Annotated in this window: 54 protein-coding genes and 1 riboswitch (2 of these 55 running past the window's edge); of the genes, 18 read left to right on the top strand and 36 right to left on the bottom strand. The window is 45.6% G+C overall.

Features of this window, described 5'->3' with window-relative positions:
- On the top strand, positions 1 to 93 hold the 3' portion of the coding sequence (locus LRP49_RS03745) for a hypothetical protein (RefSeq protein WP_274140337.1). Its footprint begins 786 nt before the window's first position; only the last 93 of its 879 coding nucleotides appear in the window; the start codon falls outside the window, past its left edge; its stop codon occupies positions 91 to 93.
- A 484-nt stretch (positions 94 to 577) separates the two neighbouring features.
- A complete protein-coding gene (locus tag LRP49_RS03740) occupies positions 578 to 1012 on the top strand; it encodes a hypothetical protein (protein ID WP_274140336.1) in 435 nt (144 codons plus the stop codon).
- A gap of 73 nt (positions 1013 to 1085) precedes the next feature.
- Here LRP49_RS03740 and LRP49_RS03735 read toward each other — a convergent pair whose 3' ends face one another.
- Entirely contained in the window at positions 1086 to 1343 is a 258-nt protein-coding gene (locus tag LRP49_RS03735) for a hypothetical protein (RefSeq protein ID WP_274140335.1), read from the bottom strand.
- Between the two features lie 173 nt (positions 1344 to 1516).
- Here LRP49_RS03735 and LRP49_RS03730 point away from each other — a divergent pair, with 173 nt between their 5' ends.
- Positions 1517 to 1792, top strand: a complete 276-nt coding sequence (locus LRP49_RS03730) for a zinc-binding dehydrogenase (protein ID WP_274140334.1) — start codon at positions 1517 to 1519, stop codon at positions 1790 to 1792.
- Between the two features lie 152 nt (positions 1793 to 1944).
- On the opposite strand, the gene LRP49_RS03725 is transcribed toward LRP49_RS03730, so the two are convergent.
- The 8 genes from LRP49_RS03725 to LRP49_RS03690 all read right to left on the bottom strand — a co-directional run bounded on the left by LRP49_RS03725 (position 1945) and on the right by LRP49_RS03690 (position 9406).
- Positions 1945 to 3150 (bottom strand): porin, encoded by a 1206-nt coding sequence (locus LRP49_RS03725; RefSeq protein ID WP_274140332.1) that lies wholly within the window; start codon positions 3148 to 3150, stop codon positions 1945 to 1947.
- 395 nt (positions 3151 to 3545) lie between these two features.
- Positions 3546 to 5126: a GMC family oxidoreductase gene (locus LRP49_RS03720; protein ID WP_274140331.1), complete on the bottom strand. Its 1581-nt coding sequence runs from the start codon at positions 5124 to 5126 to the stop codon at positions 3546 to 3548.
- Between the two features lie 23 nt (positions 5127 to 5149).
- A complete protein-coding gene (locus LRP49_RS03715) occupies positions 5150 to 5725 on the bottom strand; it encodes a gluconate 2-dehydrogenase subunit 3 family protein (RefSeq protein WP_274140330.1) in 576 nt (191 codons plus the stop codon).
- Positions 5673 to 6455, bottom strand: a complete 783-nt coding sequence (locus LRP49_RS03710) for a lipoate--protein ligase family protein (protein WP_274140329.1) — start codon at positions 6453 to 6455, stop codon at positions 5673 to 5675. Before LRP49_RS03710 ends, LRP49_RS03715 begins: the two co-directional genes overlap by 53 nt.
- A 2-nt stretch (positions 6456 to 6457) precedes the next feature.
- Entirely contained in the window at positions 6458 to 7126 is a 669-nt protein-coding gene (locus tag LRP49_RS03705) for a 2-oxo acid dehydrogenase subunit E2 (protein WP_274140328.1), read from the bottom strand.
- Positions 7127 to 7128: 2 nt separating this feature from the next.
- The gene (locus LRP49_RS03700; protein WP_274140327.1) at positions 7129 to 7368 is read right to left on the bottom strand and encodes a biotin/lipoyl-containing protein; all 240 of its coding nucleotides are present in this window, start codon (positions 7366 to 7368) and stop codon (positions 7129 to 7131) included.
- A 2-nt stretch (positions 7369 to 7370) separates the two neighbouring features.
- The gene (locus LRP49_RS03695) at positions 7371 to 8393 is read right to left on the bottom strand and encodes an alpha-ketoacid dehydrogenase subunit beta (protein WP_274140326.1); all 1023 of its coding nucleotides are present in this window, start codon (positions 8391 to 8393) and stop codon (positions 7371 to 7373) included.
- Between the two features lie 26 nt (positions 8394 to 8419).
- Positions 8420 to 9406 (bottom strand): thiamine pyrophosphate-dependent dehydrogenase E1 component subunit alpha, encoded by a 987-nt coding sequence (locus LRP49_RS03690; protein WP_274140325.1) that lies wholly within the window; start codon positions 9404 to 9406, stop codon positions 8420 to 8422.
- A 332-nt stretch (positions 9407 to 9738) separates the two neighbouring features.
- On the opposite strand from LRP49_RS03690, the gene LRP49_RS03685 reads away from it, so the two are divergent.
- From LRP49_RS03685 to LRP49_RS03675, 3 genes are all read left to right on the top strand, one after another.
- A complete protein-coding gene (locus tag LRP49_RS03685; RefSeq protein ID WP_274140324.1) occupies positions 9739 to 11691 on the top strand; it encodes a sigma-54-dependent Fis family transcriptional regulator in 1953 nt (650 codons plus the stop codon).
- 340 nt (positions 11692 to 12031) lie between these two features.
- Positions 12032 to 12634: a VOC family protein gene (locus LRP49_RS03680; RefSeq protein ID WP_274140323.1), complete on the top strand. Its 603-nt coding sequence runs from the start codon at positions 12032 to 12034 to the stop codon at positions 12632 to 12634.
- 60 nt (positions 12635 to 12694) lie between these two features.
- A complete protein-coding gene (locus LRP49_RS03675; protein WP_274140321.1) occupies positions 12695 to 13978 on the top strand; it encodes a HupE/UreJ family protein in 1284 nt (427 codons plus the stop codon).
- 363 nt (positions 13979 to 14341) lie between these two features.
- Here LRP49_RS03675 and LRP49_RS03670 read toward each other — a convergent pair whose 3' ends face one another.
- Complete coding sequence (locus tag LRP49_RS03670; RefSeq protein ID WP_274140319.1) at positions 14342 to 15670, bottom strand: anaerobic C4-dicarboxylate transporter; 1329 nt, start codon at positions 15668 to 15670, stop codon at positions 14342 to 14344.
- Positions 15671 to 16206: 536 nt separating this feature from the next.
- On the opposite strand from LRP49_RS03670, the gene LRP49_RS03665 reads away from it, so the two are divergent.
- Positions 16207 to 17238, top strand: a complete 1032-nt coding sequence (locus LRP49_RS03665) for an extracellular solute-binding protein (RefSeq protein WP_274140317.1) — start codon at positions 16207 to 16209, stop codon at positions 17236 to 17238.
- 102 nt (positions 17239 to 17340) lie between these two features.
- Here LRP49_RS03665 and LRP49_RS03660 read toward each other — a convergent pair whose 3' ends face one another.
- Positions 17341 to 18708, bottom strand: a complete 1368-nt coding sequence (locus LRP49_RS03660) for an MATE family efflux transporter (protein ID WP_274140316.1) — start codon at positions 18706 to 18708, stop codon at positions 17341 to 17343.
- Between the two features lie 202 nt (positions 18709 to 18910).
- On the opposite strand from LRP49_RS03660, the gene LRP49_RS03655 reads away from it, so the two are divergent.
- Positions 18911 to 19447: a MerR family transcriptional regulator gene (locus tag LRP49_RS03655; protein WP_274140314.1), complete on the top strand. Its 537-nt coding sequence runs from the start codon at positions 18911 to 18913 to the stop codon at positions 19445 to 19447.
- 69 nt (positions 19448 to 19516) lie between these two features.
- On the opposite strand, the gene LRP49_RS03650 is transcribed toward LRP49_RS03655, so the two are convergent.
- The 9 genes from LRP49_RS03650 to LRP49_RS03610 form a co-directional block, all read right to left on the bottom strand.
- Positions 19517 to 19900, bottom strand: a complete 384-nt coding sequence (locus LRP49_RS03650) for a DUF2541 family protein (RefSeq protein WP_274140312.1) — start codon at positions 19898 to 19900, stop codon at positions 19517 to 19519.
- A 158-nt stretch (positions 19901 to 20058) separates the two neighbouring features.
- On the bottom strand, positions 20059 to 21081 hold the full coding sequence (locus tag LRP49_RS03645) for a DUF2314 domain-containing protein (RefSeq protein ID WP_274140310.1): 1023 nt from the start codon (positions 21079 to 21081) through the stop codon (positions 20059 to 20061).
- 338 nt (positions 21082 to 21419) lie between these two features.
- Positions 21420 to 22295, bottom strand: coding sequence for a helix-turn-helix domain-containing protein (locus tag LRP49_RS03640; RefSeq protein WP_274140309.1), 876 nt, complete (start codon positions 22293 to 22295; stop codon positions 21420 to 21422).
- An 81-nt stretch (positions 22296 to 22376) separates the two neighbouring features.
- Complete coding sequence (locus tag LRP49_RS03635; protein WP_274140307.1) at positions 22377 to 22595, bottom strand: hypothetical protein; 219 nt, start codon at positions 22593 to 22595, stop codon at positions 22377 to 22379.
- Positions 22592 to 23812, bottom strand: a complete 1221-nt coding sequence (locus tag LRP49_RS03630; protein WP_274140305.1) for an FMN-binding protein — start codon at positions 23810 to 23812, stop codon at positions 22592 to 22594. Before LRP49_RS03630 ends, LRP49_RS03635 begins: the two co-directional genes overlap by 4 nt.
- Before the next feature lie 82 nt (positions 23813 to 23894).
- Complete coding sequence (locus LRP49_RS03625; protein ID WP_274140303.1) at positions 23895 to 24206, bottom strand: hypothetical protein; 312 nt, start codon at positions 24204 to 24206, stop codon at positions 23895 to 23897.
- The gene (locus tag LRP49_RS03620; protein WP_274140301.1) at positions 24206 to 25720 is read right to left on the bottom strand and encodes a 4Fe-4S dicluster domain-containing protein; all 1515 of its coding nucleotides are present in this window, start codon (positions 25718 to 25720) and stop codon (positions 24206 to 24208) included. Before LRP49_RS03620 ends, LRP49_RS03625 begins: the two co-directional genes overlap by 1 nt.
- 15 nt (positions 25721 to 25735) lie before the next feature.
- A complete protein-coding gene (locus LRP49_RS03615; protein WP_274140299.1) occupies positions 25736 to 26845 on the bottom strand; it encodes a tetratricopeptide repeat protein in 1110 nt (369 codons plus the stop codon).
- 385 nt (positions 26846 to 27230) lie between these two features.
- Positions 27231 to 28382 carry a porin gene (locus LRP49_RS03610; RefSeq protein ID WP_274140297.1) on the bottom strand — a complete coding sequence of 384 codons (1152 nt, stop codon included), beginning with the start codon at positions 28380 to 28382 and terminating at the stop codon, positions 27231 to 27233.
- Between the two features lie 363 nt (positions 28383 to 28745).
- Here LRP49_RS03610 and LRP49_RS03605 point away from each other — a divergent pair, with 363 nt between their 5' ends.
- Positions 28746 to 29360 (top strand): hypothetical protein, encoded by a 615-nt coding sequence (locus LRP49_RS03605; RefSeq protein WP_274140295.1) that lies wholly within the window; start codon positions 28746 to 28748, stop codon positions 29358 to 29360.
- Positions 29361 to 29413: 53 nt separating this feature from the next.
- On the opposite strand, the gene LRP49_RS03600 is transcribed toward LRP49_RS03605, so the two are convergent.
- From LRP49_RS03600 to LRP49_RS03580, 5 genes are all read right to left on the bottom strand, one after another.
- Positions 29414 to 30403, bottom strand: a complete 990-nt coding sequence (locus tag LRP49_RS03600) for a 3',5'-cyclic-nucleotide phosphodiesterase (protein WP_274140294.1) — start codon at positions 30401 to 30403, stop codon at positions 29414 to 29416.
- A 148-nt stretch (positions 30404 to 30551) separates the two neighbouring features.
- Positions 30552 to 31007, bottom strand: coding sequence for a hypothetical protein (locus LRP49_RS03595; RefSeq protein ID WP_274140292.1), 456 nt, complete (start codon positions 31005 to 31007; stop codon positions 30552 to 30554).
- 121 nt (positions 31008 to 31128) lie between these two features.
- A complete protein-coding gene (gene pcp / locus LRP49_RS03590; protein WP_274140290.1) occupies positions 31129 to 31767 on the bottom strand; it encodes a pyroglutamyl-peptidase I in 639 nt (212 codons plus the stop codon).
- Between the two features lie 8 nt (positions 31768 to 31775).
- Complete coding sequence (locus tag LRP49_RS03585) at positions 31776 to 32681, bottom strand: DUF979 domain-containing protein (RefSeq protein ID WP_274140288.1); 906 nt, start codon at positions 32679 to 32681, stop codon at positions 31776 to 31778.
- A gap of 5 nt (positions 32682 to 32686) precedes the next feature.
- Positions 32687 to 33397, bottom strand: a complete 711-nt coding sequence (locus LRP49_RS03580; protein WP_274140287.1) for a DUF969 domain-containing protein — start codon at positions 33395 to 33397, stop codon at positions 32687 to 32689.
- Between the two features lie 436 nt (positions 33398 to 33833).
- On the opposite strand from LRP49_RS03580, the gene LRP49_RS03575 reads away from it, so the two are divergent.
- Both LRP49_RS03575 and LRP49_RS03570 read left to right on the top strand, forming a co-directional pair.
- Complete coding sequence (locus tag LRP49_RS03575; RefSeq protein WP_274140285.1) at positions 33834 to 34403, top strand: hypothetical protein; 570 nt, start codon at positions 33834 to 33836, stop codon at positions 34401 to 34403.
- A 76-nt stretch (positions 34404 to 34479) separates the two neighbouring features.
- Positions 34480 to 34995, top strand: coding sequence for a L,D-transpeptidase family protein (locus LRP49_RS03570; RefSeq protein ID WP_274140283.1), 516 nt, complete (start codon positions 34480 to 34482; stop codon positions 34993 to 34995).
- A 96-nt stretch (positions 34996 to 35091) separates the two neighbouring features.
- Here the strand turns inward: LRP49_RS03570 and gbpA are convergent, their stop codons facing one another.
- From gbpA to LRP49_RS03545, 5 genes are all read right to left on the bottom strand, one after another.
- Positions 35092 to 36657: an N-acetylglucosamine-binding protein GbpA gene (gene gbpA / locus LRP49_RS03565; RefSeq protein WP_274140281.1), complete on the bottom strand. Its 1566-nt coding sequence runs from the start codon at positions 36655 to 36657 to the stop codon at positions 35092 to 35094.
- Between the two features lie 84 nt (positions 36658 to 36741).
- A riboswitch (cyclic di-GMP riboswitch) is annotated at positions 36742 to 36837 on the bottom strand.
- 209 nt (positions 36838 to 37046) lie between these two features.
- Positions 37047 to 37529 (bottom strand): GNAT family N-acetyltransferase, encoded by a 483-nt coding sequence (locus tag LRP49_RS03560; RefSeq protein WP_274140279.1) that lies wholly within the window; start codon positions 37527 to 37529, stop codon positions 37047 to 37049.
- Positions 37529 to 39490, bottom strand: coding sequence for a monovalent cation:proton antiporter-2 (CPA2) family protein (locus LRP49_RS03555; RefSeq protein WP_274140277.1), 1962 nt, complete (start codon positions 39488 to 39490; stop codon positions 37529 to 37531). Before LRP49_RS03555 ends, LRP49_RS03560 begins: the two co-directional genes overlap by 1 nt.
- A complete protein-coding gene (locus LRP49_RS03550) occupies positions 39487 to 40116 on the bottom strand; it encodes an NAD(P)H-dependent oxidoreductase (RefSeq protein ID WP_274140275.1) in 630 nt (209 codons plus the stop codon). The genes LRP49_RS03555 and LRP49_RS03550 overlap by 4 nt, the downstream gene beginning before the upstream one ends.
- 36 nt (positions 40117 to 40152) lie before the next feature.
- Positions 40153 to 40512 carry a winged helix-turn-helix transcriptional regulator gene (locus LRP49_RS03545; protein WP_274140273.1) on the bottom strand — a complete coding sequence of 120 codons (360 nt, stop codon included), beginning with the start codon at positions 40510 to 40512 and terminating at the stop codon, positions 40153 to 40155.
- Between the two features lie 189 nt (positions 40513 to 40701).
- Between LRP49_RS03545 and LRP49_RS03540 the strand changes: the two genes are divergently transcribed.
- On the top strand, positions 40702 to 41241 hold the full coding sequence (locus LRP49_RS03540) for a redoxin family protein (RefSeq protein ID WP_274140271.1): 540 nt from the start codon (positions 40702 to 40704) through the stop codon (positions 41239 to 41241).
- Positions 41242 to 41314: 73 nt separating this feature from the next.
- On the opposite strand, the gene LRP49_RS03535 is transcribed toward LRP49_RS03540, so the two are convergent.
- The gene (locus LRP49_RS03535) at positions 41315 to 41947 is read right to left on the bottom strand and encodes a LysE family translocator (protein ID WP_274140269.1); all 633 of its coding nucleotides are present in this window, start codon (positions 41945 to 41947) and stop codon (positions 41315 to 41317) included.
- Between the two features lie 103 nt (positions 41948 to 42050).
- On the opposite strand from LRP49_RS03535, the gene LRP49_RS03530 reads away from it, so the two are divergent.
- The 3 genes from LRP49_RS03530 to LRP49_RS03520 all read left to right on the top strand — a co-directional run bounded on the left by LRP49_RS03530 (position 42051) and on the right by LRP49_RS03520 (position 44782).
- A complete protein-coding gene (locus LRP49_RS03530; protein ID WP_274140268.1) occupies positions 42051 to 42455 on the top strand; it encodes a thiol-disulfide oxidoreductase DCC family protein in 405 nt (134 codons plus the stop codon).
- Positions 42456 to 42691: 236 nt separating this feature from the next.
- Positions 42692 to 43420, top strand: coding sequence for a PilZ domain-containing protein (locus LRP49_RS03525; RefSeq protein WP_274140266.1), 729 nt, complete (start codon positions 42692 to 42694; stop codon positions 43418 to 43420).
- 60 nt (positions 43421 to 43480) lie between these two features.
- Entirely contained in the window at positions 43481 to 44782 is a 1302-nt protein-coding gene (locus LRP49_RS03520) for an alpha/beta fold hydrolase (protein WP_274140264.1), read from the top strand.
- A gap of 79 nt (positions 44783 to 44861) precedes the next feature.
- On the opposite strand, the gene LRP49_RS03515 is transcribed toward LRP49_RS03520, so the two are convergent.
- Positions 44862 to 45302 carry a hypothetical protein gene (locus LRP49_RS03515; protein ID WP_274140263.1) on the bottom strand — a complete coding sequence of 147 codons (441 nt, stop codon included), beginning with the start codon at positions 45300 to 45302 and terminating at the stop codon, positions 44862 to 44864.
- Between the two features lie 468 nt (positions 45303 to 45770).
- Between LRP49_RS03515 and rarD the strand changes: the two genes are divergently transcribed.
- Positions 45771 to 46670, top strand: coding sequence for an EamA family transporter RarD (rarD, locus tag LRP49_RS03510; protein WP_274140262.1), 900 nt, complete (start codon positions 45771 to 45773; stop codon positions 46668 to 46670).
- An 84-nt stretch (positions 46671 to 46754) separates the two neighbouring features.
- Here the strand turns inward: rarD and LRP49_RS03505 are convergent, their stop codons facing one another.
- The 3 genes from LRP49_RS03505 to LRP49_RS03495 all read right to left on the bottom strand — a co-directional run bounded on the left by LRP49_RS03505 (position 46755) and on the right by LRP49_RS03495 (position 52108).
- Complete coding sequence (locus LRP49_RS03505; protein WP_274140261.1) at positions 46755 to 47690, bottom strand: CorA family divalent cation transporter; 936 nt, start codon at positions 47688 to 47690, stop codon at positions 46755 to 46757.
- A gap of 141 nt (positions 47691 to 47831) precedes the next feature.
- The gene (locus LRP49_RS03500; protein ID WP_274140259.1) at positions 47832 to 50981 is read right to left on the bottom strand and encodes an efflux RND transporter permease subunit; all 3150 of its coding nucleotides are present in this window, start codon (positions 50979 to 50981) and stop codon (positions 47832 to 47834) included.
- Positions 50982 to 50986: 5 nt separating this feature from the next.
- Positions 50987 to 52108 (bottom strand): efflux RND transporter periplasmic adaptor subunit, encoded by a 1122-nt coding sequence (locus tag LRP49_RS03495; protein ID WP_274140257.1) that lies wholly within the window; start codon positions 52106 to 52108, stop codon positions 50987 to 50989.
- A 525-nt stretch (positions 52109 to 52633) separates the two neighbouring features.
- On the opposite strand from LRP49_RS03495, the gene LRP49_RS03490 reads away from it, so the two are divergent.
- Entirely contained in the window at positions 52634 to 54196 is a 1563-nt protein-coding gene (locus LRP49_RS03490; protein ID WP_274140255.1) for an ABC transporter substrate-binding protein, read from the top strand.
- A gap of 85 nt (positions 54197 to 54281) precedes the next feature.
- On the top strand, positions 54282 to 57185 hold the full coding sequence (locus tag LRP49_RS03485) for a methyl-accepting chemotaxis protein (protein WP_274140253.1): 2904 nt from the start codon (positions 54282 to 54284) through the stop codon (positions 57183 to 57185).
- A gap of 41 nt (positions 57186 to 57226) precedes the next feature.
- Here LRP49_RS03485 and LRP49_RS03480 read toward each other — a convergent pair whose 3' ends face one another.
- Positions 57227 to 57671, bottom strand: the final stretch of a protein-coding gene (locus LRP49_RS03480) for an MATE family efflux transporter (RefSeq protein WP_274140252.1). The gene runs 920 nt beyond the window's last position; 445 of the gene's 1365 nt are visible here — the last part of the coding sequence; the start codon falls outside the window, past its right edge — the gene reads right to left on this strand; it ends in the stop codon at positions 57227 to 57229.

Raw genomic sequence — 57671 nt, 5'->3', positions numbered from 1 at the left:
GTTTCTAAGTATCCCATAAAAGTCTACGACCACGGATTGTACTATAACAACCCTAAGTACAAGTTAGGCCATGTTTGGACCTATGATTCATAACGCTTAACCAGAGAATGGCGGGCGATGGGATTTTGGTTTTATTTAACTCAGAACCCGCCATTCTGCTTTACGTGTAAATAGTCATTTTGTACGAACTTAGGCAAAGACAGCAGACTCTCGCTTACGACAATACATATTGAAAGCGAAAGTATCATTTGCATGACGAGCCATAAAGCAGTGTTACGGAATCTCATCCTGAAAATGTCATTTATTCACTCATAAATAATTAGTCCTCTATCACCTCTGTTTCAGAGTCACTATCAGATAACCCTCTAAGTCTTCCATTTTTCCAAATAGTAATTTCAAACGCAAAAATTCTTCACAACCTGAATTGACTACCGTTTTATATTAAGTGCGAGTTAAGCCCGCATGATTAAAAATCAATTCACGAATAAATAATTTTTTCAACAAGTTGCAATCCCACTATGTTTTTAACATAGACAGATTGGAACAATATCAATCACAGTCTAGATAGAGGAATACAATGCCAAAATTACAAATGGTAAACCCGCAGCAAAAAGTAGCTAAAGCCCCCACAGATATGAGTACAGAAAAGTATCTCTCCGCAAAAGAAGCAATCAACAGTTTGACTATGAGTAATATGGCAGACAATAACACTATTGTTTCTACAGGAGATGGAGGGATGCGGGTTGATAATCAAGGTATATTTGGAGACATAACTAACATCCAAGTTCAGTCCAATAAAGTACCCAACAAGCCTGGATCCGACAAAGATGGATTACAGTATGGTAATGTCCCATCAAATCAAAGAGGAACGACGGTAGCGGCTGTAAAGATAAAAACAAACATTTTGAGAGATGGAACTCAGTCTACATGTGACCTTTTGAAACAAGGACTTTTAGATAGCTTAGGTAAAAAACAAAGCACTAGGTATTGGTATGAAGTTGTAAATGAATAACATCACACAAGGTCAAGCCCACTTAAATGGGCTTGACTATAACGCTTATCTGTTATGTATTTTCACACTCGTATCAGCATTGATCTAACACGTTATTCGCATCTTCGATTTCAATGCCAAGATACTCAGATAGCTCCCTTTGTATACGATGATATTCATTGACGGGTACTTCGATACAATCCTGAAAATGTTCCGAATCCACTTCTCTAACGACGGTTAGCGTGTGCCCGTTTGATAGATAAATGTTGAAGCTATTATCAAAAGTGACGACTTGAGAGATATGAAGTTTTGATACCGAAACATTAGCATCCAATTTTAAGCCAACTTTCATCTTTTCTTCCTGTGTTACCGTTCAAATTTCACTGGCACGTTTTGAGTGTCCAATAACTTGCAAGAAAAAGGTAACACACTGTTTATATGAGAGAACCTCGTATTGATGAAATCTATAATTGACGAAAAGATCTGCGAATTTACGCGATAATGATCCGCGTCTAACCTCTTTGGTTGTCGCAAGGAGCGGCAATAAAGCGCGGCGGCAAACTCGTGTCGATCACCGGTGTGACTGCAGAAACTGAAGCGAAAGCTAAAGCGTTAGGCGTGTCGGCGGAGTTTGTATTTGTTCAAGCGAACGGTGAACAATTGCGTCATGTTGCCGAGATGGTGGACGCAGGTCAATTGGCCGTAACGGTTGCACAAACCTTCAGCCTTGATGACGTTACCACAGCTTTTGATATCAGTGCTCAAGGCCGTGTACGTGGCAAATTGGTCATGAAAATCTAACTATACGCCAAATGCAAAAGCCAACACATTCGTGCTGGCTTTATACACCCAAGCTAAGTGCTATCTCCCTTTTAATTGTCGATTTACTGAATGGAAGGCGACAAAAAAGCCCGCTTCATTCGCGGGCAAAAAAGGCAGTTACATTTTTTTCTTTACCACATTAATCGAGTACCGACGGTGATATAATCAGTCTCGGTTGCTTGTCCAAACACTGGATTTAAATCAAATTCTGAGCGACCAACTTCGGTATACAGAGCAATATGGTCGTTATAGTTGTGATAGATACCAAAAACAGTGCCCTGGGCTTTGTGACCAGCAGTCGCATCGGTCTGATCAATCTTTGTTTCACCGTAACTCAAACGTAGTAGCGTATCTGTCGTTACATTGACGGTAGTTTGCAGCCAATAGCCACTACTTTCGCGCTCGCGGCCTGAATCATCGAGTGAGTCAAAATCGAGTTGTAAAGCCGATCCCAATCCCTCACCTTTAAAGCCAGAAGCAAATAGGCTGAAGATACCGTAGTTCAAGCTTGCGCCCGCTGAATAACCGGTTGCTTCGACTTTGCTCCCAGAAGCGCATGTCACACCATTGACCGTACAGTTTTCTGCAGATTGGTAAATCGTATCCGCATAGAGGAGAAAGTTGCCACCATCAAAATCCTGACCATATGACACGTCCGCTTCAAATCGCGGAGAGGTCGTTTTTGAAGCGACAGGCGCGCTTTTAACACTAGGCAGTATGGATTGAATGGTACTTGGGTCATACAGGCCAACAGAGAATTTGACTGAAGAGTCTGTGGGCGAGTTATAACGAATACCGCTATTAAAGTTCGCGTACAGGTAACCAGAATGCAATGAGCCCGCACCGAGAGCACCACCGTCGTTTGCAATGTCATAGACAAAAAATCCGCCCGCCAGTACTGACGCATCCGCAAGAACAGGGCGACCATTAAAAATACTGTATTGCTTACCTATGACGATTTGACCGAAATCACCATCAAAAGTGGCATAAATTTCCCTAGGATCGAGCGACTTTGACGCTGTCGAACCGACATTACCTAGGTTTTTATAGTTGCCTTCACCAGAGTGAGGGTTAATTCTTAATCCTAATCGGGCATTGGCTTTAATCCCTTGAGACTCAGGAACACCGAAATTAAAGCCAACCATGTTTGGTGAATCACCGGAAGTAATTCTAAAGGCGTCGTTACCTTCTGCATCTCCTCTTGTTGAACTGGCATTTAGAATAACCCAACCATCGACACCAAATGAATAGCCATCCTTATCGTATACAGGAATTTCAGCCATTGCATAAGGTGAGATTAATAAAGCGATTGCCATGGGGTAGTTATGCTTTTTCACAAGACACTCCTTGTTAATGTTTTGTTTGTTGTCCATTCCTTTATTTGCAATGGCGATGCCAATTGATTTTTTAATTTATTACCTTTAAAAACAACACCTTGCGATAGCCGTGTGAAATTTGTTTCAATTAAATTAGTGCAACAAAATGTCTTTACTGCTTCATCTTAATTGCGACAGCGTGTTGCTGAATCCACATATGAAAGCGCTTTATTTCTGATAATCTTAAATAAAGTGAGATGTACTAACATTCTATTAATTAAGGTTTATAATTTTATTGCGAGAAATGAAGTGATATTTAAGAGTTGTTATTTATCGACGTGGCTTTTAAATGCACGAGAAGATTGATGAATATTGATAAAATAAGAGCCATCATTTCTCAGATGGCTCTTAGGAGTTTATATGGTTTTATTTTTCATGGACGTCGCAATGTAGTCGGCTTGTCTTATTGCAAGTGCTACGATTGTCAGAGTAGGGTTCTCTGTTGCACTCGTCGTGAATTGACTGCCATCGGAGATGAACAAATTATCAATATCATGTGATTGCCCCCATGAGTTAACAACGCCATCCCGAGGTTTCTCGCTCATTCGGTTGGTGCCCATGTTGTGGCTAGCAGGATAAGCAGGCAAATTGCTGACCTTAATGGCACCCACGGATTCAAAAAGCTCCTTTGACTTCTGGTAGGCATGATTTCGCATGCGGGTATCGTTGATATGATCAGCCTTATACACAACAGGCACAGGCAGTCCATGTTGGTCTTTTTCTGTCGCGTGAAGCGTAATGCTGTTTTGTTCAACAGGCATATCTTCACCACAAATCCAGAAACCAGCCATCTTTTCATAGTTACGTAGCGATTCAGATACCTCTCTTCCCCAGCCACTCACACCTGGGTTTAAAAAGGCTGACATGAATGGTAGGCCAAGGTGCAGGATTTCCAACTCGTAGCCCGCATAGTGGCCACGTTTGGGATCGTTGTCTTGCCACTCTTTTACAATGCCAGGTACGACCGTACTTTTGTGCATATGAACAGGCTTTTCAAATTCTGCATAGACACCACCAGTAGTATGCGTCATATAGTTTTTGCCCACCTGACCGGATGAGTTTGCTAATCCCTCAGGGAACATATCTGAGGCAGAGTTAAGCAATAAGCGTGGCGATTCTATAGAGTTAGCTGCAACGGCTATGACACGGGCTTTTTGGAAATGCTTATTGCCTTCCTTATCTGCGTAGAGAACACCAGTCACTTTACCTTGTTTGTCGTGTTCAATTCTTAAAACCATGGACTCAGGACGTACCTCGCAATGCCCAGTAGCTTCTGCTTGAGGGATCTCTGTGTACATCGTTGACCATTTCGCACCAATTTTGCAGCCTTGCATGCAAAAGCCCATCACTTGGCAGGGCGGTCTTCCTTCACGAGGTTGAGTGTTGATGGCTAATGTCGCTTGTTCGCAGTGAGCATCGATCTTTTGGGCCCCAGCTTCGACGACTTTGTAGTGGCTACTTTTCCCATGGAAAGGCATGCCTGTTGATTCTGTACCACATACCCCCATTTTCTTTTCTGCTAGGACGTAATAAGGCTCAAGTTCTTTCAACGTGATCGGCCAATCAAGAACATTCGCACCTGGTATGTCGCCATTGGTTGTTTTCATTTTGAATTCGTGTTCTTGGAATCGCATGGCAACACCAGCCCAATGCATAGTTGAGCCGCCAACACCCTTTACAATCCAAGCTGGCAGGTTAGGAAAATCTTTGGCTAAGCGCGATGGTGCAGTTGAAATGCGCTTATCAAGCCAAGATATTTTTCCAAACATTCCCCACTCATCATTATCGATGTCGCCGAGTGTAAAGCGTTTTCCTGCTTCTAAAACAACGGAGCGGATACCTTTCTGCGCAAGTTCATTCGCCAGTGTGCCCCCACCGGCACCGGATCCGATGATAACGACTAAACTGTCGTCATCTAGTCTGAATTTATTTGACATTACTACATCCTTTTATAATTTAGTTAAATCCAATCAATATCCTGATACCCGCGATTTATATATCCACCCTGCTCCCATGACGAACCGCCATAACCAAACCATGGCCATAAATCAGGGCTGTTATATAGTCCCATCATCATGGTGCCTTTTATTTTCTGAAAGAATGCTGAGTTTTCGTAGTCGCGAAGAATACTAACTCTGTCTTCCTCTTCTTTAAGGTCTATGTATTTCTTGTTGAATTTTTCAAAGGAAAGCCTATCTAGCTCTTCAACGCCATTAATCAACAATCCCCTTAGTGATTCATCTTTCTTTGCTTGTTCGCCAATCGGTATTAATAATCTTGTGTAATATTTATCTTCAAGATCATCGTGAGGGTATATATCTCGAGACATGATTAACAGAGTGCTACTGGTATGCATACCTATAGCACTGCTTGCCCATGCAGGAGCTGGAACTACTGCACCTCCTATCCCAAGTACAAATGTACTTGCACCTGCGATGGCAATGGAGCCTTTGGAGAGGAAGTTCCTTCGAGATAGTTCCTTATTACCGATAGGAATGACAGAGTGTACTTTTTTCTTTTTGAAGTTGAATTTCATATGATACCTCTTTGCTTATCATGTTTTTTCTTATTTCATCTGAAATGTCTCTAGTGATGTTTTTCATTAGTTCAAATTCATTTTCGACATGGTCGCTTGTTAACTCCCATATTGAAGTTTGCTTGGTGAATTCGATGTATTTTTGAATATTGCATTTATTGTAAAACTCATTGGCAATTGACCAGAGTTCATAGGTATTTGTTGTGCATAAAATAACCGCATGTACAAGTACGGCAATTTCATTGCAACCTTTCACCTTTTTTCGACGCTGGGCAGTGCCTACTAGTTTTTGACCATTTGACGTAATGTTGTAATCGCCATTACAGAATGAGCCTGATAGCGCAGAGCATGTAGCACTTACGCCTAGCTTCTCTAATGCGTGAATGATGGGCTCACAAAGTGCTTGGTAGCTTTTCGCTATGCTGACGTTGCTTTTATCCAGTTTGAAAACCAATGCGACGTTAATTGAGCCTGGTGACTGTGGAACAACATCTCCTCCAGTTTGACGGGTTATCACTGGCCAACCTTTATGCGTTAGGCAAGATTGGGCATAGCTAAACGTATCGAGTTGACTTATCGAATAAGGAACAACGACAGAATTAGAGCATCGCCATATCGTTAGCGCGCAATCAAGTTCATTGTTTGCCACTCTTTCGAATAAGGTCAACTCTTGTGAAAGTCCTTGTTTAGGGGCAATGACTTCCAAAGAAACCTGCTCTTCAAAAACCATGTTCACACCTGCTCGATTCTTTCACATAAAGAAGAGAGAAACGCTGCAGCAGGCCCTCCATCAACAGCACGATGATCAAATGTCAAAGAAAGTCCGACAACTGAACGTATTTCAATATCGCCATCGCTGTTTACGATAGGCCGTTTTACGGTTTGACCAATGCCCAGGATCGCAATTTGTGGGATATTGATGATCGGTGTGAAATGCTCAACTCGACTTAAGCCAAGATTGCTGATCGTGAAAGTTCCTTTGGTCATTTCAGCAATGGACAACTTTCCTTGCTTTGCCCTTTTAACCAATTCCTTTCTTGATTGGTTAACCTCAATCAAAGATAAGTTTTGTGCTTCAAAGATAGTTGGCGCAACCAAGAGGTTATCTTCTAGGGCGATGGCTATACTCAGATGAATGGATTCACTCACATAAATATTATTTCCTTCGATGTGCCCATTCATGAAAGGATAGTCTTTCAATACATCTACAAGACATTTGCAAAATAAGTCTTCAACGGAAACTTTGAACCCTTTTTGACCCAGAGACTCCTTGTATTGAAGTAAGTTTGTCACGTCACAAGAGGCATGGTGCGTTAACTGGGCGGCTTCATCGAGACTGCGCCTCATATTAACAGCGATCATACCTCTTACCCCTCTTAAAGGAATAACTTGATCACCCATTGTTAATCTCCTGATACCAACCCAATAATGTCGCCTTTATTTACAGTTTCATCGGGTTTTTTAATAATTTTCACTTGGCCTGCACTTGGTGAGAAAATCTCATATTGAATCTTTTGCACCATTACCTCGGCGACAACTTCACCTTTTTCAATCTCACCACCGTTACTCACAAACCAGGTTGTAATAACGCCTTCCTCATCTTCTTCCCAAAGATCAATCGCAATTTTGATTTCCGTATTCATTGTTACTTGCTCTCCATATTTCCATAAGCGGCGACGATTTTTTCTGCGCTAGGTAGTGCCCACTGCTCCATTGGTCTTGAGAAAGGAATGGGGATATCTGGGTATGCGATTCGTTGAGGGGGGGATTTAAGTTCGATTCCACTTTCCACTACAGAAGCGATGATCTCTCCAGACATTCCATAGCTGTGATAGTCTTCATCGACGACGATGAGCTTACCTGTTTTGGATACGGAGTTAAGAACGGTTTCCCTATCGAGCGGAACAAGCGAACGCAAATCAATGACTTCTGCATTGATGCCCATTTTAGCGAGTTGCTCTGCGGCTTTTAGACCATGGTGGACACCAGACGTAATACCAACAATGGTGACGTCATTCCCTTCTTTCACCACATTGGCTTTGCCTATTTCAACCATGTATTGTTCTTCCGGAACATGGACAACAGAATCAGGCTCAGTACCTAACCATCCCATTCCTTGCAGTGCTTTATGAAACATAAACACAACGGGATTTTGGTCACGAATGGCGGCGAGCATGAGTCCCTTAGCATCATATGCATTAGAGGGAGCGACCACTTTCATACCAGGTAAGTGAGCGAAGGTGCCGTGTAAACACTGCGAGTGCTGGCCTGCATCACTGTAGCCGCCGCCCGTAGATGTCATTAGCACCATAGGAACGGGGATATTACCTCCGGAAAAATAGGTGTTTTTAGCCATTAAGTTGTAAATAGCGTCCATACAGACACCAAAGAAATCGACAAACATAAGCTCAACGATGGGCCTCATCCCATCCGATGCAGCCCCAACTGCTGCCCCAATAAAAGCGGTTTCGGAAATTGGTGTATCCCGAATGCGCTTTGAGCCGAACTCTTCATGTAAACCGCGTGTATTGCCGAATACACCGCCTAATTGACCGATATCCTCACCCATTACAAATACACGATCATCTGTTCTCATTTCCTGAGCGACCGCCTCTGCCATTGCGCGTGCGATGGTGAGTTTTCTTTCTTTAACTTTTGTCTGACTCATCTTCCTAGGTCCTTTAAGAATGATTTCTAAACAAATACTTTCTCTAATGCTTCTTCTGGGGATGGATATTCGCTGTCACGAGCAAATTGAATTGCCTCATCAACCTGAAGACGAGTTTTCTCAACCAATGCGACGTCCTCACTTTCGGTCCAATTAAACAGTTCAGTTAACTGGGACTTCATTCTGTGAATCGGATCTTTGGTGAACAACGCTTCTTTCTCACCATCAGGGCGATAACCTTCTGCATCTCCCATAAAATGGCCGGCAAGACGGTACGTTTCGATCTCGATTAATGAAGGGCCGCCTCCGTCACGTGCGTTCTGAATTGCACGACCTGCAGCGGAGAAAACTGCGTTTGGATCATTATTGGACACGTGATATCCGGGCATATCATATGCAGCAGCACGAACATCATTTTTTAGCACCGCAGTGGAGTCAGCTTTTGAAACTGATATTCCCCAAGCGTTGTCTTCAATGACAAAGACAACAGGTAACTTCCAAATTGATGCTAGGTTTAACGCTTCGTGGAATGCTCCTTGATTGACAGCACCTTCGCCAATAAAGGAAACGGCGACACCGGGTCTACCAGAAAGCTGTCGTGAGAGTGCAGCTCCCACCGCAGGGCCCATGCCTTCAGCAATAATTCCTGAACAGGAAAAATTCACCTCCGCATCAAAGATGTGCATATGGCCGCCTCTGCCTCCACTAAGGCCGGTTTTCTTACCAAAAATTTCTGCAGCCATTTTTTTAAGATCGACCCCCTTAGAAATTGCAACATGATGGGGTCTATGTGTTGATGTAACGACATCTTGAACGGTCAAATGGGCGCACACTCCAACAGCACAAGGTTCTTGTCCATTTGACAGGTGCATTTCTCCTGGAATTGGACCGTTTGCCATATTGAATGCCGGAGATTTTCCTTCCATGTATATTTTTTCAATACACTCCTCAAAGTAGCGGCTGATGAGCATGTGCTCATACATCCACAACTGTTGTTCTTTATTTGGCTTCATTTTATTTCTCCATTAGTGACTATTAATATTTTCGTTTCTATTTCAGGCCATAAATGAAACCTGCAGTTGGCAAATAGCAAGACTTAAGCCAATTTTTATCTTCATGAAATATATGTATTTTTAAATTATTCTTGGTGAAGCAAATAAATATTGACACAGGGAGATGCGACAGTGTGGCGCAACAGGTGCGACGCTATGATTCATATAATAAATTGATTATCAAAGCTGAGATTATGTAATTACTTTGTTAATGGATTCTTGATAAATAAATCTGATTTGCTATCTAGTTAACTAGCTAAATGGATTAAGCTGAAAACGAAAAGGATGGGTATATGAGAAGTTATCCAAGGCAAACTAATGCAAATTCTGAACGTGTTATGGTACGTAAACCTTCTTCGGGTGTTTCCGACATAAAAACGTCGTGGCACCGATGTGATCAGGTGCATCACCTTGATTCTTACCAACTTCCTTCTATAGATAGGGTTAGCGGATTAGAACTAAAAGAAGAAAAAGAGCGGATAACTGAATATCTCATCGATGCGATGCCGTTGATAGATAAACTGCGCATAACTGCGCAAAGTTCGGGTTACTGTGTTTTGGTCACCAATGATAAAGGCGTTGTCGTAGAGAGGTATTTAGATTCAAACGTAGCCAAAGAACTCTGTGGCGAGAATCTAGGGAATGGTTCCATATGGCTAGAGTCTATCGCGGGTACCAACGGAGTGGGTACGTGTTTGGAAAATCGACGCCCTTTGACCGTATTTGCAGGCGATCATTTCTCTAACTCGTTTAAGCATCTCACGTGTTCTGCTGCTCCACTAATAGGCCCTGATCGAGAAATATTCGGTGTTCTAGACGTTTCATCATTTGCTAAAGGGAATAAACGGCTGCAAGGATTTGCACTGAACACTGTGTGTGAAACAGCCAACAAAGTGGAAACCTTACTTTTTAAAAAGAAATACTCTCCCGAATATCTTATTTTTGCTTTGTTGTCTGAGCAATCAAGAAGTTGTAGTGAGAGCAATTCTCTCGTGGCCGTCGATTATGAAGGTGTGGTGTGTGCGGCTACGACTTCTGCGTTATCCATATTTAATGTCAATCAAGAACACAAAATTATCGGCTTTTCAATTAGTTCACTATTTGGAATTGAGATTAACGAGGTGTTGTCTGGAAATGTTAAACCAGTAAGGTGCCATGGCTCACCAAATGGTTATGGATTGTGGCTAGCTAACGTATTGCCTAAAGACGAGAGTAAGGCTAGAAACACGAAAAGAAAGCCTCTATCAGTCGATAATTCAAAGATAAACACCGAGCTGATGAAGTGCGCGGGTAAAGATGAAAAGTTGGTTCAAAAAGCATCTATCTGTTTAAGAACCATCAATCGCAAAATCAACATCCTCCTTCACGGTGAAACCGGCACTGGCAAAGAGGTGTGGGCTAAAGCAATCCATAAGAGCAGTGACAGAAAAGATAAGCCATTTATCACCCTTAACTGTGCTTCTATACCAGAGTCCCTCATTGAAAGTGAACTGTTTGGCTACACATCAGGGACTTTCACTGGTGGATTGAAGGGCGGGAAAGTAGGGAAAATTCTCGCTAGTGATGGAGGAACTCTTTTTCTTGATGAAATAGGTGATATGCCAATAGCGCTTCAAGCCAGATTACTGCGGGTAATAGCGGAAAGTGAGATAACCCCATTAGGACAAAACGAACCAGTAAAAGTTAAACTTCACGTTATTTGTGCGACTCATAGAGATCTTAAAGAGCTGATTTCAACAGGAGAGTTTAGAGAAGATCTTTACTATCGAATAAGTGGGGTGAATATAGAGCTACCTGCTTTTAGAGAACGTAGCGATAAAATTGAAATCATCAATTCACTGGTGGCAAAGATACAAATAAGCGATGGCTTTAAGCAAGAATTTACGTTGAGTCAATCAGTGATAAGAACGCTATGTGATTATCACTGGCCGGGTAACATACGACAGCTAAAAAGTGCTCTTCAGTATGCGATGTGTGTGTGTGAAGGGAGTGAAATTGACTTGGATGATCTCCCTGAGGAGTTGTTACTTAAGCAAGCGCCGAAAACGAACGAACTCACCCCCGCATTGTCACTTAACGTCGACCACTCAAATCTGTCTTCAAGTGAGGCTTTTGAAGTTAATAAAATACTCGAAACCCTAGCGGAAAATAGGTGGATTGTAACCCGTGCAGCTAAGGTGCTTAACATAAGCCGTTCAACTTTGCATAGGAAACTAAAGAAATACAATCTTCTGGCTGATGAATAGTTGGCAAGGGTGCAAAGCGACCAATGCACAGTTTTAAAACCAACACTTACCTTTCCAATATAAAGCTATTAGTTGCCTTGTTCTAACCGTGGCAAACGCTGATACGCAGTGTAGCAATGCGTGAAACACTGTGTGTCAGCCCTCCTAAAAAAACTTATCTAATTCATCCTAGACATATAAAGAAAAATAACATCCATTCATGTAATCCCCTGTTTAATAATATAAAAATCAGTTACGAATAGAGAATAAGTAAATGGTGCTGGGTTTGGCATATTTGTTGCTCTCTATCACTTTGACTTAGGTCACTAGATGCCATTTATTTATGAAAGGATACATTGATATGAAAACAAAACGGATAAATAAATATTCATTTTCTTTTATTGGTGCGCTTTTAGCATTGGTTATGTCTCTTCCCAGCCAAGCCGGTATTCCAGGTATGCGCGGCTCTCAACATCTTGGTTTTACCGTGCCGAATGCGCAGGAAGCTGTAGACTTTTTCGTCGATGTTATTGGCTGCGAGGCTTTTTACACCATCGGTCCTTTTGGCCCTTTCGACGATGATTGGATGACAGAGAACCTAAACGTGCATAAAAAGGCTGTTATCGACATCGCTCATCTTGTCCGTTGCGGTAACGGCGTTTCCCTTGAGATCTTCGAATACACCTCTCCTGACCAAAACACTACAGGCCCGAAAAACAGTGACATTGGTGGTCACCATCTCGCCTTTTACGTAGACGATATGGATGCTGCGGTCAGCTATCTGGAGAGTAAAGGGGTGAAGATCCTTGCGAAACCCCACACGTTTACAGATACAGGTATGGAAGGGTTAACCTGGGTCTATTTTATGGCGCCTTGGGGCATGCAATTGGAAATTGTTAGTTACCCATACGGTCAGGGCTACGAGAAAACAACCAAAAACAGAATGTGGGATCCCCGTTATTAATTAACCATTTTTACAAAGCGGAGGTGATTGTTTCGCCTCTGCTTTTTAAGGAATACCTCTATGAGAGCGATAACATACAAAGGAATATATCTCGCCTATAAATTCGCAGTCTCCACCATCTTAGTGGCCTTGTTTCTGTTCTTGATGAGTGCTCAAAATGCTTATGCCCACTTCACACACTTTGAACCTCGAATTATTCATATTTCAGAAAAACAAGGCGGCTTACAGATTCTATTAAGAATGCCGCTTCCCTTATTGTTATTAGATACATCATGGAGAGGTTTTGACTCTCTGCAGAATGTTCCCTTTACGTATCAGAAACAAACAGAGGAAGGCACGCAATATATCGTTGATACAAGCGCAATAGAGCAGCAATTTCCCGTGTTTAGCCAGTTGGTGACGGATAACTATACCCTTAAGCATGCCAATCGCCCGCAGGACTCAATGAAAGTCACCCATGTCCACATCTTCAACAGCGACCGACGGAAACCATTTAGCTCACTTCAACTCGCTGAACAGTCCTTTACCCGCGGTGACATTGTGGTAGACGCTGATGCGAGTAATTTGTTTGAAAGCAGTATTGATGTTCGCTTGTTCGTTCCCTTCGCTGTCTTTGATGACAGCTATACGATAGATAGCGACCTAGGCATTCACTTAAACGCCATTGAAAAACTGGCGAATATCGTACAAGTACACTCCCAAGAAGGCACATCAAGTACGTACAGCTCAATCGGTCCATTGCATCTTCAATTTGAACCAGAGCGCGGGCCTCTAGAAGCATTCACCCATCAATTGGGTAATGGGGTGTTCCATATTCTTATTGGTCTTGATCATGTCCTGTTTGTGCTTCTTATTGCCCTTGCCTCAACGAGCTGGCTGCAGACACTGAAGCGTGCCACGGCGTTTACCATCGGACATTCAATCACGCTCGCTATGGGTCTTTATGGGCTGATACCAGTAGGTACTTGGTTTATACCTGCCATTGAGATTTTAATCGCCCTCACTATCCTCTATGCAGCGATTGCGGTGATATTAAAACGCCAAGAGATCTTTGGTTACTTGACCATTTCGTTTGTCGGGCTTATTCATGGATTCGGCTTTTCGTTTGTTCTTAACGAACTGGTCGGCGAGGCTGGTGGATTGAACATTTTGGATCTTTTTGCATTCAACCTTGGAATCGAATTTGGACAGTTGGTCATCTACGGGATATTTGCTGTTCTACTGCTCTTTAATCGATGGGTCGACCCTCTTCAACGATTGCAGCTTCCCAAATGGCTGTCGTTGACTGCGATTCTTCTGTCTATATTTTGGGTCTCAGAACGGAGCTTCTTGCTATTGGCGTAAACAATATTGACGGATGATCATTCAAATTCGCCATAAGCGGCAAGTTGGTCATGAAAGTCTGACTATACGCCACAACAATAAAGGACGCTCTATAGGGCGTCCTTATTGGTCGTACGGTAATACAAACATTTTGTCGAATCGTAGTTTTTTGGGTTGGGATTCAACCGATGAAAATGGCAGAGCTTGTCTCTTTAATCCTACTCCTGCCTAATTTACACACTTGGTTGTAGGCTTTAGTAAAACCCATAAGGTTTAAAGACAACGACAACCAACCGCTATTCGAATGCTTTCCCGCGATACATGGGCGTTACCCACAAAAAAGCGCCCTACTCTGAGGACGCTTTCCAAACGAAAAGGTAGCTATTAGGCAATAATGATCTGCGCCAAAATGTAACCCATCACACAGCCACCGACGACACCAATCAAGCCCACCGACATAAACGAGTGGTTGAAGTACCACTTGCCGATTTTAGTGGTGCCAGAAGTATCGAAGTTTACAGTTGCGATATCTGACGGGTAGTTAGGAATAAAGAAGTAACCGTACACGGCTGGCATTAAACCAATCAAGAGTGCAGGCTCTAAGCCTAAGCCCAAACCTACAGGCAGCAACATACGTGCGGTTGCCGCTTGCGAGTTTACAACCACAGACACGATGAACAGTGCCAGCGCGAATGTCCATGGGTACGTTGTTACCATATCCAGAATGCCCGCTTCAAATTGTGGCATTGCATATTTAAAGTAGGTGTCTGACATCCACGCGATACCGAAAATCGCAATCGCTGCCACCATACCGGATTTAAACACCACACCGTTTGGAACGTCGCGTGGGTCGGTGTGCGTTGCCAGCAGAATGACACCACCAAAACACAGCATCATCATCTGAATGATCACGGACATGCTGATCGGTTTCGCCGCATCACCAATGGTGCGGATCTCTGGGATCATCGCAATAACCACAATCGCCACAATTGATGACAGGAAGATCAACACAGCATTACGCGCAGACGTCGGCAGTGTTTCATTCAAGGTCGTCGCAGTGGTATTTAGAATACGCTCGCGCCACTCTGGATCTTTCATGCGCGCTTGGTATTCAGGATCATCTTCCAGCTCCACACCACGTTTCATGCTGTATAGCGCAGTCAACAAGGTACCGAACAAGGTCGCTGGCACGGTCACCAACAAAATCGACATCAAGGTAATGTCAGCTTGAATGTCCGAAAGCTGCGCTAGGTAGTACACCACGGCCGCTGATAGCGGTGATGCGGTTATCGCGATTTGAGATGAAACAGACGCTGCCGCCATTGGGCGCTCAGGACGAATTCCGTTTTTCAGCGCAACATCACCAATGATTGGCATGATGCTGTAAACAGCATGGCCTGTACCCAGCAGGAAAGTCATGGCATATGTCACGAACGGCGCAATCAAGGTCACACGTTTTGGATTCTTACGCAGCAAACGCTCAGCCACTTGCAGCATGTATTTCAAACCACCCGCCGCTTCAAGGATCGACGCACACGTAACGACCGCCAAGATGATCAGCATTACCGTCACAGGCGGTGAAGTCGGTGGCATCTGGAATATGAATACTTCGATAACCAGACCAATACCTGAAACAACACCTAAGCCAATGCCGCCATATCGGGAGCCGATATACAGCATGAGCAAGAGGAAAAGAAACTCCAAATACAACATGTAATAACCCCTAGAAATTAACTAACTGACAATATTGTCAGCCTTTCTGGTGTCCAAAAAACACCACTAGGTCACACTCCTAATTTGTTAATTTTTCGAAGTTTTTTAATAAGAGGCTCGACACATTTGCTGGCTTGTTAGTAATGAACATACATCAAAGATGTAACGACGCCGCTATCGGCTGTAAGGAGTTTGGTTAATACCACCCGGTGAAAACGTGAAGGTGGTAAATATTCCAATTTAGAGAGTTTTCTTTTCGTTCAATGGCATGAAACGGTGAACAAAAAAGCGGTTAAGCGTCTGAGACGTTTCATTTTTGTTGCGCGCCGTAATTTCCCCCTGTACTATCGCGCCAATTTTTTCGGGCGCGAACGTCTTTTGAACGCGCGGAAACCAGATTTCTCGACACTTTCGCCCTATTAGCGAATTGGTCGAAAACCCTATTCGGCTTTGCCGATATATACGCAGAGAACTTGTTGTCTCTCTGACATGATTAATGCGCCCATCAAACGGGCCTTTGGAGGTGGAAACCGCTAATGAAAAAATGGTCTTCAATTCTGGCCAGCACTGCGTGTGCAGCTGCTCTTTTCTCTTCGTCTGCAATCGCAGCTAATGATCAACTCATCTTCGCTAACTGGGGTCCTTACATCTCGACAGAACTGAGAGAACAGTTCACTCGCGAGACGGGCATTAAGGTTATCTACTCTACCTACGAGTCGAACGAAACCCTTTACGCAAAAATGAAAACGCATCCAGATGGGTATGATCTGGTCGTGCCATCTACCTACTTCGTTGCAAAAATGCGCGATGAAGGCATGCTCCAGAAGATTGACCAAACCAAGCTGAGCAACTTTGCTGAGCTGGATAAGAACTATCTTGATAAACCGTTTGATCCGAACAACGACTACTCTATTCCACACGTTATTGCGATGACGGGTCTGGCGGTAAACACTGACATGTACAACCCTGATGACTTCAAGAGCTGGGCCGATCTATGGAACCCAGAGCTGGAAGGTCAGATCATGCTGATGGATGACACGCGTGAAGTGTTCCACATTGCATTGCGTAAGCTAGGTTACTCGGGTAACTCGACCGATCCTAAGCAAATCGACGAAGCGTACGAAGAGCTGAAGAAACTGATGCCAAACGTATTGGTATTCAACTCTGACAACCCAGCAAACCCTTACCTGTCAGGTGAAGTGGGTCTGGGCATGCTTTGGAACGGCTCTGCGGCAGCAGCGCAACGTGAAGGTCTGCCAATTGAATTGGTATGGCCTGAAGAAGGCGGTATCTTCTGGGTAGACAGCCTGACCATTCCAAAGAACGCGAAGAACGTTGAAGCGGCACATAAGATGATCGACTTCCTGCTTCGCCCAGACATTGCAGCGAAAATCAGTGCTGACACGGGTTACCTGACGGCAGTTGAGAAATCTAACTCTGCATACAAAGACAACCCAACCCTGTTTCCACCACAAGAAGACATCGACCGTGGTGAGTGGCAAGACGCGGTTGGCGACCTGACTGAGAAGTACGAAAACTACTTCCTGCGTCTGAAAACTGGCGAGTAATTTACTCCGCCCGTTAGACAGAAAATTAAAAAGAAAAACACCCCTGGCCTAGGGGTGTTTTTTTGCAACTTGTAAGTGGAACAGACTTACAAACCACGTTGCTTATGCAGGCATTGGCTCCATAGCCTCTTCTGTCTCAGCGAGCTTTTTAATCCACTTCCCGCTTCGTATTCTCAGTGCGACCGGAATCAGCTTGAGTGTTTCTTCGAGCAACACCGCGGCATACACATATTGCACCGGTAACTCGAACCAGAACGCCAGAATCAGCATCAGTGGAATGGCTCCAAACCATTGCGCCACCATGTCCAGATACATCGCGAACTTGGTATCTCCCCCACTTTTCAACACCCCTGACATTGCCGTCATGGTAACGGAACGAAGGAAGATAGACGCCAAGATGAACGGCAGCAGCAAGTAAACGGCATCCAATACTTCTGGCTCAACGCCATCAAACAAGCCAACGACCAGATCTTGGCTAACCCACAATATTCCGACGATGGAGCCGCCCACCGCGACGGAAGATATCAATCCTGCGCGGATATACACACTGAGCTCATCATATTGGTTCGCACCAATCTTCTCGCCCACCAATACGCCAACCGCCGCTGCGCAGCCCCAACTAAATGAAGCCAACAGGATCTCGACTGGTGCTAATATCGACATTGCCGCCAGCGCAGTACTATCAATGTTGCCGTAAATGGTGTGATACGCCGTGATCCCCCCACTCCAGATGATTTCCCCACCGATGATTGGCAACGCGATTTTCACGAACGCGATGTTTTTCGCTTTCGCTTGCGCCGCAGCAAACGAGGCTTTAGACAGACTCAACACACGTTCGAACGCATGCACGTAGAAGAAGAGAATGAGCGTGGATGATGCTCGGGCAATCAAAGTACCCAACGCAGCCCCTTCCAGCCCCATTGCAGGAAAACCGAAGTGACCAAAGATCAGCAAGTAATTGAGAGACACATTCAGCAGCAACTCAAACACGAACAAATACAGGATCAGTTTTGGCTTTTGAATCGCGCGAAGGCCTGCGCCCCAAATTACCGATAAACTGGTGACCAGAACACAAAGAATGGAAATTTGGATGTAGTTGCCCGCCAGGGCGGCAATCGTTTTATCGTTCGTCATCAAGGACGCGATTTGCTCTTTGAAAACCAGCACGCAGATTACCAATACAACCGATGCAACAATCGCGTGAAGCATGCCAATGTGCAAAGAAACACTCAGGCTTTTCTTATCTTTCGCGCCCCAATGTTGAGCGCAGAAAATGGTGGTTGCACCCGCAATGCCAAACATGATGTTGGACACAAACCAGAGTATGCGTGAACCAATGCCCGCTGCGGCTACCGTATCACCACCTAACGCTGAAAGCATAAAGGTGTCAATAAAGCCAAGGCTGGCAAACAACACACTGTGAAGGGCGATTGGAATCGCGAGAAACAAAATATCTTTGTAGGGTTTCATAACAATCCTTGTTACGTCTTGTATTTCTAGGCGGGGTATTTTGGCCTTATTTTCAGCGTCATATTGATACGTTTCATTCAACCTTAGATAGATATCGGTCTATTTAGCACCTTCAGACTCCTCAGGTATAATTTCGTTGTTGACCCGTCTACAAGTGTCGGGTTGATACTCCGACCTGTTCCAACGACAAACAAGGTTCATCATGCTATCTGTCACGCAATTGGCTCGAACAATCGGAATTTCCCGAACCACGGTGTTGTATTACGAACGGGCGGGATTGATCACCCCTACCAACCGTTCTGATAACGGCTACCGATGGTATGGCGACAACGAAATAAAGCGCTTAGAAACTATCGTCGCTTATCGTGCTTATGGTTTGCCTGTTAGCGAGATTGCCAGCTTGTTGGAACACAACGACACAGTCACGCAGGAGGTTGTTCTTAAAGAGCAGTTCAATGCGTTGGAGTTGGAGATTAAGAAACTTCGACAACAGCAAAAGGCGATTGTGTTGCTACTGGAACAGAACATTCAATCGGAGCAAGACATGGTTAATAAAGATCGCTGGGCAGCAATTATGGAAGCTGCAGGTTTCTCTGAGCAGGACATGCACAATTGGCACATTCAATTTGAAAAGATGGAGCCAAAAGGTCACGAAGATTTTCTGAAATCATTGAGTATTGATGATGCTGAAGTGAAGAAAATCCGTCAATGGTCACAACAGCCAACACAAAAGGCGTAAGTCAGATAAAAAGAACCCCTGCTCATTCGCAGGGGTTCTTTTTTTGTTTAAGCGTGATTGCTTAAGCCGTTAGCTACGACCATAAACACGCACACCCGCCGACGAGTTTTTCGACTCACCGAAGACTTCCAACTTCTTCACACAACGTTTGTACGCGAACTTGCGCCAATCCGTCGTTTTGTCTTCTTTGACGTTGCGATGGAAACGGATGGTTTTGGTCTCACCGTTATTGAACGTCACCACCACTTTACGAAGGTGTAGATCTTTTCTTGCTTCTACTTGAATCGCGTCGGTACGACGGCAAACCAGCAATGGAATTTCAGCTCCATGATTGGCATTTTCAAGCAGGATTGTTCTTCCCAATGTGAATTTGTCGTCTGCATGTGCCGCAGAAGAAACACCCATCAGGCCAGTTAAAACGCACATTACAGAGAGCAGCGTTTTTTTATTCATCGTGATCAAATCTCAGTCAATCAAGTTTACTTGGAGGGATCGCCCTCGAACGTGGCGGAGTGTATTCCGAGTCTGATAATTGAATGACAATTTCCTGCAAATTTTTATGCTTTTTAAGGACTGAATTCATCACGAATGACGAGCCTATGTGATGGCGATTACTGTCTTGCTTGGTTAAGCAAAACCTGTGTTTCATTGCCTTCAACGGTACCGTCTGCACGATAATGGATGTAATCAAACACATCATTTTGATCGATTGCTACCATGGCTCCTAACTTCAGAGTATCGATATCCATAGGCTCATTGCGCAAAACACCTTCAATTTTAGTTCCTTTCCATTGGGTTACTTCAACCCACATCCACTCTGTACTGCCACTGTCTGTGGAAAATGGTGCTTTGACGTGGATGGACTCACCAGGTGCTAATCCTTTATTAAACGATGCTGAAATGAGTGGGAGCTTTTTCTTGGCATTTTCACTCGCTTCTTCAATCTTTTGATTGTGTTTCACCATCATTGCTTCACCGTCATAGCCAAACAAGGTCTTCAATGCCAAAGCCTGCTTTTCTGACAATGAGGAGCCTGCATGGTCGTTAAATTTCAACTCAATCAGGTAATTTTCGGGGTCACCTTCTTCCCATTTACCTTCTGCAAATTCGATATCAAGACGCTTAATCGCGTCATCACTTGTGAAATGAGAGATAGTTCGTTTTAGTTTGGTATTCGACAATGCTTCGATATCTAACAGGATTTTATCGTCATCACTGATCTTGGTCCCTTCCATGATAGATTGACCAGTGAGGTTGATAAGGTGAGCCATTGCAGAGTTTGTTGACCATTCAAAGTTATCTACGACAATATCGGGCAAATCGAATTTGTGCATCCCCAAGCTTATCGCACGTATGCCAATGTCTCCCTCATACGCGTGGATAACAGTTTGCTCACTGATAGAAGGAATACCATCTTCTAGCCAAGCCGCTAAACGCTTCTCCTTCCATGCTTCTGGTGAAAATAGCTCTCTGGTCTCACTGTCCCAAATAACTGCACCTGTTTTTTGCGCATATTTATAAAGGTTGATATTGAAAGTAAGTACGCCTTTGAAGACTTCGTCAATGGGGTAACCAACCTGAATATAAACTGCATGTTCAGACTGCTGAACCAAATCAATCTGGGATTCTGTCATACCTCTGCTGAAGTTGCGTAAATACTCAACATTCGGCACTGTAAAACTGTTCTTTGTAACGGGCACAAACTCATACGTATAGGTAATTTCACTGATACTTTTTACTTCATCAAAATTTTCTATTTTTCTTGTTTCGGCAAATACACTTTCTAGGATGGCAGGTTTTTTTATTTCCTTCTCTGGATAGAAGTACAAAACAGCACTCAAGTGAATATATCTATCAGATTGGTTCTCAGAAGCCCAAAGAAGCCTCGGACACAATACCAAAATCAAAAAAAACGGTATAAAACGCATTCGTTGAAACATAATGTAAAAACCTGAAAAAAAAGTAGCGTTAACTATCTATTGCACAACCCCATACGACACAATTGCCTGAAGTCTTTCGGGCTAATATCTGTGTGTCGTTTGAAGAACTTCGTCATGTTTGTAGCTTCATTGAAGCCGAGTTTTGCAGCGATATCAGCGATTGAGTATTGGCTGAACGCCAACAAACGTTTCACTTCCACCAGCACGCGGTCATCCACCAAATCCTTCACGCTGTCACCCGTGTTTGAACGGGCTAATTTGTCCAGTTGCTTAACGCTTTTCCCCAACGCGGTTGCAATCTCTGTCGTCAATGGCCGCTCAGCAAAGTGCGCTTCGATATACTGTTTGAGGCGAACAAAGTCGGTATGTGCATTGGTTTTTACTGGCATGCTTTGTGTCGCTAAGTATTGTGGCACAACACACTTCAGCAGCACCGCTCTTAACATACCGCGTATGATTTCAGCTTTAAATTCTGACGTTGATGAAAATTCAGCTGCGAGCAGATGAATCATTGCATCCACTTCTTCCCCTACATCAGCGATGCGGTTTATATGGGTAATTGCATCCAGCATTACGTCAACATGTGGGTCGCCCGGCCCGTTTGACAGGTATGAACAATTAAACGGGATCACGAACCCGTCAACGGTACGCGATTGCGCAAAGCCGTGGATTTGATTGCGGCCAATAGTGATTAACGTTCCCGGCTTCAACACATACATTTGGTGATCAACGTAGTGAACGCCTTCCCCTTCGGTCACGAATACCAAGGCACTAAAATTCAGTCTATGAGGCCGGGAAACATCTTCCACACCTCTTGCTGCATACAATTCGGAAATCCTAAAACCATTAGGATTCACCAGTGCCATTTCTGAACGCATACGTTCAACGGGGATATTTTTTTCGGTCATGCAAAGCTCAAAAGGCACTTAGGTATCCCTAAGTGCCGATATTATTATTGTTGTTTTTCGGTGCCACTCATGCGAAGAAAATCAGTACATTTCTTCCTGCATATCCTGCGCCATTTGCTTAAAATCTACTTTCGGCTTTTCAACCACCGCTACAGGCTTAACATCGATTTGGCGGCTAACCGTATGAATGAGGCGATTTTCACTTTGCTCCTCACTCAGTTCCATGACGTTAGACATCAATTGCAGCAATATCAGCACTGTCGCCGCACAAAAGAAAACAAACGAGAGTTTCTGCCTCATTCTGAGCCTTCCTTACGCGCACGCGGTTGACGGTTCTTTTTCTTCGCTTTGTTTTGCGTTTGTTTGAACCAGTTTTTATTGAACACAATGAAATCTGTCATTGCGTTAATTGGGCAAAGGCTCTGGCACCACGGACGGCGAACGATCAATGAGGTCAATATGATCATCACGGTCAGTACGAAAAGGTACATACCGCCAATCATGCCAAAAGCAATACCAAAAGGTTCGTAGACAAAACCTGCTGGGTTACGGAAGTACGCACCCATACATAAAGTGACGAGCAGCAATACGCGCGGCATCCACACAAAGAAGGTATGACGTACCGGCGATGCCTTCGCCTTACCTACTTTCGCCAAGCACTGTTGAACTGCACCAAACGGACACAAGCTCTGACAGTAAACATTGCGGTTGTAGTAAAGGATGTAGCCAATACTCAGTACCAGCAGAATAAACGGCGTGTAGTTCGCAACACCTGTCAACCAAGAACCGAAAATCAGGCCGCCCATTGTCGACGCAGAATACAAGGCCGCAGCATGGAAGCCGAATACCAGCGTCGAGCCTGCCAGCAAAACCGCATTCATTTTCGCTTTGTGCGGTGAGCGAGTCTGATTTACCCATACGGCAGCAACGAAGAACAAAAGCGCGGCAGCATCTAGCCATTTGAAATAGGACAGAGGCGACGCTTTCTCAGTCAGTTGATAGCTAAATAGCTGCTGTCGAACAGGATCGGCTGCTTGGTTCAATGCCGTGGAATAGGCGTCTGATGTCAAGGTAGCTCCCGAGACACCATCTACGTACAAGGCTTTTCGAATGTTTTGTTCCAGCAAGGCTTCCGGCAATTTATCTTCGACCACTTTTTCAAAGTAAGACGAGGTTTCTTTAGAAGAAAGCAGCGAGATGGTTTGCACGTCACCATTCGGCATAAACACGCCGCCGATGGTCAGTGAGCCGCCGTAGCCAATGCCTGAGCCGAAGCTAATCCACTTTAGTGCGTCCAACTGTTCGGCGTTATCGCCTTGTGGAACGACTTTATACAGTTGAGGGCTAACCTGTACGATTTGCTCTCCCCTGTTTGTAATACTTTCAAAAAATTGAGTCTGCGAATTGTTGGTGCGCAGCCCACCAAGAAACCAAGCCAAGATCAGAACAATCACGGAAGCGACGCTCAATACCTTCTCAAGGTTCTTATTTCGATTAGCGGGTTTCTTATTTTTCATGTTTTACGCAGATCTCAGGCGGTCGATTCCATCAAACACGCCCAAGATCTGTTCCTACGATTATGAGGTTAAACAATCACGATTAGTGCGTTGCTTTTGGTTTCAAGGCAAACAACACACGCAGGATCACTGCACCTGCAATGATCAACGCCGTACCAACGAAACCAAGGAAGTACCAACCAGCAAAACCTTCGTTTTCACCCAGCAGCGTGAAAGCACCTGCAACGGTCAGGACAAACGATGCCCACCAACCGCCAACCATGCTCCATTTCCACCAGTTCATGCCAAGTTCGAGCTGTTTAGCCCATTGATTCGCGCCAGCAAACACAAGCACTTGAAGCGCACCGATTACCATCCAGAACAGAGGGTCCAGTACTGTAGATTGTGGAAACATTAGAAGCCCTCCCAGTTGCCGTCGTATTCCCAAGTCTTCTCGACTTTTAGGTAGTTTTCGCTGCGCATCCACTCTGGTGGTTGGTGATAACCGGCAAAGCGACCGCCATTCCAATCACCGTGATACGCTTCCGCTTCTGGGTAGTAGAAGAAGTTATGCTGCATCGCCAACAGTGTTTTACGTGTCATACCCGTTGGGTCACGCGGATCGGCTTCTTTCACCAATGCGTGAATCCAGTTGTTCTTACGGGTGTAAGGACAAACGGCAATACACACACGACAGCCCATTGCAGTTTCTGTTGGGCCTTGACGCCACATGGTCCAGCAACTGTCTTGGTTGAATTCGAACTTACGGTAGCCGCGAACAACCGCATCAGGCTTGTCAGCTTTACTGATAGATTCACTTGGGCAAGAGTCCGCACAGATCTTACATTCTTCACAGAAGTGCTTAACTTTGGTGTCGATTGGCTTGTCTGCTTCCAGATCCAGCTCAGTGATTACCGCAGCCAAACGAATGTTTGGACCCAGCTCTGGTGTCAGCAGAATACCGTTACGCGCCGCTTCACCCATACCCGCTTTAATCGCCAGAGGTGGAACAACGATTTCGTAGTCAGAACCCGGCCATTGCGGACGAGCCGCATAACCTAGCTCACCAAGGTAAGCGGCCATCAGACCAGAGGCATTTTTCGCACGGAAGTAACCATCGTAAGAGGTGGAGTAACCGATTGCGGCATACATTGGATCCCAGTTCATTGGGGTACCGAAAATGATGACGTTCTTCCAGTGCTTAGGAATGCTTTCATCCCAATCTGGCATACCGCGCATGGTGTTTTTAAACACGAAGTTCGGATCCATTTTGGTGATGCCAACAATGCTCATGCCGAATTTAAACGCCATCTTCTTGATGAGTTCAGACGCATGTGCTGGCGATTTGAATTCTTGTTTTGCGCGTTTAACCCACTGGAAATCCACCACATCTGGGTGACCATCAGGCTTAGGCGGGAAGTTGCTCATGTTGCCGCGCATGTAGGCAGCAGAGTATGCCCAGCCTAGTGCAAAGCGAGAACGGTGGCTTTCAAAATTCGCGGTGTGCTCTGCTTTTTCTTCAAACGATTGGCGCATGTCAGCCCAACGCTCAGGGTAACGAGAGTAGTATTCGCGCACGCGCTCGTCTGGGATGTCACGCCAATCATTGGTTGGCACCCAGCCTTTTTTCATTTCAGCAGCAAACACACGGGTACGGTGGAAAAGGAAATCGCTCCATTCTGGGCGCTCCAGTTTACCCGCCACTTCCATGGTTGGTGCCACATCTACACGAAACGGTTCACGGTTGAAGAACATATCGTGACCAGACTCAGTACGGCCCCAGCCCACGTTCGCATCAGGGTCGCGACCCAAAACGAAGCCAGCACCCGCCGCTGCACCAACCGTAACGGTTGCTGCGGCAACACCGCCCAGCTTCAGAAAATCACGGCGTGAATTGCTCTTAACGCCGTCATGATTTTGCGTATTCACATTTGCTCCAGATAGTTAGGATAATTCGAGAACGTCGATGCTCAGCTTTTTCTTGATCGTGTTGAGTTCATCGCGGTAAGTAATTTTGTAACGTGATGCCAGACGGTTCAGCTGTACCATGACAGCCTGCGCCTCGTTCCATCGCTCTGTGTGGAAGTAACAAAGGAACAACTGCTCCAGTGACCACTCATCGTTTGGTTCAAACACACGAAGCTCCATAATGTCTGCTTCTAGTTCGGCATAGAGCTTCAGATCAGCTTTCACATGTGCACGAATGTTCAGCACATCAAAGCTCTCTGGTTTATGCGCCAAATAGTGGTTTAGTGCCTCTAATGCTTCTTCCAAACGGCCACTTTGATGCGCGGCAATGCCTGCCAATCTGACCAACTCCATTGAAGAGACATTGTTTTCAAACGCGGCATTTACCCACTCATCAGCCTTTGCTTTTTCGCCTAATGCGATATAACTACTGATAGCAGTGATATAGGTAGAAACGATTGAGGTATCTTTACTGAACGCCAATTCGGCATTTTCTGCCGCCAGGGCAAAGTCACCATTTTGATAATGAACACCGGCAAGGTTTTGGTAGCCACCTACGAAATCAGGTGCGATTTTCGTGCTTTGCTCAAAGTAATGAATGGCTTCCTCTGTTTGTCCTTGAAACAGGTAATTAAAACCAAGATGACAAAGCGTCATGGCATTCTCAGCGTTCAGAGAAAGGGATTCTTCGAAGGCAGTTTTGGCCAGGTCGTACTCACCGAGCTGTTGATAAGCCAAGCCGCATTTGCACGTATAGTCATCATCAGTAAGCAGGGATTTGTGCGCGTTGATGGTAACCATCGCAAGCTGACAAAGTTGCGCCGCCATCAGGGTTTCAAACAAAAAGGTGATAAGAGGTTTCGTCAAAGACAGGTGTTGAACAACCTCACTCATCACGATGGTAAACGCTTCGTGTTCCAGCCAATCTTGTTGATTTTCATTCTTTGCTGACACATCGTTAACGAACTGCGCGCTGAGGAACATCACCCTATCATTCAGCTGTTCAACAATGTCGCTCTCGGTAGGGAGCGTTTCAATGTGCTGTTGAATGTATTGATAAAGTTCTAGCCACTTATTGCTGATCATTGGGAAATCCACACTACTAATTCGTGCACAATTTCCGTTATTAACAAAGTGGTCAAAAGGTACAAATTTCCCTAAAACAGGTAGAAATTCTCCCTTTGATAAGATTTATGATTTTGATCAATTCTCAAAAATCTTCAGTGTTCGTAAGATTTTATTCGTTTGAAAATCCGTTGCTTTCTTTGTGTTGAATAGTCGTCAATTATTTTGGTGGGCAATGTTGCATTGGTAATATTTAATTCTTTGCTTCGTCGCAAAAAAAAGAAGCGCTAAGTGATCTTAGCGCTTTTAACACATGCTTATATTCCCTCACTTAGAACATAAGGTTTTGTGTTAAACCACAGGCGTGGTTAAGGGACTAGAAAAATCAATGGATTGTAAAAAACAGTTAGAACGTGACAACCGCACCAACCGCAAAAGTGTCGTTTTCCTCGGTTTTACCTTCGTTGACTTCGGTGCGATTGTATTCACCGACCAACGTAAGGTTGTCATTAACCGTGTGGAACCACGCGAATGCCGCGTTATCGTATTCCAGCGTTTGTACGCCAGATTTTTTCACCTTCGTATTGCCATAAGAAAGCACCAGTCGCTCTTGGCCGAAGCTGTAAGAGCCTTGCATCAAATACCCTTTAGATTTGGTATTTTCTGACGTAATGACTTGATCCAAGCCAGCTACATCACCAAGGCCTTTTGTTTCAAACCCTGATGCATTCAGTGCAAAGCCTGCTACATCGACACGAATACCACCGCCAAGACCGTTTGAGCTTGTCTCTCCCGCCGTATCTTTAGAGCTTTGGGTGACGCCATTCAGGTAAGCTTTTAAACCAACATCGTTAAACTTGTTGGTATATGAAATTTCACTTTCAAACCTTGGGTTATCTTCAGAACTGGTTTTGCTTTTCTTGTTAGGGTCCATCACCCCAACTGCAACTTGAAAGCCAGATAAATCGGGTGTGCGATAGGTGATCTGCGCTTTCGGGAAGGGGTACGTATAACCAGAACCGATATTGCCGAATGACACGTTGCCGCCATCGATCAATCCGTAAAAGTCGCTCGTTTGGCCGTGCCCAAGCAACAGTTCGTCTGTCAAAATATTACTGCGAGAGAAAAGACCAAAGTCTTTACCCAGTAAAATTTGGCCCCAGTCCGCATCAATCGTCGCATAGAACTGACGTACATCAATACCAGAACGCGTACCTAACCCTTCGGCACTTCGGTTTAGGTCGGTATCATTCAAGGTAACCCAGAATGATGAGCGCGCACCGATCTTGAGTCCATTCGCTTCCGTATTGAAGTTAAAACCAATGTAATTTGGCAAGAAACCAATACGAACACGCGACTGGTCTCGGCTTACCATTTCGCTGTTTGGATCATTTGAATCGGCGAGACGGTCATTGCTTGATTGGGTGTAAAACACGTTGATCAGCAAGTCTGTCGACACTGAGCTCGTTCCATCATCGTATAACGTCACAGCGGCATGGCTGCCTGACGCAGCTAACAAAGCCGATAGTGTTAACATTCCTTTTGTATATTTATTCATACTGCTTAGAACTCCTGCTTTGGCTAAACGGGTTTGCTCTTTGGCAAACACCTAGAAATCGTTAGCGTTCACTCATGCTAACCAGCAGAACAAATAGTAAGAATTCAGAATCAGGACGATAAAAACGGGCCTTTAGTAGGAAGTCCTATCATGGGTATTAGACAAACAGAAAGAAGAATAGAAATTCATTTTATAGAAGAGTAAACGCACGATATAAATAGAGGAGAGACTAATGAGTTAGACAACCAATTCATTTAATTTTGGACACACTTTGCATTTTAAACCGCGGATAGCGAAATGTTATCTAAATAACTTATGTTATTTTGCTAATGGAGAATGACATCAAGGGATCGCGGTAACCGAATGAATATACGACGCTTTTCAATATTATTATTCCTATCCACGCTGGTTGCATGCGCATCAACGACATCAGGGAAGATTGAAAACAATCAATATCACACCTTTGACAGTGCAATTCATTTCACGCCGCCTCAGCTAGCGGGCCTCAAAAGAACGGACGGAATAGAAGCCTCTCAATTACCTGGTGGATATATTGGCTGGGTTGATTTCTCGGGAAATATCAAAGGCAGTGTTCAGTTTTCTACCGAGTGGGAAAACATTAGCTATGCCCCCGTTCAATCGAATGAACGATTCTATAAAAGGGCCAACAAATTTCTTTCTTGGTACTTAGTGAATGACTACAAAAAACGCTTTGCTGTTCCCTTCACCTATGGGACGCCTAAGGTAGAAGAATTAGTCATTAATGAAAAACCCGCACTAAGAGCAACACTGCAAGGCACAATCGGCCCAAACACCCCCACCGTTGCCGTCATCACGCTTATTGGATTGAACGATTTCTTTGTTAACTCTCAGGTCATCTTCGAGGCAGATTCACATACTCTCGACGATGTAGAAAGCCACAAAATGTGGAAAGCCTATTGGGACTTGGTTCGCTCAGTAGAAACTCAAGCTCTCTAGCCCAAGGTGATTTAGCTTTCGCCTTGGGCTTTTGAGCATGTTGTCTAACGAACTTAATCCGCGAAACTTAGCGTGTCACCCTGTTGTGGGAAGTGGAAATTCACACCTAAGGTATTGGCTTCTTCAAGCTGGCGTTTGATGATGGATTCTGGGGATTCGCCTTTCTTTAGGCTGTATTTGATGTGGCTGATCACCACGTCCAAACCTTCCAAACTGCCCTTACCGCTTTTCGCTTCCAGCGTTTTCAGCTCTTCAAGCAACCACGTTGGCGTGAGGTGGCCGAATAGCTGTTTATCTGGGGTTTCATTGCTGAATGACACTTCAATCACGATGCCTTTTAGCTTGTCGTTTTTGACATGCTCTGAAAGCGATGACCAGACATTGTTCAGCGCGTCACTTTTCTCAACGGCATCCGGCCCTGTGTCGCCAAAGTAAGCAAACACGTCGCCGTCAGTGTCTTTCATTAAGAAGGCTGTTGATTGTCCGCCAGAGTGGGACAATGGCATGGCTTTCACGTTGAGGCTTGTACCCGTTACAGCTTGCCACTGCGCGGCTGGCAGGTCGGTATAGGTGTATTTGCTCAGTTTGAACCCTTTACCTTCATTGCCAAAGTTTGGCCATGCTGACCAGTTGAAGTAGTTGGTTTGCAGGTCGTCGTTTGTCGCTGACAAAGCATAGATTGGCTTGTTGCTGTCATCAGGCGAGCTGATGATCATCCCTGCCACATGATCTAGATGCGCGTGGCTGATGAAGTAACCTTTGATGCGCTCTTTAAGCAGGTACCCCACTTTGGTGTAAGGCGAGGCTTCTGGCACCTCGATATCAGAAAACGCGCCTTTTTGCTCAGAGACAATCAGGCCGTTAACGATGGAGCCGGCATCTAGCATGACGTAGTTATCGTCTTGCTCGCTTTTCAGCATAAACGCGGTGAGGTTACCGTCTTGAATACCGCCTTTACTTCCCAATGTCACCAAATCATACCCAGCGGCGTTAACACCAAATGACAGGCAACCAATCAAAACAGCAAGCTTACGTCTAAACATGTTCATCCTTTTCTTTGGCGGCTTCTGAGACTAAAAAAGCGTACCAATCTGTTATGTTAAAGGCCGCCATTTTAGTCTCGGGCCCCTCATCGCCCTACCGCTTTTTCGCCGCGTTCCGTGCGCCAGATTCCATTCCGGGAAAGAAGGTTTACGCGGAGTATTGTTGGATAAAACTACTCAGATACTTCTCGCCATCTTCGCCGTTTTTGAAGGCTTTCCAGCATTCAAAGATCGCGGTTTCATGATCGGCAATAAATGAGTACGCGTCTTGGTTTGTCTCAGCCTCATCGGCCCATTCTCGGTATTTCAGCTCGTAGGGTTCAACCCAATCCGTCAGGGTTTCGGTGAGCTCATCCCATGGCAGTGCAATCCATTTTTGCGCATCCACGATGCCTTTTGCCTGCATTTCTACATCGTCTTTTTTAAACGGAATAAATGCAGTCCTTAAGTGTGGTTCGAGCAAATTGGCCGTCAGAGTTTCTACGTCAATCAGGGTTTGCCACAGTGCCTGGCGCGTCTTATCGGCGTAGTTTTTGGCAAAGTAGGAAAAGAACGCGATACCGTAGATTTCGCCGCGGTAGGCCGTTAGTAGTTGAGAGTTCATAAGCAACCCACAGGTAATGTGTTTCAATCTATTTTGACGATTATACCCAAGGTTGTTGTAGATGCTACGGGCATAAAAAAACCGGGTAATCACCCGGCTTTTTCTTAGTCAAGATTGCTTCTTAACAGATCTTACCCGCGCCGATCACGGCATCGTGTTTGTTATCCAGCGTCGCCTGCGCTGCTAAACGCAGACCTTCAGCGATGGTTTCCAAAGACATAGATGCTTGGTCAGTCGCCGCCGCTTGCTCTGGCAGTAGCGGAATGTGAATGAAACCATGGCCAATGTCGGTTTCACGCAAGAAGTGCTGAACACCATAAAACACGTGGTTACATACGAAGGTACCAGCGGTGTTAGACACCTGACATGGAATACCTTTTTCTTGCAACGCTTTCGTGATTGCTTTGATAGGCAACGTGGTGAAGTACGCGTCTGGGCCGTCTTCTACAATTGGCTCATCAATTGGCTGGTTGCCACCGTTGTCTGGGATACGGAAGTCATCCACGTTAATCGCAACGCGCTCAGGCGTAATCGATGCACGACCTGCAGCCTGACCCACAGTGATCACATAACTAGGCTTGTGTTTTTCGATAGCGGCGGTAACCGCTTTAATCGCTTCATAACGCGTTACTGGCACGTCACAAATGACAATTTCACCGCCATCAAGCTTTACGCCATCCAGCATTTTCACTGCTTCTAAAGCAGGGTTAATTGACGCACCACCAAATGGTTCAAAACCTGTTATCAATACTTTTTTCATAACTATCCTCAGAAGGCAAAGCTATACATAACAAAGATGTTAAACGCCAGCATGATAAGCGCCGGAATCACCTGCATCAGGATCACATGGTGCTTATTTCTCAGCTCCAAAAGAGCGGCTGGTACGACGTTAAAATTCGCTGCCATAGGCGTCAGTAGCGTACCGCAGTAACCTGACAACATGCCTACAACGCCGATGATTGATGCATTACCACCAAACTCGACCACAAGAAGAGGAATACCAATACCGGTGGTAATTACTGCAAATGCAGCAAACGCATTACCCATGACGACGGTAAACAGCATCATACCCACGCAGTATGCAATCACGTTGATCAGCAACATGTTTTCCGGAATCATCATCTTGACGATTTGAGCAACGGTATCGCCCACACCCGCCTGATTAAACAGGAAGCCCAGTGCTGCAAGGAATTGAGACAGAATGGCAGCCCAGCCAATGGAGTCGATAAGACGACGACCTTCATTCAAGCTGTGCATTGGTTTACTTTTGGTGATCATCAGCGCAAGTGCGATAGCACCAAGAGATGCGATACCCAGACCTGCAAGTGCACCTAAAGACGTAAACTGGCTGATTGCAACTGTGCCCACAGGAACAACCGCAGCAGGAATAAACAGTTTGTTCTTTAAAACTGATGCCGTTTCTTTACGCTCTTCGTCGGTCGTGGTGCCGTATTTGCCCACACCCATGAAGCCACCCGCAGCAAGTGCGGTAAGCGCAAGCACCATGACGCCCGTTACCCAATGTGGAATCATCGCGCCAAAGATAAAGGTCACACCGTAGATAAGCCAGAACAGGCCAGTACCCACACGTTTTGAATTCTCTTTATCAAGGAATGTTTGCAACGAGAAAGCCAGCAGCAGCAAACCCGTCGTTTGATAAATATACTCTAGCATTCCAATTACCCTTCTTTAGATGTCGCAACAGTATCCGTAACATTAGTGCCGTCTGTTTTTAAAAGTCGGGCTTCAACAATCTTGCTAAAAATCCCAAATACCACGAACGAAGCAATCGCCGTCGGCAATGCCCATAGCGCCATGGTTTCCAGTTTCACGTCGACATTACTGTCGGTCATTACGCCGTTGATCAGCAGGATACCGCCAGTACCGATAAACAAAAGCTGGCTAAAGAAGTTACCGAAGTTTTCACTTGCCGCAGACAATGCGCGAATGCCTTGACGCTTTTCATCTGACAAGTTCGGTGAGGCTTTTTCTGCTGCCGCTTCTGCCATTGGTGCAATCAGCGGGCGAATCATTGATGGGTGACCACCAATGTGCAGACCCATACCACAGGTTACTTTACGCAGTAACAGGTAGGTCATCAGGATTTTGCTAACAGAGGCTTTCTTCATCGCGCCGATCAGTTGTTCTGCACGTTGACGCAGACCGTAGCGTTCAAGAATACCAATCATTGGAAGGATAAGGATGAAAAGCGACATGTAGCGGTTTTGGGTGAAGGATTGACCTAAAATAGAAAGGATGTCCATTACCGCGATGTCGGCGACTAAACCGGTTGCGACGCCTGCAACCAATATAACAAGCAGAGTATTCAGTTTTAACGCTAGCCCTACCGTTATAATTACAATGCCAATCAGTGGCCAAAAATCAATCATAGGTGTCCTCTACACGACCTTTATATATAAATTGCGAGCGATGATCTGAAAATCACCGTCGCATCGACTATACAAGAGCCCTATAACCACCTCCAATCAGAGATTTTTGCTCTATCAACCAATTTATCTTCTTGATAATCCTAAAGACCTAAAACCAACAATCAAGTAATTACAACCAGGTAAATATTGAACCAATAAGCCACACTTTCCACGCCTTCAAACCCCATAAATACGCAATATATTCAGAATTAGACTTCAATTTTAAGCCACTAATCAGAATTTAAACCTGTAGCTCAAATAAAGAGCAATATGGGTGGTATTTCAGCAAAAAGATCCTTTTTGTCTCAATTCAAGAACAATATCGCCAAAGAACTCAACGATATACTGGCAGGCCACCTCGTTTTTGGTAGCGCTTTCGATTCAATAAGGATGTATGATGAACGCGACACGGTGTCTGATCGGTGCCTTTTCTTTTACTCTGATTTCCGCTTGTACCATTCAAAGTGATCCCTCCAAACCTTTGCTTATCTACAATGCGAAAGAAGCAGTAAAGCTTTCCTACTGTGATGATTTGGCCAACACGGCTTACATAATCTCTACAAACAAGACCAACGGCGTCAGCAAACAAACGCAATTTGTCGCACTTTCCGGTGATGGCTCTGCCGAAATTAAAGGCGCACTCATTGATGATATCTATCGCGACGAGATTAAAAGCAGTTGGGATTACTCCACAGACGTCTTTTTACAATGCGCGCTTAAAGTTGCTGATATCCCAGACGACCGCATAGAGGTTGCATCACTCTGTGCACAGAAATCGCTTGTCGCGCGCGGGGCTGGTGACATGTATGAAGCTGGCCAAGCCAAACTTGATGCTTATACCGCCTACGCCGCTTATAAAACGGTGCGACCTTTTGTGGTGGTTGACGAGGTATATGACGAAGGCCTAAACGGTGCGGAAGCCAGCCAACTGGCTTGGAAGGAATGTTTGGGGGTTGTGTCTGACTGAATTTGTTCAAGGGACAGAGATAATCAATACTCTTGGAAGGTGAAGACCATTTCTACATTGATATGTTTGGGGCGGAATGAAAAGCGTAATACTGACACTCTTACTTTTGCTATTTGCGGCTCAGTCGTCGGCTGAAACGCACTCCTTGGACAAACTAGGTGCAGACCAATCTCAATTCAGTGTCAGGGTCGATAAATCGGCGCGTATTATGTTTTTGCTTCAAGATAACCGCGTGATTAAATGGTATCGCATTGCATTAGGGGCAAATCCGAAAGGGCACAAAATCAGAGAAGGCGACAAGCGCACGCCTGAAGGCAACTACACACTGGACTTCATCAATGAGAAGTCACGTTTCTATCGCTCCATTCGTATTAATTACCCGAACAGTACCGACATCGCTCGCGCTGAACGCTTAGGTGTCGATCCTGGTGGCCAAATCATGATACATGGTCAAAAGAATGGCATTAATATGGAGCATGACGAAGCGCGAACAGATAATTGGACCGACGGTTGCATCGCCATTTCAAACGATGAAATGGACGAGTTTTTGAGTTTGATTCCCGTGGGCACACCCATCGAAATCGACTGGTAGTTTGCCAGTAAGCTGACAGATGAAGGTTAACAAACAAAAGGCCGACGCATGATTGCATCGGCCTTTTCTGTTATCAGCTTCTTGCTCTTATTCGTTTTATTCGCAGGTAAATGCGCCTTTATCGCTCCACGCTTCTGGCGCGCTAGCAGGGCTGCTGTTTACCCACCAGTTTGCTTGATATAGGTGACCTTCAAAAATCACTTGGTCGCCACCGTTGTAGGCTTTGCCTGATGTCCAAGCCACTGGCATGTTGCTCAGTAGTTTCCACGCATCGCTAGTTTCTGGCGTTGCACCTTCAATCCAGTATTTTGCTTCATACACCAGACCATTGAAGTTCACTTTCTCGCCACCTGTGTAGGTGGTCTCTGCTGACCATGCAGGGTGGTTCACCGCGTCAGGGTCAGTGCCACATTGCTCGCCTTTCTCAATCAAGAAGAAGTCCAGCATTTGCTGGTCGACCATGTTGCCTTCCGCATCTTTCACACGTGTCACCAGCATGTGGTGACCTGCTTTCGCGTTGGTCAGTGCCATTTCAACTGCTTCGGTTGTACCGTCAGCAATCGCCAGTTTCTCGTATGCCAACGCATCTTGGGCATGGTTGTAAACGGTCATTTCAACGTTTACATCACCCGATGCACTAACGGCAAGATCAAGCGTGACTGTGTTGTTCTCGATTTGGTATTCGTTTGCCAAACCATCAACAGTCACCTTGTACTCCGGTACTGTGGTGTCGATGTCGTAACCGACTTCAACACGTGCAAAGCCACTGTCAGCCTTGATGAATATAGGGTTCGCACCAAATACTGGTGTGAATTTATCATCGCCGCTTTTCTGACCCGATTTGATATTGTCGTAGGTCGCGTTGATTTTGGTCGCCAGATTGTATGACCAATTATTCGCGATACCCGCTTTATCGCTGTCGATATCAACACGTACTGACATGTCTGGGCGTTCACCGTTTGCATCAAACACGCGCGTGAATACTGCATCACCCTGTGACAAATTCATGCCCGGGTTAATTTGACCTGCTTGTGACCAGTTCGGCAGCACAGGTTGGTCACCGTCAAATTGCACATCCATTACGTTGTAAAACGCAGCGGCGGTATCACCCACATCCCACACAGCCAGAATGACTTGGTAACCATCACGTTCTGGGACATCACAAGTATGCAGCACACGTTTAGGTGGCTTTTCCATGTTGCCTTCAATCACACAAAATGGATTTAAGTCAAAGGTACTGCGTGCCAAAGGTTGGTTTGGATTCCAATCCGCGTTGGTGATGTAGTATTTCCATGTACGCGTTACGTGGTTTGCCGTAAACGTCCATTCGAAGTCGTTTTGACCCGCCGTGATAGGCGTTTTCACCCAACGAGACGCCGTTTGCTCATCAAGAGGAGAAAACTGAATCAGGCCTGCACTCGCAATTTTTCCGTCTTCAGGGCCCAGTTCAGGAAAGCCTTCAGGTCCTTCGACACTTTGCGGTTCCCATTGCACCTGACCACAGTCGGTGTTCTTTTCACCTGTTGCATTGGTGTATTTACACAACGCGGCACGGCCTGCTGCTGCGCCGCCTTCAACAGCACTAACATAACCATGAGACATCGCGCCTGCACTGAAAAGTGCTGCCGCAACAGGCAGTAAAGTTGTTCTAAGTTTGAGCATGTTTGTTTCTTCCTGAGTGTTTTATTATTTTTTGTAATCACACACGCACGGACAAACGTCGCAAAGAAGGCATTCTCTAATGAGAATGGCGGCTCCGCTATCATAAGCTCACAGATGAAGTAAGCCCTTAGACCGGTAGCTTTGCGTCCTGTTTTTTCAAACAGTTTGCCGATAAGAGTGGTACGGCGAAGAATAGTCAGAAATTTCTTACTGGCAATTCCGACCAGTGTTAGTTCACATTTTTAATGCAACAAAATGAACCAAGATCACATTTTTCCCGCTTTATGGTCTATTCCTTGGTCTTAACTCTTTGAACCAAAATCACATTAGCAAACCAATTCCAACAAAAAAGCCAGACATTATGTCTGGCTTCTTAGTCTTCAATCCTGTCAAAATAGGTGTTTTATCATCCGAAGCAGTACCCAAGTATTCCCTTCCACGACGCGCGTTTTCGTTTGGCTTTCATCGCATTCAAACCCTAGCGACCGATAACAATGAACCGCTGAGTGATTTTGTTCAAACACCGCCAAACTTACGATGGCAACATCGCTGTTTTCTCTGGCAACGCCAAGTGCGAGAGAGACAAGCTGTTTCCCCCACCCTTTTCCTCGGTTGTCATTGTCAGCAACCAGCACTCGGCACAAACGGCGTTCGTGGCGGGATACCTTATACAGTTCAACGTATCCCACCGCCTTGTGCTCATGTACCAACAAGAATGCGCTTATTTCTGGTTTGGCAAGATGCGCCTTTACTTGTAATTCCGTTAACGGGAATTCAAATGTTGGCCCTCCCCAAAGTACATTTTGCTCCGCACTCTGGATCCAGCCACACAATAGTGGTGCATCTTCGCCAGTAAATGGGACTAAAAGCATTACGCGGGTTTTTCCTCGCTCGGCGTGTCGCCACCATGATCGGAATCGTCGGAAAAATCATCGAGATAGTTTTTCGGCGGCGGCGTCCATTCACGCTCAGTCATGCTATGCCTGTCCATTCGGTCTTCCCCCATGGCGTCTCGAATGGTTTCTTCCAGCTGAATAAACAAACTTACATAATTCGCGTCATAGGATTTTTTCTCGTCACCACCTTTCCATGTTTCGAACAAGGTTTCTGAACTCTCCTGCTCTATACGATGGAACGTTGCTTTTTGTTGTTCAACCAAGAATGGATGTACACCAAGCGATCTTAACGCCTCTCCCCCCATGGCGAGGGCAGAGCGGTAGGTTTCCTTAATGACGTAATCAGCACCTACATGACGAAGCATATAGGCATGTCCACGGTCAAAGGCACGCGCCAATATTTTCACATTGGGGTATGTATGTTTAACATGTTTCACCAACTCGGTGGCCGCATCTTGGTTGTCCATTGAAACAATCAACAAAGCGGCATCTTCAATGCCCGCGGTATGAAGCAAGTCTGGTCGTGTTGCATCACCAAAGAAGCTTTTCACGTTAATTCTTCTCAAGTTCTCAACTTGCGTGGCTTCATGATCAAGCACGACAGTTTTCACGCCGTTTGCCGTCAACAGGCGGTTTACTACCTGACCAAAGCGACCAACGCCTGCAATAATAACGGTTCCCTGCTCGTCGATTTCATCGGGCTCTCTATCATTAGAAGCTTTTTCATAGCGCGGCAAAATCACCTTGTCATACAGAATAAACAGACCCGGCGTCAGGAACATCGACAAAGCCACGACCAACGACAGTAATTGAGCCAGTTCTGTTGGGATGACATGATTTTGTGTTGAGAAGCTCAAAAGCACAAAGCCAAACTCACCCGCTTGCGCCAGGCTAAGTGCGAATAACCAGCGTGCCGAGCCTTTTATTTTGAAAATGAATGAAAGCAGCAACAGTACCAATGCCTTCAGCACCATCAGACCAAGGGTCAATCCAATGATGACGAAGAAGTCATTGAACAAAATGCCAAAGTTAATCCCTGCCCCTACCGTGATGAAAAACAGCCCCAGCAGTAGCCCTTTGAACGGTTCAATGTTCGATTCTAATTCATGGCGGAATTCACTGTTAGCCAGCACGACGCCCGCAAGGAAGGTACCCAATGCTGGAGAAAGGCCGACCAAGCTCATTAAGGCCGCGATACCAATCACCAACATCAATGCCGTGGCTGTGAAAATTTCACGAAGGCCCGAACTCGCCACGAATCGGAACAGCGGACGGCTGAGATAGTGGCCGCCAACAACAACACTTGCGATGGCTGCGGTTATCACCAACCCTAAAGCCCAACCGGGAAGCCCTGCCACCAAGCTTAATTGCTCATGATGTTCCGCTGCACTTTCCGCAGCAGACTGTGCTTTCGTTACCAATTCGGGCAAAGCAAGAAGCGGAATGAACGCCAACATTGGGATCACAGCAATATCTTGGAAAAGCAGCACAGAGAACGCACTGCGGCCACCTTCTGTCTTCGTAAGGTGCTTCTCGTTGAACGTTTGAAGGACGATAGCGGTAGAAGAGAGCGCAAAGATCATCCCTATCGCTAAAGCGACACTCCATTGCTGGCTTAGGGCAATGGAAATCCCCATGACTGCGGCAGCAGTGATACCTAGCTGCAGCCCACCTAGCCCCAGCAGTTTGTTTCTCATTGACCAGAGCATTTTAGGCTCCAATTCAAGGCCAACGAGGAACAGCATCATCACGACACCAAATTCCGCAAAATGCTGAATCGTAGTCGTTTCATCACCTACCAGACCGACGACCGGACCAATAACCACGCCAGCAATTAGGTAACCGAGTACTGATCCTAACCCGAGCCTTTTTGCGATTGGCACTGCAATGACGGCTGCAATAAGATAGATAAAGGCTTGAAGAAATAACCCTGTCATGCCACACCTTCCTTCAATACCAAATGGATGTTCGCTGACGTAATTTTTTCTCTTTTCGCCAGCAAATCTGTATCAACGGCATCCGCAACAAATGCTTCTAGTAACGTTTTGTAGCTTTCGGTATGGCGCTCGACTTTGCCTTCTTCAACCGCAGTCCGTGAGCCAAAAAGCGCAAACGGTGCCAGATAGTGCATGCCAGTCAGATTCGCCATTTGCTCAAGTGGGTGCAGGAGTTCTCTGATTTTGAAATGGTTAAAACCATCGGCTTTATAAGCTTCCTCTTTGCCCCCTGCCGTGATGGCACAGAGAAATTGCTTTCCATGAAGTGCTTTACCTTTAGAGCCGTAGGCAAAGCCATATTCCAGCACCAGATCCTGCCACTCTTTCAAGATCGATGGCGTCGAATACCAATACAGCGGAAACTGAAAAATAATGACATCGTGCTCGACAAGACGCGTTTGTTCACGGTCAATATCTATATGATAAGTGGGATATTCAGCATAGAGGTCGACTACCGTGACACCTTCTACCTGTTTTGCGACATGAAAAAGCGGCGCATTGACTTCAGAGCGCCGCTGGGAGGGGTGCGCAAATAGCACCAGCACTTTCTTTGATTCGTTTGCCATGATGATCCTTTATTATTTCGGCAGACCTTAGCGTTGTTAAACACCGTACTTCTCTGTCCAATCTTTTAATTTTTCCAATATACAAAGTGCTGAGCGGCCAAAATCTGTGATTTCATAACTTACAGCGATCGGTCTGGTACTCAAGACGTTGCGCCGAACCAAACCTATCGCTTCCATTTCCTTCAGACGTTGGTCGACCATTTTTTTACTGGCTCCACCAAGTTGACGGCAAAGATCATTAAATCTCACCGGCTCATCCTTTAGATGCCAAAGGATTGATGCTTTCCATTTCCCACCAAGAATTCGCATTCCCCTTTCTATTGGACAAAGCTCTAAGCAGACTTTCTTTGGGCTTTCTTTCACCTCACCAATCCTTGCGCCATCTTGCTTTGACATACTCGACCACTAGGTTACTAAAAGTATACTGGTTGACAGTTGTAACCAATTGTAACAAGGTGAAAGTGCACTTTTCAACCAAGCTAATTCAGTAAAACGGAATGTACTCATAATAAATGGTCGGTATTTTTATCTTTTCTCAGATGAAAGAATTAGTGATACCTAAAGGTAAGTGAAAGGAGAGTCATAATGGTTAAGACAAACAAACTCGCAGCAGGCAGTGAGTTTCCTACCATCACGTTGAATGCATTAGATGGTTCGCTGCACACGCTGGGCAGTCCAAGGGAAGGGGCAACGTGGCAAATGGTAGTGATCTACCGTGGCAGACATTGCCCTATGTGCACCCGCTACCTTAATCAGCTAGAAGCGTTTAAAGAAAAACTGGCCGAAATTGGGATTGATATCATCGCCGCCTCTGGCGACAGCAATGCACAGCTTGAAGAGCACTTAACCAAATTGGACGTATCGTTCCCCTTTGTTTACGGAGTAAGTGAAAGCCAAATGAAAGAAATGGGCCTGTACATTTCCATTCCTCGCTCTGAGCAAGAAACCGACCACCATTTCTCAGAACCGGGTATGTTTGTGATCAACGAACAAGGCACGGTTCAGGTCGTCGATATCTCAAACAATCCGTTTGTTCGTCCCGACATAGAAACGCTGGTTAACGGACTCACATGGATTCGAAATCCAGATAACAATTACCCAATTCGCGGAACGGCACCCTATTGAGTGAATCTGGGCGTGATCTGTTTCAACTAAAAAGCCCCACAATTGCGGGGGCTTTTTCTTGTTTATCATCGAGTTACCTTGTCGTACTGGTAAACAGTAACTTAATACCGAATGCGAGCATCACCGTTCCTAATACTCTGTCCACCCAATGACCGATTTTCTTAAACTTCGCCTGAACCGTGGGCTTAGAAAGCACCATCGCAACTGCGCCAAACCATACCAATTGAATGAACATCATCCATACGCCGAGCAGCACGAGCTCACTGACTGGCATTTCTGGTGACAACACGAGCGTAAAGACGGATAAAAAATACAGCGGTGCCTTAGGGTTCAACGCATTACACACAAACCCCATGCCAATGAGCTTCATTGTTGAGTGGGGTTTTACTGTCGTGTTTTGGTCGTTATCACCCACCGCCGCTTTGCTGCGAATGCCTTTCCAACCCAAGTAAATCAAGTATGCTGCCGCCAAATATTTCATCACGCTCAGCACTATCGATGATTCACTGATCACTGTCGCAAGGCCAACGGAAGAATAGATAATGTGAATAGAAAGACCGAGTGCAATACCAAGGCTAACGAGAAGACCAGCGCGGCGCCCATGCACCAGCGATTGTTGTGACACCATCACAAAGTCAGGACCCGGTGAGGCCGCCCCTAACAAATGCACCAAAGTCAGCGTTAAGAACGCTTGGTAAAATTCCATTTCACTTCCCCTTCTTCACGATGTTACAAAGGTGTTATGCTGGTAATCCAAATGAAATTCAAGGCCGTAAGATAACTTGTTTTCATTCACAAGGATCTACGAGATGAAGTTCACACTTTTTTACGACGGAAGCTGCCCATTGTGCGTTGCGGAAATGGGAAAGCTGCGAGAATTGAACAAACAAGGCATGCTTGGCTTTGAGGATATTCTTGCACCGGATTTCTCGGACAGATATCCAGAAATTGATGTGAAAAAAGCTAACCAAATCCTCCATGGATACACTAACGATGGTAGGTTGCTGCTGGGACTTGATGCGACGCACCGAGCATGGAGCCTAGTAGGCAAGAAGCCTTGGATTGGGCTGCTAAGGATTCCTGTTGTTCGCTGGTTTGCAGACAAGCTTTATCTCTTTTTTGCACGCAACCGCTACGCCATCTCTTACCTGTTTACGGGCAAAACACGATGCCAAAATGGCGTTTGCTCAAACAGCACTCAAAAGCCTAAATAGTTCATCTATCCAAACTCGCTGAATCGTGTATCTTCAGGTGATTCCGGTATATTCACGCTCAACAAATTGCTGAATTTTATACAAATATCATTATTATTTGTGCGCAGCTTCAATGTATTGATGCTGCGAATATCACGCAATCACTATTGACAGTAAAATCAAAATCTTAATGTTTAGATTGAAACAAATTGAAGTTCAGTTTGTTGATTTTCTCGCTAGATATTTAAAAAGACATAATGATTATTACTGACACACTCACACCCGCTGCGTTTTTACCCACCATCGCTGTAGGCTCAGCCCTGTCCTTCGAACTGAAATACAAAGATAAGATCAGTGCATTCTCGGGTCCTTCCAAATTAATTGGCTTTCGAGATAAAAAATATATTCTTCTCGAAACACCGTCTGACCCGGAACTTAGCAAGCTATTGAATGACCCTTCTGGTTTGCAAGTCGTTGTAAAAGGACTGAACTGTTCACGCTTTGGCGAGATTTTTGTTTTCAAGACTCACATACTCAGCGTCATGCACCGACCCGAGAAAATGTTGGCTGTGGCCTTGCCTGATGTGGTGAATATTCACCGTATGAGGAAATTTGCCCGCTACACCATCTCCCGTATCGTTCAGCTTGAAATTGATGGACGAAATACGCTGGCAAAGCTCGCCGATTTTTCCCTTGGGGGATGTGCGATTCGTACCGCAGCAAACCTATTTGTTGATCAAGGCGAAGTCCTTCGCGTCGTGATCAACTCCTTATTCCACGAACCCGTCTGCTTTGATGGGGTTGTTGCGTCTGTAAGTAGTCATGGAGAAGGCATTCAACTCGGTATCCAGTTCAATGAAACCGCCACTGATGCGCTTAAGAACACGCTGGGAAGACTCATCGTTCAGGCTGATCATATCTCAGAAGCAACCGCATCGGTGACAACCTCATCAACGACTGAAACGGCAGCATCTGTAGGAGCGTAGACCGCGAAAATACGTTACATTCTGTTGAGAATACGCAGCTATTTGCAAACAGGATGAACCATGCAAAATGAATTCGTGGCTGATGGCATACTCTTCCGTCAGCATTCCTTTGAGTTGCCACTGGATTATTCCCAGCCAAACAATGCGCAGATTAACGTCGTCGCCCGTGAAGTGGTGGAATTAAATCAAGATCACACAGCACTTCCTTGGCTGGTTTACTTTCAAGGCGGCCCAGGATTTCCTTCACCCAGACCTGATACGAGTAATGGGTGGTTAAAACGCGCCTTAAAAGATTACCGTGTACTGCTTCTCGATCAACGCGGCACTGGCCTAAGTACGCCCCTGACCTTGCAAACGCTCGGACATTTAAACGCTGAAGAACAAGCAGATTACATCGCACATTTTCGGGCCGATAATATCGTTCGTGATGCCGAAGCCATCCGAGAAAACCTCGGGATTAAAAACTGGGCAATTCTTGGTCAAAGCTTTGGTGGGTTCTGTTCGCTCACCTATCTTTCTTTCTATCCCAACAGCCTTAGCCGTGTATTTATTACAGGTGGCGTGCCTTCAATAACACGGCATGCCGACGATGTTTATCGCGCCACCTATCAACGGGTTCTGGACAAGAATGCTGCTTTTTTTCAGCGATTTCCCACCGCGCAACAGTGCTGTCAGGAAATCGCAGATTATTTATCCAACCATGACGTTTTTCTACCGAATGGGCAAAGGTTTACGGTTGAACAATTCCAGCAAATTGGCATTAATCTCGGCCGCAGTGGTGCCAACCTCCCTATGTACTACTTGCTGGAAGATGCATTTGTAGATACGCACGAAGGTAAGATACTAAGCCATGCGTTCTTGCTCGCGATGCTTAATGAACAAAGTTATCAGACAAACCCAATTTACGCGTTTTTACACGAACCGATATACAACCAGAACGAAGCATCTCATTGGTCAGCGCACCGTGTCCGTAACACCGAATTCCCGCAGTTTAACTATCGCCAAGGTGCGCCTTTCCTCTTTACGGGTGAGATGGTTTACCCTTGGATGTTTGACCAAATGGCCACGCTGTTGCCGTTAAAAGAAGCGGCAGAACATCTAGCCTCCAAGCAAGATTGGCCTGCGTTGTATGACGGCCAAGCACTTGCTAACAACACGGTACCTGTTGCGTGTGCCGTTTATGCTGATGATATGTATGTTGAGATGGATTATTCAAAAGAGACTTTGCGAGGGTTGGCTAATAGCCGCGCGTGGATAACCAACGAGTACGAACATAACGGGCTTAGAGCTGACGGAGAACGCATTTTAGCTCGCTTGATCAGCATGGCTGATGACATCGCCCATCTGCCTGAAAACCGCTAATACGTCCAAAATCGGCTCAGGTGCTAAAGCCTGAGCCACCATTCTTTTTGTCGTACCTGTCTTTTATCGTGCCTGCAACTTAACTATTACCAACTAGGGACCAAGCGTAAACGTCCCCGCTTTCCAGCATTTCAATTTTCACCAATGACTGCTGATTTTGGCAGATAAGTGCCATGACTTCCGCAAACGGGATCGCCTCAATATCAAAGCAGGTCATATAAAGTTTCTTTTTCGTTTTCGAAGCAAGATCGATAAGCAGAAAAAGGTCATCGCTTCGCAACGTGTGCGCATCAATCGCGGTGATAAAAGGGCAGTCTCGCGACGCAATTTCTGCCCACTCTTCTTCCGTGATTGCGGGGTTTCCACCACTGTATGCTTTGCTCGCCTTGTTAACGTCAATAGAGATCTCATGATCACCGTATTGTTGAACAATGAACTCCGTTTTTCCCGAACGATGCGGCCCTACCACTATCGCCACGTCATGCGTGTCTAAGTGCGGCTGCATTTCAATCCATTTCATTCTTTTCCCTATGTGTATCTAACGTGGACTCATGTATAGAAAATTTGGAACTTCAGCACGAAATCAATGTGTTACGCAATTTCCTATAGAGGACTCACTTTAACAGATAACGGCTAGTTGTTTGGGTATATATCAAAACAACTCTCTCACTTTTCATCAGTACTTTAGTTCAGCACTCTCGCCCGAAAAAATTAGACACAAAAAAGCACACAAACTTGTAACAAAACCCATATTTAGGCAAAGTTAACACTGTTTTTCAGAGACTTTAATTTGCGCCTCTTAAAATAAACAAATTCTTTATTGGCAATGAGTTAAAGACAAAATAACAACAATGAAACTCATGTTTTATTACCCTAGCATATCTCTGAAGAAGCTGATTGATTTTATCCTAGGTTTATCACTTTACAATTGGCCCATTCGCTATACAATCGCGCATCCTCCACCGCTTTTTCTCTCAGGTATTACTCGATGAATCCGACACGTTATGGCAACGTGATGGCGGCGATCGCCTTCGTTCTTTGGGGCTCGCTACCACTTTATTATCAATTTCTGCCAGATGCGGCCATGGGCGAGCTTTTGGCGTTCAGGATTGCGGCTTCCGTGCCGTTCCTCATCATTTTGTTGCAGTTGAGAAAGGGACATTCTCCAAACTGGCAAACTTTGGTTGCGGATAAAAAGTCCTTTTTCTTCGCCACGATTGCGTCTATCGCCATGTGTATTTCTTGGACTGCCTTTACTTGGGCGATGACCAATGATCGTGTGCTTGATGCGAGTCTAGGGTTTTTCATCAATCCACTGCTTGTTATCGCTTTGGGTGTTATCGCTTTCAAAGAAAAACTCTCATTGGGCCAATACGCCGCTGTCGTTTTTGGTGCGTTAGGGCTGAGTTACCAGATCTGGCAGTACGGCGAAATTCCCGTCGCCGCAATTCTGATGGCGGTATTTTTTGCGATGTATGGCTGGAGTAAGCGTTACGTAAAATACGACGCGATTTCGAGCTTGTTCGTCGAAGCCATTGTTCTTCTTCCATTTGCAGCTATTTACCTCGCCTATAAAATGGCGACAGGCACCAGCCAAGCAATGTCAGGTGACACCACAACACTGCTGCTTTATATCGGCTCGGCACCCATTACCTTGCTGCCTTTGTTTTTCTTCTCAGAAGCAGTTAAGCACGCGAAGATGTCGATGGTTGGCCTGATGCAATACATCGAACCTAGCCTTCAATTTTTGCTTGCGGTTATCGTGTTTGGTGAAGCGTTCGACAGTGTGAAAACGGTGAGTTTTGGCCTGATTTGGCTAGGCCTCGCAATTACTATCCTTGAGAGTTTGGTAAGAGTGAAACCGAAGCCAGATTTACCACAGCACTAAACACGCCATTCAGCGGTCAGTTCAGAGAACGCTCTCGACTGGCCGCAATCTCCCCGCCCAACTCGTGACACTAAATACCTGCGTTCATATAAACCTCATCCGCTTCAGCAACAAAACCTCCAAAGCAATAACCACTAAAAGCGCAATACAGAAAGCCGTAAATGCCAACGGATTATTAATACCTGGCATTCCGCCGATGTTCACACCAAGCAGCCCCGTGAAAAAACCTGCTGGCAGGAAAATACCGGCCACTACCGAAAACAAATACGTATTTCTGTTCATCACCTCTGATTGTTTTTGATTTAAGCTGGCTTGATAGAGGTTGATTTGGTCGATGTAAAATTCAATCGATTCATTGATGCGAGAGATGGTGTCCAAGCAGTTCTTTACGTGATTCTTTTGCTGTTTCAATACAGGTAAGCGGGCGTTAATAAGATCATCAAACGCATAGCCTTGCGGCTTCAAATAACGACGTAACCGCAGCAACCGAGAATAGAGTTGATTCAGCTCTTGCGGCGTAATCGTCGATTCGTCATCTAGCTCATCAATGGTGTCTTCCACCGGGTCGAGAAAGTCAGAAATTATCTCATTTACGCCGCTGAACATCCCCATAAGTAGGGAAGGTAAATCTTTGGGTCCCTCTCCAGTTTCCAGCTTTTCGATCAGTGTCGAAACGGCCTTTGACGGGACTTTTCGGGTTGAAATCATTGCGCCGTTAAACCAAAGAATTCTCAAACTCATCATATCGTCCGGATCCGAGCCTTCATTCATGTTGATACTGCGCAAGATGATCAGGAAGCAATCATCGCTAAACTGCTCAAATCGAGGTCGTGTGTCATCCGCCAATAAGGAATCGATGATGGCCTCAGGAATTTGATTTTGAGCCAACCACTCCCGCCCCCCTTCACCATCGCGTTGGCAATGAAACCAGTTTCCTTTTTTGATATGTACGGGCTTCAGGTCATGTTGTTGTGCCGTACCCGATGAAAAATCCCAACTTGATACAATAAAGTCGCTCATGTTCCGCCTCTGTGTCCGTCAGTCGCTATGGAAGCTAACATGGTAGAAAACGACGAATAAATCCAACCTAAAGCGGTGTTTGCCGCGAAGACGAGACAAAAAAAGGGTGCCTCCTGGCACCCTTTCTCACTTCATTGTTAGCTAGTCATCCAACTCAACCAACTTGGTTGAACCACCGTGGTGTTTCTCGCGAAGGCGTTGAATCATCGCGAAGAAGCCAGGGATCAAGAAGGTACCTGCGAGCAACACGAACAGCAGACCACCCGTCAGGGAAATACCCAAAGAGTTCTGGCTGATGTGGCCTGCACCACTTGCGAAAATCAGTGGCAAGATACCGAGAATGAACGACCAAGATGTCATGTTCACAGCGCGGAAGCGAAGCTTACCGCCTTCAACCGCAGCGTCATTGATAGAGAGCAGTTTCTCTTCACGCTCATACTTGCCAAACTCAACGATAAGGATGGCGTTTTTCGCTGCTAGCGCAATGAGTAGAACCAGACCTATCTGTGCATACAGGTTCAACGGTGTTCCCGTCATCGCAAGTGCAATAAACGAGCCCAAGGTCGCGACTGGAACCACAAGTATGATCGCCAGTGGGATACTCCAACTCTCATACTGCGCCACCATAAACAGGTAGATAAAGACAAGAGCCATCGCAAACGCGTAGATTGCCAGATTGCCTGCTTGCTTCTCCTGATAAGCCATACCGGTCCACTCGAACTGGTAGCCTTGTGGCAGCATTTCGGCTGCAACACGTTCCATGGCAGCAATCGCATCACCCGACGAATAGCCTGGAGCTGGTGAGCCTTGGATTACCGCTGAACGATACATGTTGTAACGCCATGCGACATCAGGCTCAAACACTTGTTCAACATCGATCAAGGTGCTGAGCGGGATCATATCGCCTGTTGTTGAACGAACATGGAAGCGACCCAACGAATCCAGATCATTGCGGTAGTCTGCGTCCGCTTGAATAGTCACGCGGTAGTTCTTACCGAACAGCGAGAAGTCGTTAATGTACATGCCCGCAAGATTACCTTGCAGCGTGGTAAAGATTTCAGAGAGCGGGATGCCCAACTGCTTCGCTTTTTCACGGTCTACATCAATGTAGAAGTGCGGAACATTGGCACGGAAGGTGCTGAACGTTCGCCCAATTTCTGGCTGTTCATTCGCTTTTACCATGATCTGCTGCATCAGCATTGCCAAATCACTTCGGCTGCGACCCAAGGTATCTTCCAGTACAAACTCAAAGCCCGATGCCGCACCCATGCCCGGTACCGCTGGCGGTCCCATTGCAAACACAACCGCTTCTGGAAGCTGCATTGCCGCAGCACCGTTGATACGGTTAGTGATGGAGAATGCGTCGTGCTTCCCTTCAAGCTCTTGACGGGTTTCCCAATCCTTTAGCTTGATAAACATGGATGCACCATTCGATGCCGCTGCGCCAGTCAAGAACGCAAAACCATTCGCAACGGTTGCAGCTTCAACACCCGGCTCGCTGGTCACTATCTGAGTCAACTTGCGGGTTACTTCTTCCGTACGAGACAAAGATGCGGCATCAGGTAACTGAATGTTTACCAGAAGCACACCTTTATCTTCCTGCGGTACAAAACCGGTCGATGTGGTTTTAGCAAAGTAACCTGCTGCGCCCACTGCGATAACAAATAAGGCCCCCAAAACCAGCGTCTTGCGAACAAGGAACCCTGCTGCAGAACCGTATTTGTTTGTGACGGCTTCTAAGCCTTTATTAAAGGTTTTGAACCAACGTGCATGGTTATCACTGCCTTGTTTTAACACCAAGGTGCACAGTGCAGGAGATAGGGTCAAAGCATTGATTGCGGACAGAAGTACAGAGATACAAATCGTCAGTGCAAACTGGCTGTACATGATCCCTGTAATCCCCGGCAACATTGCCACCGGAAGAAACACGGCGAACAGTACCAATGTTGACGTAATGATAGGTCCCGTCACTTCCTTCATTGCAATTAAGGTGGCTTGCCTTGGCGTCAATGAGGGGTCTTTTTCCATATTGGTATCGACGTTTTCAATAACGAGGATAGCGTCATCTACCACGATACCGATAGCAAGGATCAAACCAAATAGTGTCACCGTGTTGATGGTAAACCCTGCCGCCAACATGATGGCAAAGGTACCAATTAACGACACTGGAATCGCGACAACTGGGATCAGTGTGGAGCGGAAACTGCCCAAGAATAGGTAGGTAACCGCAATAACCAAAATTACCGCTTCGATTAACGTTTTGGCTACGCCCTTTATAGACTCAGATACAAACAGGGTTGTGTCGTAGCTTGCCTCATAGGCCAAGCCTTCTGGGAAGTTGTGCGACAGGTCCTCCAAACGCTCCATGATCAAGCCACCGCTTTCCAATGCGTTCGCATCAGATTGCAGGTTCAGGATCACGATAGACGCTGGGCGGTCTCGATACTTACCATTACCGGAGTAGAACTTACGACCGAGAGAAATATCCGCGATGTCTTTCAGGTAAACCATGGTGCCGTCGGCATTTGCGCGAACAACGACGTTTTCAAACTCTTCCACCGAGCCAAGACGGCCTTGTGTTACTAGCTTAAATGTCATCTCTTGAACGCTGTTGAACGGCGGTGCACCAATATCACCCGCCGCAACCTGCACGTTCTGCTCTGCCAACACAGAGCGCACGTCAGACGTCGTGATACCTAGGTTTGCCATTTTTTCTGGGTTTAGCCAAACACGCATCGCGTATTCACCACCACCCACAACGTTAACCTCACTGATGCCTTTTACGCGCGCTAACTGATCTTTGATATTCAAATTGATGTAGTTAACAAGGAACTGGTCATCATACTTCCCTTCTGGAGAGTAGAAGTTCAGTACCATCAAGAGGTCTGGCGAACGCTTTTTAACCGTCACACCCACCTGACGAACTTCTGGCGGAAGTTTTGACTCGATCTGAGCAACACGGTTTTGAACGTTAACCTGAGCCATATCGGGGTCGGTACCGATATCAAAGGTTACATTCAGGCTGTAAGAACCGTCATTGGCACTTTTAGAAGACATGTAAATCATGTTTTCTACGCCGTTGACCGATGTCTCTATCGGGTCAGCCAGTGCTTGCTCAACAACTTCAGCACTCGCACCTGAATAAAGTGCAGAAACATTGACGGACGGAGGACTAATTCGAGGGTATTCCGCTACCGGCAGGTTCATCATTGCGATAGCACCCGCCAAGGTCAGAATAATTGAGATAACCAACGCGAACTTAGGTCGCTGGATAAAGAAACGACTCAGCATATGCGTTACGCCCCTTCACCTTGAAGGCGAACTGTCATGCCATTGCGCACGCGTTGTAAGCCCTTGGTAAGTACCTGTTCATTTTCATTCAGGCCCTTGCGAACGATGATCCCATCGTCGGTTTGCTCACCCAGAATCACATTACGGCGTTCAACCTTATTGCCATCTTTCAGCACCATGACAAAATCGCCTTCTAAATCAGTTTGAACTGATAGGCGTGGAATAACGATGCTTGGTAGTGGCTTTTTATCTTTTACGATAACTTCAACATATTGACCGGGTAGCAAGCGATGCTCTGGGTTAGGGAAGCTTGCGCGTAAACCAATGGTGCCCGTTTTTATGTCGATACGGTTACCGAGGTAATCAATGTTACCAACGTGGTCGTAGTCGTAGCCTTTACCTAAACGCAGATACACTTCAACCGCGCCACCGCGGCCTTTACCACTGCCAGATACCAAGTCTGCCCCCATTTCCAAGCGCTGCTTTTCACTCATAGAGAATGACGCTTGCATTGGGTCCAAACTTACGATGGTCGTCAAAGTGCCTGTAGAGGGCGAAACCAGATCACCCAAACTTGCATTGCTCTCACTGATTCGTCCGGTGAACGGCGCAACAATCGTGGTATGAGACAAATCAAGTTCAGCGGCTTTTAATTGTGCATCTGCGGATTTCACCAATGCCTCTGCTTGCAGTTTAACCGCTGTCAGTCGGTCAAACTCAGACTGGCTGATACCCCCACGTGGCAACAAATCTTGGCCACGCGCGTAATCTAGGTTTGCATTGTGAAGACCCGCTTCTGCTTGAGAAACGGCAGCTTGAGCACTGGCTACTTTTGCTTCATATAGCGAAGGGTCGATTTTATAAAGCAATTGACCTTTTTCGACCAACTGCCCTTCCTTGAAATAACGCATTTTCAAGTAGCCAGAAACTTGAGGAACGATACCCACATCTTCAACCGCTTCTGTACGTCCAACGAACGTTTGAATAGGCTGATAGTCAATCACTTCTGCAGCCTGAATGCTGACAAGAGGAACAAAAGATTTATTTTGAGGTGCTTGATCGTTTCCGCAACCAGCTAATAGAACGGCGCTAATAAGCGCAGGAAGCATTAACTTCCGGTTAATCATGGTGTTCTCCTTCCCTAAAACACGAAGCTTCGAGCTAAACGCAGTAGGAACAAAAAAGGGCGATAAAAGTTCGTATATATTGACCTAGCGACGAAAAGATTTGTTTGCACTTTCAGAGCGTTGAGCAAATATCAGACACCCAAACCCACTTACCGCATGATCGCAGCTAGTATGCATGGGATTCCTTTCTGTTAGCTGTACAACGTTATAAAATTCGGCCTCTTGGAAACCATTCAATAACAGTCGCGAAAAGAAGCTGAACAAACGAAGACTTAATGCCTAACCTGCTGTATCTGATACTGGTAAGCCCCTGACTACCGACTTGTACGCCGTTCGCATTCCGTTATGCAGACAAACCATCATCAAAAAAATATTTTCTTTTACTAATCAGTGTTATGCACGCACATTGTTTCACGTACATGTCATGCGCCTAAAAAATGCGCCAATGGTTAACTACACTTTTCTTAGTTAAGCCCTGAATAAACAGAAAATTAACAACAAGAAGCGTGTATCAAGGTAGACGATATGAAGGCTGTAAAATTAATCACTCAAATGCTGCTATCACTGATCCTGTTTGTCCCAATGCTTGCGTCTGCGCAAGCAGTTAAAGGTTCGCACCTAAAAGTTTTTATTCCGAGTCTTCCCTATATCTATATTTCCCACTCAATCAATGCTGCTTTGCTAAAACCTGCCAACAATGAACAAGGCTGGGAGTACGACATGGCGGTCTCACACCGCAAAGTTGACGACACAACCTACGAGTTTGATCTACGTCGTGGCGTCAAATTTCAAGATGGCTCTCCCTTCAATGCCGATGCGGTTTTGATGAATATGAACTATTTCAAAAAGGCCCCATTCCTGTTCACGAAAATCGATTCCGTTTTTGATTACGCAGAAAAAGTGGATGACTACACGGTAAGGTTTCACCTTAAAGAGAAGTACGGGCAGTTTCTCAACGATGCCATTTGGATTCAGTTCTACACGCGTCCGTATTTAGAAAAGTTCGGTTGGAATGGTAAGCCGACCTGCCCCAACTTGGCTGAAGCTGGTCCTTACGGCTTAGGACCTTACATTCTGAAGGAAGGCTATATCGAAGGGGATCGACAAACGCCCAAAGCAGTATTGGTTGCCAACCCTAATTACTGGAACCCTGAATACCCAAAAATTGAAAAAGTGACGGTTTATACAGAGCTAGACAGTAACGTCGCGATTGAAATGGCCCTAGACAGAGAAGGTGAGCTCGACATAATGCCAATCCCTGTTTCAGAAAAGGATCGCGTCGCCTCATCTCGGTACTCTAAGCTGGTCACCGCACCGTCTACAGACAACATCGCCATTCATATCAATATGCGCACGGGCAATGAAAAGCTACTGGACAAAGATGTTCGTGTGGCTCTGAACAAAGCCATCGATCAGCGCAGATTGCTCAATAAATATTACAACGGGGAAGGACAAATCAGTCCTACTCTGGCGGCTCCGCTTTACCCTGGCGTAGACAAAGTCGTTAAGAACCTGAAAGCCTATTCTGAAGTACAAGACCCCAAATCAATCCGCGAGGATTTGAAAAAGACCCTTAATGGGTTGGAGCTCAACGTTTATACCCAAGACCGATTCATGCACATCTGGAAGGGAATTGATCGCGACCTCCGCAAGGTCGGGGTAAAACTCAACTTCGATATCACATCGAGTGAAAAAGATGTGTTTGGCCAGCTTCTCAGCACCAATGCAAAGAAAAACACTAAAGAATGGGACTTGCTGGTTTGGGGGGACGACGACTGGTACTACAACCATCCTTGGTCAGCCTTCCTCGTTTACCGTACGCATAATTATTGGAGCACCATTTTTCCTGACAGCCAACTCGATGGCTATATCGAAGATATGTTCCGCGAGTCAGTCGGTACGCCAGAGTTCGACGTAGTATCTGAAAAAATCATGAGACATGTTTATAACAGCGGGTACATGCTATTTGTCCCTACGCCCAACAAAGTATTGGCCGTGAATAAAAACGTCAGTTATTCCCCCTACCGTATGGCGAACATGCCACTGTGGGAAATAGAAGTCTCTCCAGACCACTGGTCGCTGCAATAGAGACTCTGGCTCTACCTTTTGCTTTGACACTAACGTATCAGAAGGGCTCTACCCTTTCTGACATGCGTGACGATAAGGGTGAACAATGTTTGGAAAACTGAAGTCAAAACTGCTGCTTATTTTTCTAGTTATCGGCGTACTGCCAATTATGGTCGTTGGATACCTCGCCCTAAGTAAAACAAGCGAAGCCCTTCAACAACAAGCATTTGCACAGCTCGTCAGTATGCGCGAAGTGAAGAAAACGCAAATTGAAACCTATTTCGCTCGTGCCTTCAATGACGTTCAAATACTGTCGGGAAGTGAAGATGCAAAGCAAATTCAAAAGCTTATGCAGTTTTATGCGGTCGATGAAGAGATTGGCGTCAACGATGAATTTCTCATAGACACCTACGAATACAAAGAAATATGGGATACGCACGGAAAAACGCTCTCCGATTACGTCCACGTGTATGGTTACGCTGACGTATTCATTATCCAGGCTAACTCAGGCCAGGTCGTTTATACCGCAAATAAGAAAGGGGATCTTGGCGCGAACCTCAACACCGGGGCGTTGAAGAATAGTCCACTCGCTGCCGTATTTAATAAGGTACTCAAAACACAGGATGTCGCTTCGCAGGACTACCAACGTTACGCAGCAAATGACAACAAGCCCGCTTCTTTTATCGCTAGCCCAATAAAAGATCTCATAGGAAATACCCTTGCTGTCGCCGTGCTTGAGCTTTCATTTGATGAAATGAACCGCATCATGTTGCAGCGAACAGGTATGCGAGAAACCGGTGAAACCTATCTGGTTGGGCCCGATTTTCTGATGCGTTCTGACTCCTACCTTGCTCCCGAAACGCACTCTGTGCTCGCTTCATTTGAAAATCCAAAGATTGGTAGGTTAGAAACTTCCGCATCTCAAAACGCATTAGCTGGGAAGACCGCTTTCGATATTATTCCCGATTATCGCGGTATACCCGTGCTCTCAGCGTATACACCGATTCAGTTTGGTGACAACAATTGGGCGCTCATTGCCGAAATTGATGAGGCTGAAGCGTTCGACTCCATCAGCAGTTTAAAAAACCTCGTACTCATTGTTCTCGTTGTTGGGGTCATCATTATTTCGATTGTCGCCTTGCTGGTAACACGCTCGGTGACCAAACCGGTTCAAGACTTAACTGAACAACTGAAAGACGTTGCGGTGAACAGCGATTTTTCAACGCGCGTAGAAGTGAAGAGTAATGACGAAATCGGTCAGTCTGCCCGTGCATTCAATACACTGATGGACAGTATGCAAGCCGCAATAGGTGAAATTCGCAAGGTAATGGAAGGCCTAGCAGACGGTGATTTCAGTAACCGAATTGAGTCAGAATACAGTGGTGATTTGCATCTTATTAAGCAAGCAACAAACACTTCGCTAGAAAACATCGAAGAGTCTGAATCTATTAAAGCGAACCTTGAGTGCGAATCAAAACGTCAGGCAGAAGAAAACGCCCGTGTCAGACAAGCACTTGATAATGTCTCGACTAACACGATGATTGCTGACCGAAATTACGACATCATCTATCTGAACCGTTCTTCTAGGGAACTCATGTCAGACGCCAGAGAGGATTTCGCCACGCTTGTTCCGAATTTTGACCCCGAAAATATCCTCGGTCAAAATATCGATTTCTTCCATAGAAACCCGAATCATCAGCGGCATATCCTCGATCACCTGCACGGTACACATCACGTCGAATTGCCCGTAGGTAGCCGTATCATGGCCGTCGCTGTCAGTGCCATTATTGATGATGACGGAGAGCGGATTGGCTCTGTGATTGAATGGACAGACCGAACTGCAGAAGTGGCGATAGAGCGAGATATTGATGGGGTCGTTGACGCAGCTTCCCGAGGTGACTTCTCTAAACAACTGTCACTTGAAGGAAAGCAGGGGTTCTTGCTTAACCTCGCGCAAGGCCTCAATACATTGACAACCAATACAGATGCAGCGTTGGCGGATGTCCAACGCATCTTAGGCGCAATGGCCAGTGGTGATCTGACCGAGCGAATTGAGAAAAACTATGTAGGACGATTCGGACAACTCAAATCAGACACCAATTCCACCATCGAAAAACTCACGCAGGTGATCAGCGATATCCGTCGTGCCTCCGCAACAATATCTAATTCATCCAATGAAATAGCCTCGGGTAATCGGGACTTAAGTCAACGAACAGAAGATCAGGCAACATCGCTTCAAGAAACCGCCGCGAGCATGGAAAGCATGACAGATACGGTGAAACAAAGTGCTGATAATGCCGTACTCGCGAATAAGTTAAGTGAGGAAGCCCGATCGAAAGCCCGTGAAGGCGGCAGTGTCGTAATGCGCACTATCACCGCCATGGATCAAATCAGCGGTGCCAGTAACAAGATCTCAGACATAATTGGTGTGATTGATGAAATTGCTTTCCAAACCAATTTGCTGGCTCTGAATGCGGCCGTAGAAGCCGCCCGTGCTGGCGAGCAAGGACGCGGCTTTGCGGTAGTTGCAGGCGAAGTAAGAAGTCTGGCGCAGCGCTCTGCGGAAGCGGCAAAAGAGATCAAAGAACTTATCCGCGACACAAACAAAAAAGTGGAAGACGGTGCTGAACTCGTGAGTGAGTCGGGCGATACGCTGCAGGAAATCGTCAACATGGTTGAAGAAGTCGGCATTAAAATGGCTGAAATCAGTGAAGCGGCACAAGAACAAAGCTCAGGCATCGAACAGGTCAATATCGCCATTGCGAGAATGGACACCATGACGCAGCAAAACGCCGCGTTGGTGGAACAGGCTGCTACAGCAGGTGAAAGCATGCTTTCACAGTCTCAAGACATGAGCGTGATGATGGAGTTCTTTACCGTTGCGGAAGTGACGGAAGCGATAAAGTCTCCCGTCTTCAAAAACACCAAAAGCACGAAGAAAGTCGGCGCAAAGAAAGTGCGTCGCGCTCCTCCTCCGGAGGAAGATGAAATTGAATGGGATGAGTTTTAACGACAAAAAAGGGGAGCATCAGCTCCCCTTCAATTTTCTGATTAGGCGGGTACCAAATCAGGTGTTTGAGTTGCACTGCGCTGTTTCAGAATATGATGCCACATGACAGGAAGTACAATCGACGCCAATACAACGTTAGATAACGGCATAGACATCCAAACGCCATTTAGTCCATAAAGTTTTGGCATCACGGCTAAGAACGGCAGCTGAATGAACATATTGCCCAACGAAATCGCCAGTGATGTCCCTCCCTTGCCCACCGATAAAAAGTACATTGACGCCAATATAATCAATCCATCTAGGTACATTGCGGAGAGGTGAATACGAATACCTGTCGTTGCTTCTTCAATCAGCGAATCGTTACCCGAATTAAACATACCAATGACAAAATCTGGGAACACATTGAGTACGGCTAACCAAAAAACACCGGCCGCTAACGATACGATTGTCGCCAGTTTTGCCACTTTCACGATGTTATTGTATTGC

Source organism: Enterovibrio qingdaonensis (genome assembly GCF_028683135.1).
Classification (GTDB): Bacteria; Pseudomonadota; Gammaproteobacteria; order Enterobacterales; family Vibrionaceae; genus Enterovibrio; species Enterovibrio qingdaonensis.
Note: the sequence above shows the minus strand (reverse complement) of the source record. Positions and strands in the feature narration are given on the sequence as shown.

Bases quoted from the DNA above. Each gene is read 5' to 3' on its own strand.
- LRP49_RS03740 (WP_274140336.1), top strand. From the start codon at position 578: ATGCCAAAATTACAAATGGTAAACCCGCAGCAAAAAGTAGCTAAAGCC.
- LRP49_RS03735 (WP_274140335.1), bottom strand. From the start codon at position 1,343: ATGAAAGTTGGCTTAAAATTGGATGCTAATGTTTCGGTATCAAAACTT.
- LRP49_RS03720 (WP_274140331.1), bottom strand. From the start codon at position 5,126: ATGTCAAATAAATTCAGACTAGATGACGACAGTTTAGTCGTTATCATC.
- LRP49_RS03715 (WP_274140330.1), bottom strand. From the start codon at position 5,725: ATGAAATTCAACTTCAAAAAGAAAAAAGTACACTCTGTCATTCCTATC.
- LRP49_RS03710 (WP_274140329.1), bottom strand. From the start codon at position 6,455: ATGGTTTTTGAAGAGCAGGTTTCTTTGGAAGTCATTGCCCCTAAACAA.
- LRP49_RS03705 (WP_274140328.1), bottom strand. From the start codon at position 7,126: ATGGGTGATCAAGTTATTCCTTTAAGAGGGGTAAGAGGTATGATCGCT.
- LRP49_RS03700 (WP_274140327.1), bottom strand. From the start codon at position 7,368: ATGAATACGGAAATCAAAATTGCGATTGATCTTTGGGAAGAAGATGAG.
- LRP49_RS03695 (WP_274140326.1), bottom strand. From the start codon at position 8,393: ATGAGTCAGACAAAAGTTAAAGAAAGAAAACTCACCATCGCACGCGCA.
- LRP49_RS03690 (WP_274140325.1), bottom strand. From the start codon at position 9,406: ATGAAGCCAAATAAAGAACAACAGTTGTGGATGTATGAGCACATGCTC.
- LRP49_RS03685 (WP_274140324.1), top strand. From the start codon at position 9,739: ATGAGAAGTTATCCAAGGCAAACTAATGCAAATTCTGAACGTGTTATG.
- LRP49_RS03680 (WP_274140323.1), top strand. From the start codon at position 12,032: ATGAAAACAAAACGGATAAATAAATATTCATTTTCTTTTATTGGTGCG.
- LRP49_RS03675 (WP_274140321.1), top strand. From the start codon at position 12,695: ATGAGAGCGATAACATACAAAGGAATATATCTCGCCTATAAATTCGCA.
- LRP49_RS03670 (WP_274140319.1), bottom strand. From the start codon at position 15,670: ATGTTGTATTTGGAGTTTCTTTTCCTCTTGCTCATGCTGTATATCGGC.
- LRP49_RS03665 (WP_274140317.1), top strand. From the start codon at position 16,207: ATGAAAAAATGGTCTTCAATTCTGGCCAGCACTGCGTGTGCAGCTGCT.
- LRP49_RS03660 (WP_274140316.1), bottom strand. From the start codon at position 18,708: ATGAAACCCTACAAAGATATTTTGTTTCTCGCGATTCCAATCGCCCTT.
- LRP49_RS03655 (WP_274140314.1), top strand. From the start codon at position 18,911: ATGCTATCTGTCACGCAATTGGCTCGAACAATCGGAATTTCCCGAACC.
- LRP49_RS03650 (WP_274140312.1), bottom strand. From the start codon at position 19,900: ATGAATAAAAAAACGCTGCTCTCTGTAATGTGCGTTTTAACTGGCCTG.
- LRP49_RS03645 (WP_274140310.1), bottom strand. From the start codon at position 21,081: ATGACAGAATCCCAGATTGATTTGGTTCAGCAGTCTGAACATGCAGTT.
- LRP49_RS03640 (WP_274140309.1), bottom strand. From the start codon at position 22,295: ATGACCGAAAAAAATATCCCCGTTGAACGTATGCGTTCAGAAATGGCA.
- LRP49_RS03635 (WP_274140307.1), bottom strand. From the start codon at position 22,595: ATGAGGCAGAAACTCTCGTTTGTTTTCTTTTGTGCGGCGACAGTGCTG.
- LRP49_RS03630 (WP_274140305.1), bottom strand. From the start codon at position 23,812: ATGAAAAATAAGAAACCCGCTAATCGAAATAAGAACCTTGAGAAGGTA.
- LRP49_RS03625 (WP_274140303.1), bottom strand. From the start codon at position 24,206: ATGTTTCCACAATCTACAGTACTGGACCCTCTGTTCTGGATGGTAATC.
- LRP49_RS03615 (WP_274140299.1), bottom strand. From the start codon at position 26,845: ATGATCAGCAATAAGTGGCTAGAACTTTATCAATACATTCAACAGCAC.
- LRP49_RS03610 (WP_274140297.1), bottom strand. From the start codon at position 28,382: ATGAATAAATATACAAAAGGAATGTTAACACTATCGGCTTTGTTAGCT.
- LRP49_RS03605 (WP_274140295.1), top strand. From the start codon at position 28,746: ATGAATATACGACGCTTTTCAATATTATTATTCCTATCCACGCTGGTT.
- LRP49_RS03600 (WP_274140294.1), bottom strand. From the start codon at position 30,403: ATGTTTAGACGTAAGCTTGCTGTTTTGATTGGTTGCCTGTCATTTGGT.
- LRP49_RS03595 (WP_274140292.1), bottom strand. From the start codon at position 31,007: ATGAACTCTCAACTACTAACGGCCTACCGCGGCGAAATCTACGGTATC.
- pcp (WP_274140290.1), bottom strand. From the start codon at position 31,767: ATGAAAAAAGTATTGATAACAGGTTTTGAACCATTTGGTGGTGCGTCA.
- LRP49_RS03585 (WP_274140288.1), bottom strand. From the start codon at position 32,681: ATGCTAGAGTATATTTATCAAACGACGGGTTTGCTGCTGCTGGCTTTC.
- LRP49_RS03580 (WP_274140287.1), bottom strand. From the start codon at position 33,397: ATGATTGATTTTTGGCCACTGATTGGCATTGTAATTATAACGGTAGGG.
- LRP49_RS03575 (WP_274140285.1), top strand. From the start codon at position 33,834: ATGAACGCGACACGGTGTCTGATCGGTGCCTTTTCTTTTACTCTGATT.
- LRP49_RS03570 (WP_274140283.1), top strand. From the start codon at position 34,480: ATGAAAAGCGTAATACTGACACTCTTACTTTTGCTATTTGCGGCTCAG.
- gbpA (WP_274140281.1), bottom strand. From the start codon at position 36,657: ATGCTCAAACTTAGAACAACTTTACTGCCTGTTGCGGCAGCACTTTTC.
- LRP49_RS03560 (WP_274140279.1), bottom strand. From the start codon at position 37,529: ATGCTTTTAGTCCCATTTACTGGCGAAGATGCACCACTATTGTGTGGC.
- LRP49_RS03555 (WP_274140277.1), bottom strand. From the start codon at position 39,490: ATGACAGGGTTATTTCTTCAAGCCTTTATCTATCTTATTGCAGCCGTC.
- LRP49_RS03550 (WP_274140275.1), bottom strand. From the start codon at position 40,116: ATGGCAAACGAATCAAAGAAAGTGCTGGTGCTATTTGCGCACCCCTCC.
- LRP49_RS03545 (WP_274140273.1), bottom strand. From the start codon at position 40,512: ATGTCAAAGCAAGATGGCGCAAGGATTGGTGAGGTGAAAGAAAGCCCA.
- LRP49_RS03540 (WP_274140271.1), top strand. From the start codon at position 40,702: ATGGTTAAGACAAACAAACTCGCAGCAGGCAGTGAGTTTCCTACCATC.
- LRP49_RS03535 (WP_274140269.1), bottom strand. From the start codon at position 41,947: ATGGAATTTTACCAAGCGTTCTTAACGCTGACTTTGGTGCATTTGTTA.
- LRP49_RS03530 (WP_274140268.1), top strand. From the start codon at position 42,051: ATGAAGTTCACACTTTTTTACGACGGAAGCTGCCCATTGTGCGTTGCG.
- LRP49_RS03525 (WP_274140266.1), top strand. From the start codon at position 42,692: ATGATTATTACTGACACACTCACACCCGCTGCGTTTTTACCCACCATC.
- LRP49_RS03520 (WP_274140264.1), top strand. From the start codon at position 43,481: ATGCAAAATGAATTCGTGGCTGATGGCATACTCTTCCGTCAGCATTCC.
- LRP49_RS03515 (WP_274140263.1), bottom strand. From the start codon at position 45,302: ATGAAATGGATTGAAATGCAGCCGCACTTAGACACGCATGACGTGGCG.
- rarD (WP_274140262.1), top strand. From the start codon at position 45,771: ATGAATCCGACACGTTATGGCAACGTGATGGCGGCGATCGCCTTCGTT.
- LRP49_RS03505 (WP_274140261.1), bottom strand. From the start codon at position 47,690: ATGAGCGACTTTATTGTATCAAGTTGGGATTTTTCATCGGGTACGGCA.
- LRP49_RS03500 (WP_274140259.1), bottom strand. From the start codon at position 50,981: ATGCTGAGTCGTTTCTTTATCCAGCGACCTAAGTTCGCGTTGGTTATC.
- LRP49_RS03495 (WP_274140257.1), bottom strand. From the start codon at position 52,108: ATGATTAACCGGAAGTTAATGCTTCCTGCGCTTATTAGCGCCGTTCTA.
- LRP49_RS03490 (WP_274140255.1), top strand. From the start codon at position 52,634: ATGAAGGCTGTAAAATTAATCACTCAAATGCTGCTATCACTGATCCTG.
- LRP49_RS03485 (WP_274140253.1), top strand. From the start codon at position 54,282: ATGTTTGGAAAACTGAAGTCAAAACTGCTGCTTATTTTTCTAGTTATC.